Genomic DNA, 56,468 nt, shown 5'->3' with positions numbered 1-56,468 from the left:
GCGGACCGCACCACCGCGCTGCACGACCAGAACCTCGCCGATCTCGATGCCAAGTACGCCGACGTCGTCGACCTGGCCGAAGCCCTGACCAACCTCGGAGGTCGGTGATCGGGCCCGCGAGGCGCCGGCGCCCGCCTGAGGTCACGGTCCGGTCACGATCGTCCGCGCTCGCTGCCCGTCCCTCCCGCGACGACCGGTTGGACCGCTTTCGGCTGCTCGACTCCGGTGAACAGCAGGTGTATGCCGGGCACTGACGACCCGGACGTCCCGTACCCCTCGGGCGACCGGGCCGCCTCCGCCGCCGAGCTGCGCGAGGAGCGTGATCGCCGTGAGCGAGCGTCCGCTGTCCGATCGTCGTCGCCATGAGCACGCCGAGCTCGAGTGGGAGGTGCGGGGCTGGTCGGACCCGCCGGGACACCGCCCCGACGTCGAGGGCTGGCACAGCCTCGGGTGGAGCGCGAACCACGACGACGCCGTCGTGCTCGCCACGGCCCTGACCGAGGCGGGCCAGGTCGAGTACGCCGAGGTCTGGGGCCCGTGCGAGGAGGCGACGCCGGGCCGCGCGCGGGTCTGCGAGCGCTTCCCGACGCCCGACGCCGAGGAGCGCCAGGCGATCTGGCTGCGCGCCGCCGCCGAGCACTACACCGACGGCATCGACCTGCCGCACCGCACGACGGTGTAGCGGCCAGTCGAACGTCCCCAGCCGCGCGAGGTCGAACCCCTCGGGGTAGGAGCGGACCTCGCGCAGATCCGCCACCGTGACGATCGCGCGGCGCGGAGGCATCCGGCGCTCGACGAGCGCCCGCGCGCGCATCCCGGCGTGCGCGGCCGCCCGTTCCGCGCGCGTCGGTATGGGGTAGCGCAGCGCCCGCAGCAGGTGCGGGTCCATGAGGCACGTGGTCAGCCGGCGCGTGACCGCGGCGGGCAGCGCCGAGAACGGCGGGAACGTCGTGAGCAGGCCCAGCGTCGCGTCGGCGACCTCGCGCCCGCCGTCGGTGTAGGCGAAGTGCGCGGCCTCGTGGTCGTCGAGCAGTGCCGCGAAGCCGGCCTCGTCGGCGGGCATGTCGCGGATGCCCATGTGCCGGCCGAGCGCGCGGTAGTGGGCCACGGCCGCGGCGCGCTCGTGCGGGTGCAGCGGTCGCCAACCGAACGCGTCGAGCCAGCGCAGCGGGGTGACGACGAAGGTCGCGAGGACGTAGAGCATGTCGTCGTTGCCGATGCCGTAGCGGCGGTGCATCTGGTTCATCCGCCGGATCGCGGTGCGCGCGTCGGGGTCGTCGACGCCGCGGTCGACGGTGGCGCCGAGCAGCAGGACGGTGTCGTCGTAGCGCTTCTGCGTGTGCGCGGTGAACTGCCCGGTCCGGGCGAGCAGCTCGCCCACCGACGGCACCGCGTAGGTCCGGAACAGCGCGAGCCCGAGCGCCTGGCGCACGTCCCAGGGGAACTCGATGCCGGCCGTGATCCGGTGGATCTCCTCGGCGTCGTCGGCCGACGCCGGGTCGAGCGCCGCGATGCGGCGCAGCCAGGCCCAGCGGTCCACGGTCGCCCTCCAGCGGGAACGTAAGTAGTTCTATGTTCGTCGTCGAGAACATAGAAGCTGCTACGTTCGATCGGCAAGGGGGTGGGGACGTGACGGTGACCAACCGCGAGGGGTTCTTCGACGCCGCGATGACGCTGCTGGCGTGCCAGGGCCGGTCGGGGCTGCGCCTGGCCACCCTGTGCCGGGCGGTCGGCGTGACCAGCGGGTCGTTCTACCACCACTTCGGCGGCTGGGACGGGTTCGTCGACGCGCTGCTCGAGCACTGGGAAACCGTCGACACCCGCCGCCTCGCCGAGATCGCCGGCCGCGAGCCCGACCCCGAGGGCCGCCTCGACGTGCTCAAGCACCTCGCGCTGACGTTCCCGCACGAGGCCGAGACCGCGATCCGCTCCTGGGCGCACGGCGACCCGCGCGTGGCGGTCGTGCAGGAGCGCGTCGACGAGCAGCGCCGTCGCGTGGTCCTCGACGCCCTGGTGGCCACCGGCGTCGAGGAGGTCCGCGCCGGCCGCCTCGCCGACCTCGCCCTCGCCGTGCTGATCGGACGCCAGCAGCGGCTCGGTCCCACCGACACCGGCGAGCTGCTGGCGCTGTTCGACGAGCTGAGGGCCTTCGGCCACGTGAGTGAAATGGGTGGCCTGGGCAACCCGTAGCACTCACGAGGAGCCGGAGGCGCCCTTGCTGCGTCGAACCAGGACATGGACGTTCCTGAGTCGTGGCGAGCGCTGCTCGCCGAGCAGCACGGCATCGGCACCCGCCGACAGGCCCTGGAGCACGGGCTGACCCTCGCCCAGATCCGCGCGCAGGTGGACGCCGAGCGATGGCAGCGCCTGCGCGACGGCACGCTGGCCACCTTCACCGGCCCGCTGACGCCGGAGGCCGAGGACTGGGCGGCGGTGCTCGCCTGCTGGCCCGCGGCGCTGAGCCACGGGTCGGCCGGTGTTCGCTGGCGCATGGTGCGTCGTCGCCCGGATTCGCCGCACGTGAGCGTGGCCTACGGCAGGTCGACGAGTCGAACCGGCGACCTGACGGTGCACCGGAGCCGCGCGTTCGAGCACATCACCGTCGTCGAGGAGGGCTTGCCGATCGTCGCGCCGGTGCACACCGCTGTCGATCTGGCGGTGGCCTCGCCCACGGCGCGTTCCGCGATGTCGGTGCTGCAGCGGTCGGCGTTGGCCGGCGGCGTCTCGGGGATGCAGCTCCTCGCGGCGATGGAGCTACGGCGTCCGACGCGCTACCGGAACGCGCTCCGCGACGCCGCGATGCTGATGATCGAGGGCGTGATGTCCGCCCTCGAGTCGTCCTACGCCCTGAGTGTCGAGGGTCCGCACGGCCTGCCGCACGGCGTCCGACAGGTACCCGTGGTCGTGGACGGCACGGTGCTCTTCGAGGACGTCCTCTACTCCGGTCCTCACGGCGAGCTCATCGTCCGTCTCGACGGGTGGAGGTTCCACTCCGACCGTCGCGTGGCCCACCGTGATCGACGCCGGGGCAACGCGGCACAGCTCGCAGGCCGCGCGAGACTCGCCTTCGGCCCGGAGGAGGTGGACGGCGACCCGTGCGGAACCGCACGGGAGGTCGGGGCCGTCCTCGCTCAGATCGGTGTGGATGGCCTTCGGCCTTGTGAGCGATGTGGGTCGTCATGACGACCCATGTCACGCACGTGGGGACCATCGCGGGTCGTGGAGCATCTCGACGAAGTTCGGGTTGTTCAGCGCGCCGGTGCGCGCCCGGCGGACCAGCGCGATCGCCTCGTCCGGGTCGTGCCCGCCGCGGATCAGCGCCGCCGCCGAGAGCAGGCCCGAGCGGTTGATGCCGGCCGCGCAGTGGATGAGGACCCGCTTGCCGTCGTTGCGCATGTCGTCGACCAGGTCGGCGAGTCCGCGCAGGGTCGTGAAGTCGGGCGCCGGGCCGTCCTCGATGATCCAGTGCAGGTAGAACTCGACGTCCTCGAGGGGCGGGGCGGCACCGTGCAGGTCGAACACGGCGTCCCAGTGCTCGCCGGTCTCCGGGCTCCCGGACTGCCAGATCCCCGGCACGATCTCGTGCGGCGGCCAGGGTGGCGGCTCCTCGTCGAGGTCGTCGCGCAGGTGCGCGGCCACGTACCCGTCGTCCCGCAGATCGTCCACCGAAGGCCCTCCCCGCCGTGCGTGCGTCCCGTCCCATCCTGGCGATCAGACGGTGGGCCCGCAGGACGTCACCGCCGCGGCGAACGCCCGGGCCGTCGCCGTCGGTGCGACCTGCCCCGACCACGCCAGCACGATCGGCAGCGGGGCGGGCTCCTCGGCGATCGGCACCGCGACCACCTCCTCGCGCCGCCCGGCCTCCGGGTCGGCCTGCGCGAGCACGGTGAAACCCAGGCCCTGCCCGACGAGGGCGCGCGCCGTCTCGGCGTTCGCCGTGCGGTAGCGCACGCGGGGGGACAGTCCCGCCGCGAGACAGACGCCGAGCGCGTGCTCGGAGCTCGGCGGGAGGTCGAGCAGCACCATGGGCTCGTCGACGAGGTCGGCGAGCGCGACCGGTTCGGCGCCGCGCAGCTGCCGGTGCCCGCGGGGGAGCACGAGGTGCGGCATGTTCGCCGAGACCGCGGTGAGCTCCAGGGCCGGGTCGAGACGGTGGTCGTAGAGCACGGCGACGTCCAGCTCGCCCTCGAGCAGGCCGCGGACCAGCAGATCCTGCGAGCCCTCGACGAACTCGACGCGCGCCCGCGGGTGGTCGGCGGTGAAGCGCCCGATCGCCGCGGGCAGCAGGCCGGGCGCGAGCGTCGTGTAGCAGCCGACGCGGACGGTGCCGGCGACGTCGCCGGGGTCGCCGCCCGCGGCGTCGGCGAGCTCGTCGGCCTCGCGCAGCAGCCGGCGGGCCCGGCGCAGCGTCTCCTGGCCGGCGGGGGTGAGGCGGATGCCGTGGGCGCGGCGGCGCACGGTGAGCTGCGCGTCGAGGGCGCGCTCGAGCTCGTCGAGCGCCAGCGAGAGGGCCGACGCCGACACGTGCAGCGTCGCCGACGCCCCGGCGAGCGTCCCCGCCTCGGCCACCGCGACGAAGTACGAGAGCTGACGGAGCGAATACGCAGGATTGCTCATGTATCAGCCCACATACCTGAACTTTACAAGGGTTGTGGCCTGGCGCACGGTGGTCGGCATGACCACCACGCTCGACGGATCGGCGCCGCCGACCCGCACCTACGACGTCGGCGCCGGCGAGGAGATCGCCGAGCGGGGACGCCTCGTCGTGACCGTCGGCGAGGGCGCCGACGCCGTCACCGTCGGCGTCTTCCGCTTCCGCGGGCGGCTGCACGCCTACGAGAACCGCTGCGCGCACCAGGGCGGGCCGGCCTGCCAGGGCCGCATCGTCTCCCGGGTCCGCGAACGCCTCGACGACGCGCAGCGCAGCCTCGGGCTCGCCTTCGAGGACGACTCGATGCACATCGTCTGCCCGTGGCACGGCTTCGAGTACGACGTCACCACCGGCCGCCACCCGGGCCGCCCGGACTTCGCGCTGCGCCCGGTGACGGTCGCCGAGGAGGGCGGGCGGGTCCGTGTCACGGTCTGAGCGCGCCACCCGCATCACCGAGCTGGTCGACCAGCTGACCACCGAGGTCGACGCCGGCCTCGGCGACGGCGCCATCGCGGCGCTCGACCCCGACGTCGCCCGCCGGCTCGTCGCGGTCGCGGCGCGCCTCTACGCGGTCGGCGTGGAGGAGGACGCGCACCCCGTGCTCGGGACGGACGTGACCCCCACCGAGTCCGTCGTCCTCGCCACCGCCGCGCTCAAGGCGCACGACCTCAACCCGTTCGACCTCGCCCTGTGGTTCTCAAGGAGCAGTTCATGACCATCGACGACGGAGTGCGTCGCCTGCCCACGCAGGAGATCACGACCCACACCGACAGCCGCGAGATCCTCGCGAACGCCGCCCGCGACACCGAGCGCTACGGCCTCGACGACTACTTCATCGTCGACGTCGACTCCCACCACGTGGAGCTCGACTCCTGGCCGGAAATCCTCGAGTTCCTCGACTCGCCGGTGCTCAAGGACACCGCGCACCAGATGATGCGCAACTGGCCGCAGGCCTCCCACCTGGCGCTGCACAACCACCCGCCGGGCCTGACCATGCAGGACGTCTCGGGGCGCATCCCGCACCAGGCGTCGCTGGCCGAGGAGACCCCCGGCGCGGCCTCGGGCGCCGAGCGCGACGTGACCCTGGTGCGCCGGGCGATGGACGCGATGAGCATCGACGTGCAGGTCGTGTTCCCGCAGCCGATGCTCGAGACCGGCCTGCACCCGCAGCCGCAGGTCGCGAGCGCGCTGCTGCAGGCCTACAACCGCTGGTTCACCAGCCAGATCCTGCCGCGCGAGCCGCGCGTCAAGACGATGCTCGGCCTCCCGTTCGAGGACCCGGACGCGTGCCTCGCGACCGTCGAGGAGTTCGCCGACCACCCCGGCGTCATCGGCTTCCTCGTCACGAGCCAGCGCCACGCGGGCGTGCACCGCAACGCGTACATGCCGCTCTACCGGATGCTCGAGGAGCGCGGGCTGCCGATCGGCTTCCACGCCGGGCCGAACCAGGCCGACTCGATGACGTCGACGATGAACCGGTTCCTGTCGGCGCACGCGATGAGCTTCGTGACCTGCAACATGACCCACATGACCAACTGGGTCATCAACGGGATCCCCGAGCGCTTCCCGAACCTGCGCACGATCTGGATCGAGAGCGGCCTGGCCTGGGTGCCGTTCATGATGCAGCGGCTCGACCACGAGTACTACATGCGCCAGTCCGACGCCCCGCTGCTGACGAAGCCGCCGTCGCACTACATGCGCGAGATGTACTACACGTCGCAGCCGATGGAGTGGACCGACGACGCGCTGCTCGAGGCGACGCTGCGCGCGATCGACGCCCCGAACACGCTGATGTACTCGTCGGACTGGCCGCACTGGGACTTCGACGTGCCCGGCCGCATCGCCTCGCTGCCGTTCCTCGACGACCACGCCAAGCGCAACATCCTCGGCGAGACCGCGCGCAAGGTCTTCGGGCTCTGACGTCCCGCGCCCGGGTGGTGTTCCCGGGCGCCGTCGGCGTGTCGACGTGTCTCGGAACCCGCTCGGCGCCCCGGACGGTTCCGGGGTGGCTCGATCCAGCTTGGTGAGGCTAGCCTTCCTCGCATTCGGGCGATCGGGAGGTGGGGCGCGTGGCGAGGATGGCGGTGCTGCCCGGCCTGCGCGTGACCGGTTCGTCCCAGCTCACGCCGCGTATGCGGCGGATCACGGTCGGCGGCGACGCGCTGCATTCGGTGGAGTCGGTGGCGCCGGGCGCCCACGTCCGCCTGCTCTTCGGCGACCCGGGGGGTGAGGTCACCCTCCCGGTCTCCGGGCCGTCGGGGCTCGTCTGGCCCGCGCACGCGCCGCGGCCCTACGCGCGCAGCATGACGGTGCGCCGGCTCGACACCGTCCGCGGCGAGATGACCATCGACATCGCGCTGCACGGAGACTCCGCGGCGGGCCGGTGGGCGTGCGCCGCCCGCCCCGGCGACCCGGTGGGCGTCGTCGGCCCTGGCGGCGGCTGGACGCCGCCCGCGGACGCCCGCGCGGTCCTGCTCGCCGGCGACGAGGCCGCGCTGCCGGCGATCGCGGCGCTGCACGAGGCGCTGCCGCCGGAGCTCGAGGTCCGGACGGTCGTCGAGGTCGCGGAGCCCGACGACGAGCTGGACCTCGCCCGTCCCGTCACCTGGGTCCACCGGACGCTCGCCGGGTCGCTCGAGGACGCGGTGCGCGACCTGGCGGTCACCGCCGGGGTCGCCGCGTGGGTCGCGGGGGAGGGGCACGCGGTGAAGGCGATCCGCGAGCACCTGCGCCTCGACCGTGGGCTCGCGCGCAGCCACTGCCACGCCATCCGCTACTGGACGCGCGGGCGCTCGCACGAGGACTCCGACGCGACGTTCGGCGCCGCGCGCGCCGAGGCCGCGCGCCGGGGGATCGACCTCGTCACCACGCAGGACGTGCACGAGATGAGCTACGAGCTCATGACCGGCGGGTTCACGCTCCCGACGCGCTGAGCAAGTCACCCACATGATCGTCGCCCGTCTCGGGCAGACTCCCGGCACCGACCGGACCGAGACGAGGAGTGCGGGTGGCCGACGAGGGCGAGCTGATCGCCGAGCGCTACCGCGTCCGGACGCGGGTCGGCCAGGGCGCGATGGGTGTCGTGTGGCGCGCCGAGGACGAGCGGCTGCGTCGCGAGGTCGCGCTCAAGCAGGTCTCCCTGCCGGCCGGCGCCGACGACGAGGCGCGGGAGCAGGCGCACCGCCGCGTGTTCCGCGAGGGCCGGATGATCGCGCGGCTGCACCACCCCCACGCCATCGCGGTCTACGACGTCGTCGAGCACGAGGACCGGCCGTGGCTCGTCATGGAGTACCTCGCGTCGCGCAGCCTCGCCGAGGTCCTCGTCGCCCACGGGCCGCTCGTCGGCGACCGGGTGGCGAAGGTCGGGCGCCAGGTCGCCGACGCGCTCGCGGCGGCTCACGAGGCCGGGATCGTGCACCGCGACGTCAAGCCCGGCAACGTGCTGCTCGCCGACGACGGGCTCGCGAAGGTCACCGACTTCGGCATCGCCCGCGCCGTCGACGACGTCACGCTCACCTCGACCGGGATGATGGCCGGCACCCCGGCCTACCTCGCGCCCGAGGTCGCCCGCGGCGGCACCGCCGACTTCCGCTCCGACGTGTACTCGCTCGGCTCGACGCTCTACGCGGCGCTCGAGGGCACCCCGCCCTTCGGCACCGGCGACAACCCGCTCGCCGTGCTGCACCGCGTGGCGTCCGGGGAGTACGCGCCGCCGGAGCACCGCGGGCCGATCACCGCGCTCATCGAGGCGCTGCTGCGGCCCGAGCCCGAGCGCCGCCCGACCATGGACCAGGTCCGCGACGAGCTCGCCCGGCTCCTGGCCGCGGACGCCGGCACCGAGGAGGGGCCGGTGACGCCGATCCTGACGCGCCCGGAGCCCGGTCCTCCCGTCGCGCCGCCGCCGTCCTCGCCACCACCGCCGTCGCCGTCACCGTCGCCGTCACCGCCCCCGCCGTCGGCCCCCTCGTCCGCGCCGCCGTCGTCCGCCCCGCCGGCGGCCGCGCCCGTCGCGGCGCCCCCGCGTCCGGCCGCCGCCGAGGGGACCGGCCCCGACACCCGTCCCGACACCCGGCCGGCGACGACCGCGCCGGTGGCCGAGGCGGACCCGGAGCCGGAGCAGGGCACCCGCCGGCGTCGGTGGCCGTGGGTCGTCGCGGGTCTGGCGCTCGTCGCCGTGATCGCGGTGGTGGTGGCCGCGCTGCTCGGGTCGGTCACCGGACGGCCGGGCGCCTCCGTGCCGGGCAGCACGGCCGCGCCGGACGCCCCGGGCGCCGAGAGCTCGAGCGGGTCGGCGTCGCTCCCCGGCAGCGCGGAGGACCAGGCCCGCCAGCAGGCCGTGATCGACTACTACGCGCTCATCCCGGACCGGCTCGACGAGGGCTGGCAGCGGCTCACCCCGTCCTTCCAGGAGGGCACGGCGGGCGGGTTCGAGGGCTACCGCGGCTTCTGGAGCACGATCGCGCAGGTCACCGTGCGCGGGGTGTCGCCCGCGGGCGGCGACGAGGTCGACGCGACCGTGACCTACCGCTACGCCGACGGCCGCGAGGTCGACGAGCGCACGGTGTTCCGGCTGGTGGAGTCCGACGGCATCTGGAAGATCGACGGGCAGCGTCAGGCCGGCTGAGGGGTGAAGAACACGCGCTCGGGGTGCGGGTGGCGCAGGAAGTCGTGGTGGGAGATGTCCCAGCCGTAGGCGCCCGCCGCCTCGAAGACGACGACGTCGCCGGCCCGCAGCCGCTCGACGGGCGCGCGGGCGAGCGTGTCCTTGGGGGTGCAGAGCTCCCCGCAGATCGTCACCTCCTCGCCGGCGACCTCCGGGCGCGGTCGGTCCTCCGGCCAGGCGTCGACGGGCACGACGTGGAACGGGTGGCTGTGCGCCCACGAGGACGGCAGGCGGAAGTGGTGGTTGCCGCCGCGCAGCAGGGCGTAGGCGCGGCCGTGGGTGTGCTTCACGTCGAGCACCTCGGCGGCGTAGACGCCGCAGTGCGCGACGAGGAAGCGCCCGCACTCGAAGTCGATCTCGCGCCAGTGGGCGGGGAAGGTCGTCAGCAGGTCGGCGAGGCCGCGGCAGAACGCCGCCCAGTCGAAGGGGCGGTCGAGCGCGGCGTAGTCGACGCCGATGCCGCCGCCGACGTTGACGACCTCCGCGCGCACCCCGAAGCGCTCCTCCCACCCCAGGACGGCGTCGCGGTAGTGGGCGAGCATCGCGAGGTGGGTGGCGGGGTCGAGGTTGTTCGACAGCGAGTGCAGGTGGAAGCCCGCCAGCCGCAGGCCCGGGAGCGCCGTGGCGGCGGCGACCGCGGCGGGCAGGTCGGTCTCGTCGATCCCGAACTGGGTCGGGCGCCCGGCCATCGCGATCGTCGCGTCGGGGAACGGGCCGGCGAGGTTGACGCGCAGGAGGACGTCGGCGGTCGTGCCCGCGGCCGTCGCGGCGTCGGCGAGCCGGTGCAGGCCCAGGACGCTCTCGATGTGGAATCTCGTGCACCCCGCCGCGACCCCGTCGGCGAACTCGGCGTCGGTCGGCACCGGGCCGCCCATGAGCACCGGCGCGTCCGGAGCGGCGTCGCCGACGACCCGCAGCTCGCCCCCGGACGCGACCTCGAAGCCGGCGACGATCCCGTCGAGCGCGGCCACGACCCGCTCGTCGGAGTTCGCCTTCACCGCGTAGAACATGCGGCACCGGTCGGGCAGCGCGGCGACGACCGCCCGCGCGTGCTCCCGCAGCGCCCCGACGTCGTAGGAGAACACGCACACGGGCCGGTCCTGGGCAGCGATCACGTCGCTGTGTGAGCGGAATTCCCGGGTATAGCCGGGAATTCCGCTCACATGGGACCGGAAGGCGCGGACGGCCAGCGAGCGCTCCTCGCCGAGGACGACGTCGGTGACGCCGCGGGCCTGCCAGCGGGCGTGGTCGGCGGGGACGCGGGGGAGGGCGCAGAACCTGGTGCCGGCTCGCACGCACGCCGCGTGGACCCGGTCGACCGCGCGCCGGACGACCGGGTGCCGCGTCCGCCACGGGACGCCGAGCGACTGGGACAGGTCCGCGGCGCCCTCGAGCACCATGTCCAGCCCGGGCGTGGTCACGATCTCGTCGATGACGTCGAGCGCCTCGGCGTCCTCGATCATGGCGACGATCGTGGGCCGGGCCGTCGTCACGTGCGTGACGAGGTCCGTACGGCCGTAGCCGACCATGCGCCCCGAGTTCAGCGACCGCATCCCGTCGGGGGCGTAGCGGGCGGCGCGGACGACGGCCTCGACGTCGGCGCGGCACCGCACGTGCGGGATCACCACGCCCGTCGCGCCCGCGTCGAGCACGCGCAGCACGAACCCCGGGTCGTGCTCGGGCACCCGCACCCACGGCGCCACCCCGGACACCTCGGCGGCGCGGATCATCTCCTGGAGCGTGTCCGGCGACACCAGCGCGTGCTCGGCGTCGAGGATCGCCACGTCGTACCCGGCGGCGCCGACCATCTCGACCAGCGCGGGCGACGGCGTCGCCACGAAGAGCCCCTTCACGCGGCGCCAGTGTGCCCTGCGGGCAGGTGAGCACTATGGACGGCTATAGCCGTCCGAACTGCTCACCTGCCGGAGGCACCGGCGAACCAGCCCGACGGGGCCAGGGCGCCGCCCTCGACGAGGTGCGGGACGTAGTGGTCGTTGTAGATCCGCGCGATGAGCTCGCGGCGGCTGCGCACGCCGACCTTCGCGAAGATCTTCTTGAGGTGGTCCTGCACGGTGTACGCCGACAGGTGCAGGCGCGCGGCGACGTCGGCGGTGTCGACGCCGGCGAGGACGAGGCCGACGACGTCGCGCTCGCGGTCGGTGAGCCCGTACGAGGCCACGACCAGCGGGATCACCTCGGGCGGGCGGGCGTCCTCGAGGGTGACGACGACGTCGGCGACCGTGCCGCCGCGCCCGACCATCGGCGAGGCGTGCGCGACGACCCAGCGCCCGGAGCGTGACCGCAGGCGCGCCCGGGGCATCGGCGCGCCCGGGTCGGCGGCGCGGCGCCGGGCCGCGCCGACGATCGCGCAGACGACCTGGGGCAGCGGCGCGTCGCCCAGCGGGCCGCCGCCGAGGTCGGTGACGCGCTCCTGCGCCCCGACGTTCGCCGACACGACCTCGTCGTCGGCGCCGACCACGATCACCGCCGGGCCGCTGCCGTCCCCGAGCACGGCGAGGTCGGCGGCGCCGACCACCAGCCCCGTCCGCAGACCGCGCGCGAACCCGGCGGACACCGAGGTCACGAACTCCTGCTCGGCGAGCGTGAAGGTGCGCCCACCCTGGTGGAACAGGGCGAGCCCGCCCCAGGTCGCGCCGTCGGCGGACAGGCCCGCGCGCAGCTCGTCGGAGTAGTCCCAGACCGGGGCGAACATCTCGGCGTAGCGACGCGAGCGGGTCGGGTCGCCGCCGGTCTCGGCGCCCAGCGCGGCGACCGCGCCCGGCCGGCGGGACACCTCGCGGAAGTCGTAGACGTCCTCGACCTCGTACTCGTAGTACGACCACTCGAGGTCGTGCTCGTCGTCGACGTCGCCCCACTTGACGGTCGCGGTGACGAGCTCGGTGGCCGGGTCGACGGTCGCGAGGCACGCCGCGGAGAACGGCAGCGCCTTGCGCAGCGTCTCGATGGCGGCGGCCCCGAACGTCGGCCAGTCGAGACCCGCCGCGGCGAGCCCGTCGATCTGCGTGCGCACGCGTTCGGCACTCACCGCGGTCATGTCACGCACTGTAGCGTGCGCTCCGACGAACGGGGCATCCCAGATTTCTGGGGTGAGGAATCACCAGAGCGCTGGGATGGGCGGCGGCCGATCTCCGGCGCAGGCTTCTCGGCATGACACAGCAGCTCACCGCCCCCTACCGGATCAACCCGACGACCTGGAACGCCGGGCTGCGTTACGACCAGGCGCAGCTCCGCCCGGCACCCGCGCAGCTACTCACCGTGGCTGGTCAGGGGTCGATCGACGCGGACGGGCAGCTCCTGCACGAGGGCGACATGAGCGCCCAGATGTCGCTGACCATGGCGAACGTCGAGGACCTCCTCGCCCGCGGCGGCATGGACCTGCGCGACGTCACCCGCCTCGTCGTCTACGTGACCGACATGGACGCCGCCCTCGCGTCGTACGGAGCGATCACCGAGCGGCTCGACGCCGCCGGCGCCACCCCGCCCGCGACCCTCGTGGCGGTCGCCCGCCTCGCCCTCCCCGGCATGGCCGTCGAGATCGACGCCACCGCCGGCCGCTGAACCACCCCTGCATCCCCGAAGGAGACCACCGATCATGAGCGTGCCGACCGTCCCCACCCTGACCCCCGCCGACCCCACCTACGCCGCCGCCGTCGCCCCGTTCACCACGACGACGACGCCACGCCCCGACCTGGTCGTGGAGGCCCGCAGTCCCGCCGACGTGGTCGCCGCGGTCAGATGGGCGGGCGAGGAGGGCCGGGCCGTGACCGTGCAGGCCACCGGCCACCAGCTGCTCACCGACCTCGCCGGCTCCGTGCTGATCTCCACCCGCCACCTCGACGACGTCCGCGTCGACCCGGTCGCCCGCACCGCGGTGGTGGGCGGCGGTGCCCCGTGGAAGCAGGTGATCGCCGAGGCCGCCCCGCACGGGCTCGCGCCGATCTGCGGGTCGTCGTCGCACGTCGGCGTCGTCGGGTTCTGCCTCGGCGGCGGGCACGGCCCGCTGTCCCGGGCGTTCGGCACCGGCGCCGACCAGGTGCGCCGCATCCGGATCGTCACCGCCGACGGCGTCGAGCGCGACGTCGACGCCGACCGCGAGCCCGACCTCTTCGACGCCCTGCGCGGCGGCAAGGCCGGGTTCGGCGTCGTCACCGAGATGGAGATCGCGCTGCACCCGGTGTCCCGGCTCTACGGCGGCGGGATCTTCTTCCCCGGCGAGGCGTCGCCGCAGCTGCTGCACGCCTGGCGGGAGTGGGTCGCGACGCTGCCCGACGAGGCGTCGACCTCGATCGCCCTGCTGCGCCTGCCCCCGGACCCGTCGCTGCCGCCGCCGCTGCAGGGCGCGTTCGTGGCCCACCTGCGCTTCGCGTACCTGGGCACCGCGGAGGAGGGCGCCGCGCTGCTCGCTCCGATGCGGGCGGTGGCGGGGGCGATCGCGGACATGGTCGACGAGATGCCGTTCGCGGCGATCGACGCGATCCACTCGGACCCGACCGACCCGATGCCGATCTGGGACGACTCGGCGACGCTGTCCGCCCTGCCCGCCGCGGCCGTCGACGCGCTGCTCGCCGTGGCCGGCCCGGGCGTCGAGACCCCGCTGATCATGGCGGAGCTGCGGCACTTCGGCGGGGCGATCGCGAAGGCCGGCGCGGGCCGGCACGACGCGGTGGCGGGCCGGGACGCGGCGTTCGGGCTCTACGCCCTGGCGCCGATGTTCCCGCCGGTCGCGGCGATCGCGCCCGCCGCGGCGCGCGGGGTCGTCGACGCGGTCCGTCCGTGGACGATGGGCGGGCTGCCGAACTTCCAGGGCCCGGCCGCGGGCGGGCGCATGGGCTCGCTCTGGGACGACGCGACGACGGCGTTCCTCACCGGCGTCCGCGAGGCCTACGACCCGGCCGGGATGTTCCGGACGGTGGGGTTGAGGGGCTGACGCCCACGTGAGTGGAATGGGTCGCCATGGCGACCCATTCCACTCACGTGCGCAGCCTCGACCACCTCGTGCTGACCGTGGCCGACGTCCGGGCCACGGTCGGTTTCTACGTCGACCTGCTCGGCATGGAAGAGCGGACGTTCTCGGGGCGCACGGCGCTCCACCTCGGCGACCAGAAGATCAACCTGCACGAGGCGGGTCGCGAGTTCGAGCCCAAGGCCCTCCGTCCGACGCCGGGCAGCGGCGACCTGTGCTTCGTCGTCGACGGGCCGATCGAGGACGTCGCGCGGGCCATCACCGAAGCCGGCGTGACGATCGAGGAGGGCCCGGTCGACCGCACCGGCGCGCGGGGTCCGATGCGCAGCGTCTACCTCCGCGACCCCGACCAGAACCTCGTCGAGCTGGCCGCCTACCCACGTGCGTGATCTTCTGAGCTATAGCTCAGAAGATCACGCACGTAGGGGGTTCGGGAGGGCGTGGACGCGGAGCTCCGTGTCGGGCCAGAGGCGGCGGGTCGTGAGCTTCTCGACGGTCAGGGTCGGCGCGAAGACGTCGAACACCCCGAGGCGCGCCGCGAACCCCGGCACGCGGTCGGCGTGACCACGGATCACCCGCGCCACGACCGCCCAGAACTCCTCCTCGGCGAACCCGTAGTCCGTGCTCAGCAGACGCGCGATCTCCGCGAGGTTCACGAAGCACAGGCAGTCGAGCAGGAACCCGGTCACCTGCTCCACGTCGGTGGTCTCGAGGAACGAGTTGGCGTTCGGGTGGTCGGCGGGCGGGGCCTCGAGCGCCGGCCCCGGCGCCGCCAGCAGGTCGCGCGAGAAGCGCACCCCGTCGTGGAAGTCCTTGAGCGCCACGCGCTGGGGCAGCCCGCCCGCGTGCACGAGCACCATGTTCTGCGCGTGCGCCTCGAGCGCCACCCCGTGCACGACGAGCAGGTGCACCAGCGGTAGCACGGCCGCCGTCGCCAGCCGCTCGGTCCACGCCCGCGCCCCCTGCGCCCGGATCCACGGGTCGATCAGGGGCACGCCGTCGGCCGACCGCGACACGAGCCCCGGGAACGGCACCGCGCGCTCGGCCGGGTGCAGGGACCCGTGCAGGCTCTCCCGCCAGATCGCGCCCAGCCCCGGTTCGACGGTCACGCCGAGGATCTCGCGCAGGACGATGACGCGCGCCTTCTCGGCGAGCACCGGGTCCGAGGCCACGATCCCCGCCAGCCAGTCGGAGATGGGGGCGGCGTTGCGGACGGTGTGCGGCGCGAGCCCGCGTGACGTCGACGTGTTGGTGATCGCCAGCGGGAGCTTCACCGACGGTGCGGTGGGCACGTCCAGACGCGCCAACGTCCGGATCGACGCCTGCGGCCGGTAGGCATCGCCCGTGCCCACCACGCGCAGCGCGCCCGAGGCGAGGGCGTCGACGTGGTGGACGGCCACGTGGTGGTCCCACTGCCACGGGTGCACGGGGATCCCGACGCGTCCCGCCGGCGCGGTCCACACCGTCGCCGGGTCGAGCCCCGCCGACGCCACGACCGAGGTCAGCGACGGGTCGGCGTCGAGCAGCACCGGGTGCACGGTCGGCGCGAACTCCGGGGTGTAGGCGAGCAGGTCGCCGACCCCGAACCCGGTCCGCGACTTGTACGCCGGGTGGTAGCGGTGCCCGTCGGCGGTCAGGGCCTCGAGGACGTCGTGCCCGGCGTCCGGGTCCAGCGGCCCGTCCGGGCGCGCCTGCCGCGCCAGCGCGTCGCCGAGCACGGTCGACGCCAGCTCGTGGGCGAGCCGCGCCCGGCACGCCGGGTCGGCGCGGACGGGGGCCTCGGTGAGGAACTCGTGCGGGGTGACCGGGGCGCCGGAGCGCGTCACCGGACCCGTCAGCCGCACCCGCCCGAACGACGGCGTCCGCTCGAACGTCAGCGCGAACGGCCCCGCGCGCGTCCCGGGGGAGCCGTCGCCGACGACGTCCACCGCGTCCTCGAGCACCAGCGACTCGACGAGCTGGGCGAGCACCCGCTCGCGCACAGGACCGACCTCGGAGACCGGGAACGTCATCGCACCGCCCGCAACGGGTTCGGCACGCGCACCACGCCCGCCGGCATGCTCGTGCCCCGCGACGGCCCGCGCTCGAGCAGCGGGCGCAGCACGGAGCGGTACGGCCAGGTGTCGGCGTCGAGGAGCACGGCGTGCAGTGTGCTGCGCACGACCGGGCTGCGCGTCGCGCCGACCGCGTCCTCGACCGCCCGCCGGATCTCCGGCCACCAGCACGGCTCCGGTCGCCCCGTCGCCCGCGCCAGCGCGTCGACCAGGCCGCCCAGCCCCACCTCGACGGCCAGCGTCGCGAAGAACCCGATCAGCGCGCCGGGCGTGTCGAGGCGCAGCGACTGGGTCCCGCCGGGCGCGAGCCGGTACGCGGGGTCGGGCACCGAGAGCCACCGGGGATGCACGCGCACGGCGTCGTGGTCGCGCAGCACCACCCGCACGACGCGCTCGCCGGACAGGTCCAGCAGCACGTTCTGCCCGTGCATCTCGGGCAGGACGCCGTGGCGCAGGAACCCGATCCCGACCTCGACGACGGCCCGGACGGCGGAGGCGAACAGCTCCTCGGACGCGCCGTCGAAGGCCAGCGCCGCCAGCGGCAGCCGCCGCGTCCCGATCCCGGGCGGCGGCAGCCGGCGCACCAGCGCCGCCAGGTGCCCGGGACGGTCGTGGAACTCGTCGGTGCCGTCGGGCGCCGCGAACCCCGACCACGCCGTCTCGTCGGCGACGGCGACGCGCGTGGCGAGCTCCGGGTCGGCGGCGAGCACGCGGCGCAGGACCTGCTCGCCGCGCTGCCCGTGGTCGAGCGAGCGCGCGCCGAGCAGCCGCGCCGACCCGAGCGTCGTCACCCCGAGGGGCATCTTGAGGTGCCGGCCGTTGCCGAGGTCGAGGGTCCGCAGCGACGCCGTCGCCACTCCCGAGGCGACCCCGCGGGCCAGCGGTACGACGACGCCGTCGGCGATCTCGCGGGCGAACACGTTCGGCAGGACGTGCTCGCGGTCGAACGGGTGCACGGGCAGGGCGCGGTGGCCGTCGGGAGCCTCGGGGGCATCGTCGAGGGCAAGAGGAGTACGACCGTGCCGCAGGTGGTCCTCCCGCACCGCCACCCAGTCCGGGGCGACCGTCCGCCCCGGTCCCCAGCGGTCCAGGTCGGCGCGCGTCCACCCGCCGACGGCCCGCGCGGTCGGGTGGAACGGGCGCCCGCGCGCGGCGGCGGCGACCTCGCCGTCCGCGTCGGAGGGCCGCAGCACGTGGGAGACGGCCGTGGCGAGGTCCCGCGCCACGACGTCGCGGCACGGCGCGTCGGGGGCGAGCAGGGCCAGGACCTCGGCGGGGTCGGTGGTCTCGCGCAGCGTCGGGCCCACGAGCACCGGCCCGTCGACGTACCGGGTCCGCTGCAGCACCCCGTCCGCGCGGGCGCGCCAGGCGAGGCAGCCCCCGTCGGCGAGCCGCACGCGCACCCACGTGCCGGGGCGCCCCTCGGGGCCCGGGGCGAGCGACGCCGACGCGAGGCCGGCGAGGTCCTCGGCGACCGCGGCGTCGAGCAGGTCGCGCAGGACGAGGGTCTCGGCCGTCGTCACGGGAGGCGCCGGGCCCGCGCCCGGTCGAGCCAGGCGTCGTCCCACACGCGATCGAGGTAGCGGTCGCCGCGGTCGGGGAAGATCGCGACGATCCGCGCGGGCGGCGTGACGTCGCGGACGACGCGGCGCACCGCGGTGACGACGGCGCCGGTCGACCCGCCCGCGAAGATCGCCTCGGTGGCGAGCAGCTCGCGGCACGCCTCGGCGGCGGTGGCGTCGTCGACCTGCTCGACGCGGTCGATCTCGGCGGGGGAGTGCAGCTCGGGGACGCGGCTGGACCCGAGACCCGGCAGCTCGCGCCGCCCGCCCGGTCCGCCGAAGATCACCGAGCCGACGGCGTCGGCGGCGACGACCTCGAGCGGGTCGCAGACCTCGCGCAGCCGCCGCGCGCAGCCCAGCAGGCTGCCGGTGGTCGACACGGCGCCGACCAGGTGTGTCGGCGGGACGATCAGCGCGTCGGCGATCTCGGCGCCGGTGCCGTGGTAGTGCGCGAGCCAGTTCCGGTCGTTGGCGTACTGGTTGATCCACACGGTGTCGGGGGTCGTCGCGAGGATCTCGTGCACGCGGGCGAGCCGGGTGTGCAGGTAGCCGCCGGCCTCGTCGGGCTCGTCGACCGTCTCCACGTCCGCCCCGAGCCCGCGCATGATCGCGACGTTGGCGGGGCTGGCGTGCGGGTCGAAGACGCAGGTGAAGGCCAGCCCGTGCAGGCGGGCGGCCATCGCGACGGCGACCCCGAAGTTGCCGGAGCTCGACTCCACCAGCCGGCTGCCCGGCGGGATCGAGCCGTCCGCGAGCCCGCTGTCGACGATGTAGCGCGCCGAGCGGTCCTTCATGCTCCCGCCGGGGTTCATCAGCTCGAGCTTGGCGAGCACCTGGACCCCGGGCCGGCGGAACAGCCGGCCGAGCGCCACCAGCGGCGTGGTGCCGACCGTGCCGAGCACGGAATCGTGGACGGGTTCGAGATCTGTCCGGGACCCACCGGCGAGGGTCACTCACACCTCCGTCGCGACGCGGCTGAGCCGGGGTGGGGACCCATTGCGGAGGGTCCCGCCCCGACCCAGGCAACCCTAACCACGCGGAGGGCCGTGCCGATCGGGTGACCGGAGGGGGCCCGGATCAGCCCGCGTTGTCGGGAACGTCCGAGGCCTTGACCTGGCCCCAGCCGTGCCAGCGGTCGACCTCGATCCACGCGGCGACCCGTGCGCGATCACGGATGGGGTAGGGCTTGCCGGTGTAGTGCTTCGACGCGCGGTCGATGATCGCGAGGTCGGTGTCGTCGGCCCACTCGACGACGCGGCCCTGGATGCTGACGTGGGTGTACCAGTCGTCCTCGGCCAGGACGGTGATCGAGGCGCGGGGGTCGTTGCGCAGGTACTCGACCCGCTTGCGCTGGGCGTCCATGTTGACGAGCACCCGGCCGTCCTCCCAGAGGTACCAGGTGGCCACCGAGACGGGCTGGCCGTCGCCCCGGATCGACGTGATGACGCTCGGGTTGGGGCGGGTCAGCAGCTGCTGGACCTCGTCGGGCAGCGGGGGCTTCGGCATGCGGGGTCCTCTCGAGAGGTGATCGTCCTCGGTCGCGGGCCGTGTACCCGGCTCAGGCCTCGGCGCACTCCGGGGCGGCGGTGCGGCGGGAGCGGGCCCGGACGACGAGGGCGCGCGCGACCACCGCGGTCAGGCCGAGGGCCACGACGACCAGGCCGTAGCCCTCGGCGACCGGCTGCAGGCCGACCTGCACGGTCGCGAACCCCGCGACGACCGCCGGCACGCTGAACGCGAGGTAGGCGATCGTGTAGGCGACGGCCATGAGCTCGCCGCGGTTCTCCGGCGCCGCGATGCGGGCCAGCGTGCCGAAGCAGGCCAGCGACGCCGACCCGAACCCGACGCCGGCGACGACCGTGCCCGCCGCGGTCCCGAGCGGCGAGCCGAGCGCCAGGGCGCCGAGGGTGATCAGGGTGCCGACGGCGAGCAGCCCGCCCGCGGGGGCGAGCAGCGACTCGGGGGAGCGGCGGAACGCGACGACCGCGCTCAGCGCGCCGACCCCGCAGAGCAGGGTGACGACGATGCCGCCGACGAGGTGGCTCTGCAGGCCCAGGATCTGCGCGGCCACCGACGGGCCGAGCGAGAGGTAGAGCCCGCCGAGCGCCCAGCTCGCCGCGAGCACGGGGACGATCGCGAGGACGTCGGCGCGCAGTCCCGTGGGGATGCTCAGGCGAGGACGCAGCGAGGCGAGGGCGCCGGCCCGTCGGGGCGCGGTCTCGGGCAGGACGGCGAGCACCACGGCCACGACGGCGAACCCGGCGAGCAGCACGATCCACACCAGCCGCGTCGGGGCCGGCGCGAACTCCACGAGCAGCCCGCAGCCCAGCGCGCCGAGCGCGAGGCCGATCAGCGGCGTCGCGGCGTTGGCGAGGCCGGCGCGCCGCGGGTGCAGGTCGACGAGCGTCGCGGCCATCGCCGTGATCGCCGCGCCGGTCGCCGCGCCCTGCACAGCCCGCGCCACGAGCAGCATCGTCACGTTCGACGCGACGAGGAACAGGACCACGGCCGCCGTCTGCACGACCAGGGCGGCGGCGAGGACGGGGCGGCGCCCGACGTGGTCGGAGAGGCCGCCGACCACCAGCAGCGACGCCAGCAGGAACAGCACGTAGACCGCGAACACCAGCGTCAGCGTCGCGGCCGAGAAGCCCCAGGCGGCCTGGTAGACGACGTAGAGCGGCGACGGGACGCTCGAGGCGGCCAGGAAGAGCACGACGACCCCGGCCACCGCGGCGAACAGCCGGCCGCGGCGGACGGGGTCGAGGGCGTCGGCGGGTGCGGTGCTCACTTAGAGGGCGAACACCCGCGTCGTCGGTTCTATGTCCGCGCGTAGCGGGTGAGGTACCGCTCACGCTTGCGCGGGTGGATGTTCGCGAGCGTGACGTCGCCGTCGTAGTGGGCGAGCACCTTGCGGTCCATCATCGCCCGCCAGATCGGCGGGAAGAGCGCCACGACGATCATCGAGCCGTAGCCGCTGGGCAGCTGCGGCGACTCCTCGAAGTGCCGCAGCGTCTGGTAGCGGCGCAGCGGGTTGGCGTGGTGGTCGGAGTGGCGCTGCAGCTGGTAGAGCAGCAGGTTTGACACGGTGTGGTCGGCGTTCCAGCTGTGCCGCGGGTCGGTGCGCTCATAGCGCCCGTCCTCGCGCTTCGCGCGCTTGAGCCCGTAGTGCTCCAGGTAGTTGACGACCTCGAGCAGCGAGAACCCGACGACGGCCTGCAGGACGAGCCAGGGCAGCACGACGGGGCCGAAGGCGACGGTCAGGGCGACGAACAGCACGACCGTCATGGCCCAGGCGATCAGGATCTCGTGGTCGAACGGCGTGTGGCTGCCCTTCGAGCGGCGCTTGGTCTCCAGGTGCCACGACGAGCGCAGGCTGCCCCAGACCGTGCGCGGCAGGAACGTCCAGAAGCCCTCGCCGAGCCGCGAGCTGGCCGGGTCCTCCGGGGTCGCGACGCGGACGTGGTGGCCGCGGTTGTGCTCGACGTAGAAGTGCCCGTAGGCGGAGCTGGCCAGCGCGATCTTCGAGAGCCAGCGCTCGACGTCCTCGCGCTTGTGGCCCAGCTCGTGGGCGGTGTTGATGGCGACGCCGGAGACGACCCCCATCGTCAGCGCGAGGCCGAGCTGCGAGTACCAGGGCAGGTCCCAGGTCGCCCAGACCCAGCAGCAGAACACGAGGCTCGCGTACTGGATCGGCAGGAACAGGTACGTGACCCAGCGGTAGTAGCGGTCGGCCTCGAGCCGCTCGCGCTCCGACTCCGGCGGGTTGTCGTCGGTGGCGCCGAACACCAGGTCCAGGCCCGGCAGGATCACGAACAGGATCATCGGGCCGACCCACCACCAGCCGGCCCACCCAGTGGCGGACACCAGGCCGGCACCCAGGAACGGCATCGCCGGCATCACGGTGGCCAGCGGCCAGAGGTAACGCTTGCGGTCACGCCACGGGCGCTGGGGTGCACCTTTGGCGTTCTCTTCGGTGGTGACTTCGGTGGTGCTCATGGGCCTGTCTCCCTCGACGCGACGGCTCGCGACCGAGTGTGGAGTGTGACCCGTTCAGAAACAAGACCGAATTTTTGTCTCAATTTGGCGTTCGGAGTAACGCGGAGACGAGGTGGTTGACGCGCACGCCGACGTCGACGGGGTCGAGCGACGGGGCCACGACATGGGAGATGACCAGGCGGACCACCGCGTCGACGGTCTCCTCGACCAGGGTCGGCAGGAGCTCCGGGCGCCGCTGCACGAGCCAGGTGGCGAGGAGCGAGCGGGCGGACTCCCGGATCGATTCCGAGCGCGAGGTGAGGAACGGCAGCAGGCCGGCGTCACCCGTGCGGCTGCCCGTGAGGACCGCGCGGAGCAGCGGGTTGGCGTTCGCCTCCTCGAGGGTCAGGCGCGTCGCCGCCGCCACCGCGTCCCCGACGTCGTCGTGCTCGGCGAGCGCGCCGCCGATGGCCGTGAAGAACCGCTCGGCCTCGCGCGTCATCAGCGCCTCGCCGAGGCCGTCCTTGTTGCCGAACTCCCGGTAGAGCGTCGGGCGCGAGACCCCGGAGTCGACCGCGATCTCACCGACGCGCACCCGTTCCCAGCCGCGCTCGACGGTGTGCTCGTGGGCGGTCGCCAGGACCCGCTCACGCACCTGGCGCCGGAACTCCAGACGCAAGGACTCGCCGGTCATGCGATCAGTGTCACGCACCGCAACCACGGAGGAGCGTGGAGCAGGGCGCAGACACCCGGTCGGGCCTGAGGGCTCGCGCGGACGCCCCAACGCTGTGGTGCTGGGCAAACCTCGCGACCGGATCAACTCTGACAGCCGTCCGGCAGCGCCGCGCTGAGCTGTACGGAGTCACTTCCTCAGGAAAGGCAACTGGCGAGTAACGACGGTGGCCGATCGCCGATGAGCGCGCAAACCACCCGGGTGCGCCCGGGGGTCCACCATCCGGCCGAAGGGATCTGTGCATGATCGTTCATCGAGGTCGCCTGCTCCCCAGCGTGATCGTCGGTGCTCTCGTCACCGCTTCCCTGACTCTCGGTGCCGGAGTGGCGTCGGCGGCGCCGACCACCTGCAAGGCCGGCGATCGCACGTTCGAGGTCAAAGGCCTTCTGGGTGTCGACAGCGCCGGCCATTGCCTCGTGGCCGGGCTGATCGCCCCGGTCGCTGAGGTGCTCCGGGTCGTCGGCGACACGGCGTCGGAGGTCGCGACCGAGCTCCCCCAAGCGCCCTCGGCCGATGACTCGGCGCCAGACGACTCGCCTGCTGGACAGCCGGACGAGCCCCAGGGGCAACCGTCCGGTGAGAACCAGGCGCCGAGTGATGGGGGAGCGGACCAGGCGCGCGCCGACCAGCAGCTCGCCGCCGACCAGCGAGCTCAGCAGGAAGCCGCTCAGCGCGCCGCCACCGAGGCGGCTCAGCGTGCCGCGCAGGAGCAGGCGGCACGTGGCGCCGTTCTCGCGGGACCCGCTGCGGCGCCCGGCGGGTTGGCCGCCACCGTCCCCGCGCTCCGCTTCGGCACTCCGAATCCGGCCCTGCTCCTCGTGCCGCCGGGGAGCCCGCTGCGGACGCTCGCCGGGCAGAACGAGGGTTCGCGGGTCACGACCACGAGCGACGTCCAGGCGATCGCGTTCGACAACCTCCCGGGCGGGATGGGGACGCCTGCCGTCGTCGGCGTGCTGATCCTGTCGACCCTCGGCGCCTTCGCGCTCCGCCACCGGATCCTGCGCCGCGCCCGTACCTCGGCGTCAACAGGCTCATGATCGCCGTCTCGGTGACGAAACCACGCAGATCTGCGGGGAATCGTCACCGAGACAGTGATCATGCTCGGAAGATCTCGTTCCCCGGAGCGAACGCTCCGCTCAGCGGAACCAACGCTCCACAACTGGGGATCTTGCCGCCGGCTCGGCGTGTCGCGTCGGCGAGGATGTGGCGATCCTGGCCTTGAGTGCCAGCGAAGCCGCATCGCTGGTACAGCCGGCGCGCTCAGGCCCCGCGCGCCGCGTCCGTCCCCGCGAGCGCGACGGGCAGGTGCTTGATCCCGTTGACGAAGACGGTGCGCAGGCGGTCGGGCTCGCCGACGACGCGCAGGTCGGGCATGCCCGCAAAGAGCTCGCGGAACATCACGGCGATCTCGCGGCGGGCGAGGTGCGCGCCGAGGCAGAAGTGCGGGCCGTGCGCGCCGAAGCCCTGGTGCGGGTTGGGGGAGCGGCGCAGGTCCAGGTGCTCGGGGTCGGTGAAGACTGCCGTGTCCCGGTTCGACGACCCGTAGACCAGCAGCAGCTTGTCGCCCTCGGACACGGGAACGCCGCCGACGACGGTGTCCGACACCACCGTCCGCCGCATCCAGTTGATCGGCGAGGCCCAGCGCACGACCTCGTCGACGGCGGTCGGGGTGACCCCCTCGACGTCGCCGGACCACAGCTCCCACTGCTCGGGCTGGAGGTGCATGCCCCAGACGCCGTGGGTGATCGCGTTGCGCGTCGTCTCGTTGCCCGCGACGCAGAGCAGGATGAAGAAGGACGCGATCTCCTGGTGCGTGAGCCGCTCGCCGTCGACGGTGCCGTGCACGAGCGCGGAGGTCACGTCATCACCAGGGGAAGCCTCACGCTGCGCCGCCAGCTCCGTCATCAGCGCCGAGAGCCCGGCGCCGGCGGTGAGGTAGTCGCCGAGCGGGTTGTCCGAGGTCACGTATTCGGGGTCGTCCCCGGCGAGGATGACGTTGGAGTGCGCGAACACCTCGTCGCGGCGTGACTCCGGGATGCCCATCATCTCGCAGATGATCAACAGTGGCATGCGCGCGGAGACGTCGGCGACGAAGTCGAACGAGCCGTCGCCCGCGAGGGCCTTCTCGCGGGCCGCCGCGATCACCGACCGGGACACCCGGGTGACGTCGTCGAGCAGCGCCTCGGTCCGCCGCGGCGTGAACGCCTGCGCGGCGATGCGCCGGATCTTCGTGTGCCTCGGGGCGTCCATGCTGATCAGCGAGCCGAAGAACTCGCCGGCCTCGGGCGGCAGGTCGAGGATCGCGACCGCGCCCTGGCCGGAGCAGAAGAGCTCCGGGTGGCGGCTGACGTGCTCGACGTCGGCGTGCCGCGTCAGCGCGCGGAACCCCGGCCCGGGCGGGAAGCCCGGGAACGACGGCTCGGCGAAGATCGGCAGCTCGTCGTGGGCGCGCAGGGTCGCGAACGCCTCGTAGCGCTGCGCCCAGGGCGCCGCCCAGAACTCGCGATCCCCCAGGTCCACCGTCGGGTGCGCCATGTTGGCAGGTTGCCAGCAACGCGGGTGACGTGCCACGCGGCAGGGTCGTGTTGTGCGCCGCGCCGGGCAGACGGGAGGATCATCGGCGTGGTGCAGGTCGATCTCGAGGGTTTCTGGCCGAGTCGTCGCGGTGACGCGTACGACGAGTGGTGTTGCTGAGGGGCGGCACCCCGTCGAGACGAGCACGATCCCCGCAAGCACCGGATGACGACGATGGAGTTGATCACCACATGACCGACGCGAGCACCGGCTGGTCGTTCGAGACCCAGCAGGTCCACGCGGGCGCGGCCCCGGACACCGCCACGGGCGCCCGGGCCACGCCGATCTACCAGACGACGTCCTACGTCTTCCGCGACACGCAGCACGGCGCGGACCTGTTCAGCCTCGCGGAGCCGGGCAACATCTACACGCGGATCATGAACCCGACGCAGGACGTGCTCGAGCAGCGCGTCGCGGCGCTCGAGGGCGGCGTGGCCGCGCTGGCCTTCGCGTCCGGGTCCGCCGCCACCACTGCGGCGATCCTCAACATCGCCGAGGCCGGCGACCACTTCGTGTCCAGCCCGAGCCTCTACGGCGGCACGTACAACCTGTTCCACTACACGCTGCCCAAGATGGGCATCGAGGTCACGTTCGTCGAGGACCAGGACGACCTCGAGCAGTGGCGCAACGCCGTCCGGCCGAACACCAAGCTGTTCTTCGCCGAGACGATCGCGAACCCGGGCTCGAACGTCCTCGACGTCGCCGGTGTCGCCGCGACGGCCCACGAGGCCGGCGTGCCGCTGCTCGTCGACAACACCGTCCCGACGCCCTACCTGCTGCGCCCGATCGAGCACGGCGCCGACATCGTGATCCACTCGGCCACCAAGTACCTCGGCGGCCACGGCACCACGATCGCGGGCGTCGTCGTCGACGGCGGCACCTTCGACTTCGGGGCGCACGGCGACCGCTTCCCCGGCTTCACCGAGCCCGACCCGAGCTACAACGGGCTCAAGTACTGGGAGGCCCTCGGCCCGGGCGCCTACGCCGCCAAGCTGCGCGTGCAGCTGCTGCGCGACACCGGCGCGGCGATCAGCCCGTTCAACGCGTTCCTCATCATCCAGGGCATCGAGACGCTGTCGCTGCGCCTCGAGCGCCACGTGGCGAACGCCCAGGCCCTGGCCGAGTGGCTCGAGGGCCGCGACGAGGTCGAGCGCGTCTACTACGCGGGCCTGCCGTCGAGCCCGTGGCACGAGGCGGCGAAGAAGTACCTGCCCCGCGGCGCCGGCGCGGTGGTGTCGTTCGACCTGCGCGGCGGCGTCGAGGCCGGGCGCGCGTTCGTCGACGGCACCAGCCTGCACTCGCAGCTGGTGAACATCGGCGACGTCCGCAGCCTCATCGCCCACCCGGCGTCCACGACGCACAGCCAGCTCTCGGAGAACGAGCAGGAGTCGGCGGGTGTCACGCCGGGCCTCGTGCGCCTGGCCGTGGGCATCGAGAACGTCGAGGACCTGAAGGCCGACCTCGAGGCGGGGTTCACCGCAGCGAAGTCCCACGTGTGAGCACGACCGTGACCGTCCTCCCTCCCGCCACCGGTGCGTGGCAGGAGGGGGACCCGGTCGGCGACCGGCTCTTCCTCGACCTCGGCGCGATCACCCTGGAGAGCGGCGAGACGATCCCGGACGTCCGCGTCGCGTACGAGACGTGGGGCCGCTTCGACGGCACCAACGCCGTGCTCGTGCTGCACGCGCTCACCGGCGACAGCCACGTCACCGGGGACGCCGGGCTCGGGCACCCGACGCCCGGCTGGTGGTCCGGGCTGATCGGTCCGGGGCAGAGCGTCGACACCGACCGCTGGTTCGTCGTCGCGCCCAACGTGCTCGGGGGCTGCCAGGGCACCACCGGGCCGTCGACGCCGGCGCCGGACGGGCGCCCGTGGGGCTCGCGGTTCCCGCGCACGACGGTGCGTGACCAGGTGGCCGTCGAGGAGAAGGTCGCCGACGCGCTGGGCATCGACCGCTGGGCCGCGGTGCTCGGCGGGTCGATGGGCGGCATGCGGGCGCTCGAGTGGGCCGTCATGTACCCGTCGCGGGTGGAGCGGCTGCTGCTGCTGTGCTCGCCGGCGGCGGCGTCGGCCGACCAGATCGCCTGGGCGTCGCCGCAGATCGCGGCCATCGTCGAGGACGCCGGCTGGCACGGCGGCGACTACCACGACCTCGCCCGCGGCGAGGGCCCGCACCGCGGCCTCGGCGTCGCGCGGCGGATCGCGCACAACACCTACCGGACCGCCGAGGAGTACGACACGCGGTTCGCGCGGCGCCCGCAGCCGGGCGAGGACCCGGAAACGGGCGGACGCTTCGCCATGGAGAGCTACCTCGACCACCACGCCGGGAAGCTCGTGCACCGCTTCGACGCCGGCAGCTACGTCGAGCTCACCCGGGCCATGAACACCCACGACGTCGCCCGCGGGCGGGGATCGCTGGCCGAGGTGCTGGCGGGCGTCACGGCGCGGACCGTCGTGGCCGGGTCGGTGTCGGACCGCCTCTACCCGCTGCACCAGCAGGAGGAGCTCGCGGCCCTCATCCCGGGTGCGGGCGAGGTGTGGCGCATCGAGTCGCCGTACGGCCACGACGCGTTCCTCATCGAGGCGCGCCGCCTCGAGCAGATCCTCGGGGAGCTGCTCAGAGACTGACCTGGTGCCCGACGACCTCGTGCAGCAGCGCGTGCACGGTCTCGTCGGCGAGCCGGTAGCGCACGACGCGCCCGGCGCGCTGGGTGGCGACGAGTCCCTGGGCGCGCAGCAGCCGCAGCGCCTGGGACGTCGTCGTGTCCTTGAGGCCCGCGGCGACGGCGAGGTCGGACACGCAGATCTCGCCGGCGGCGTGGATGCAGAGCAGCAGCGTCAGGCGGGTCGGGTCGGCGAGCAGCGCGAACCGCGTGACCCACGCGTGCATCGTCTCGCCGCTCGGCAGGGCGGCGATCGCGTCGCACACACCGTGGTTCTCGTTCAGCGCACGATGGCGCTGCTCGAGACGGGCGGCGTCCTCCGTCGTGCCGTCCGGGGGTTCGGTGAGGTGCACCGAACCATCGTGTCATCCTCACGCCGCCGTCGGTCGGCGGCACGGATCACGGCAGGAGGTTCCCGGGTGACCGGACCGACCGGGCTGGCCACGCGGAAGATCACCCCCGACCTCGCGCGGGGCCTCCTGCTCGCCCTCATCGCGGTGGCGAACGCGCACCTCTACCTGGTCGACCGCCCCATCGGCTACCGCGGCTACCCGTCGGGGCTCACCGGGGCCGACGCGGTGATCGCCGTCGTGCAGATGGTGCTCGTCGACGGGCGTGTCTTCCCGCTGTTCGCCGCGCTGCTCGGCTACGGCGTGGCGCGGCTGGCCGACCGGGCGCCCGAGGCGGTGGTGCGCCGGCGCGGGCTCGTGCTGATCGGGATCGGTGCGCTGCACGGGGTGCTGCTCTTCCCCGGCGACATCATCGGCGCCTACGGGCTGGTGATCCTGCTGACGGCGCCGGCGGTGGCGTCGTCGACGTCGCGGGGCCTGCTCGCGGCCGCCGGGGCGGTCGGGGCGTTCGCGGTCTTCCTGGCCTCCGGCGCGAGCGGGCCACAGGGCGTGCCGACGGTGCCGTCGATCGCGGCGCCGACCCTCGGCGCGTTCCTCGCCGGGCACCCGGGGGAGTGGCTCGCGACGACGCTCTTCTCCGCGCTGCTCACCGCGCCCGCGGTGCTGGTCGGGATCGTCGTCGCCCGCTCGGGCACCCTCGACGAGCCGGCCGCGCACCGGGGCCGGCTGGCGCTCTGGGCGACGGGCGGGCTGGTCGCCGGGGTCGCGCTGGGCCTGCCGCTCGCCCTCGCCGTCGTCGGGGTGTGGTCGCCGACGGGCGTGGTCGGCGGCCTGGTCGCCGCCGCGCACGCCGCCGGCGGCTACGCGGGCGCGCTCGGTCTGCTCGGTCTCATGGGGCTGCTGGGCAGCGTGTCCTGGCCGGGGCGGGGTCTCGTCGCGGCGGCCGGGACGTGGTCGATGACCCTCTACCTGTCGCAGTCGGTGGTGTTCGTGGCCGTGTTCGCGACGATCGCGGGCGGACTGGGCCGCACGGCGACGCTGACGACGGCGACGCTGGTCGGCCTCGCGACGTGGTTCGTCGGCGTGGTCGTCGCGGGACTGCTCGCCCGCGCCGGGCACCGGGGCCCGTTCGAGCTGCTCGTGCGCCGGCTGACCTACCTCGGCGGGAAGTCGACCGCGCTGTAGATCAACGGCAGCTCGCCGGACCGGGGACCCGGGGGCGGGTCCGCGACCACGGTCTCCGGGGTCACGGTGCCGACGTAGGTCAGCGTGTCGATCACCCACGGGAGGTTGGTCGCGGTCAGCGGCTGCGGTGAGTCCATGAGCTGGAAGTGCAGGTGGGACTCGCTGGTGTTGCCGGAGTTGCCGGTGCGCGCGATCTCCTGCCCGCGCCGGACCCGGTCACCCACCCGGACCTGCGGCGAACCCGTCTTCAGGTGGGCGTAGAAGGCGAAGACGCCGTTGCCGAGGTCGAGCACGACCCGGTTCCCGCCCAGGTCGGTGACGGGCAGGGTCAGGAACTGGCGCGGCGGGGCCTCGGGGAGCTCGCCGACGACGGACACGACGGTGGCGTCCGCGACGGCGAGCACGGGCTGGTCGAAGGTGAAGTAGCTCTCGTTGCGCGCCGGGTCGCCGGCGTAGGTGGCCTGCGTGCCCGCGGCGAGGTCGACGATCGGGCGGCGGGCGAGGTCGAACCGCGACCAGTCGACGGCGTAGCGCTCGGCGCCGTTGATGCGCCCGTCCAGCGGGAGCATGGCGCCCCGGTGCGGCGAGAGCTCGCAGCACGCGTTGACGGCCACCCAGCTCGGCCCGGTCAGCGGCGGGCCGATGACGACCGGGGCGCGCCCGTCGACCCGGACGGGCGCGCGGGTGACCTGCTCGCTCGACGCCGGGAAGTTCTGCGCGAACTCCGCCTGCCCGGGCGGCAGGGGGCCGAAGGTGGCCCGGACCCGGTGCGCCGTCGTGGCGGGCACCGCCTCGGGCGTGTCGTAGACGTCCTCCAGGATCAGCAGGGCGGTGCCGCCGCCGGGGATCTCCGTGACCGGGACCGGCGGGAGCGGGTAGTCCCCGACGAGCAGGGAGCGGGCCGTCACCTGCGGGCCGGTGACGCTGCCGACGACCCGCCCGGCCGGACCGTCGGCGAGCGACTCGACCGAGGTCACCGTGGCCGCGCGCGGGCCGGCGTTGAGCACCTGCAGCTCGTAGACGACGTGGAGGCGGCCGTCGGTGCCGCGGACCGGCGACGGCGCCTGGTCGTTCGGTGTGATCACCAGCGGGAGGAACGTCGCCGGGTCCTGCGGGGCGGGACCGGCCGGCGGGGGAGCCGCCCCCGCCGTCGTGCACGCGGCGAGCGCCAGGGCCGTCGCGAGGAGGGCGGCGGCGAGACGGGCGCGGGGCATGCCTGCTCCTGGAGTCGCTGAGGCGGGTGATCGGCTTTGACGCTAGGCAGCCGAGCGGCTCGGGGACATGGACCCAGGTCCAGCACCGCCACCCCGGCCCCGGTCCTCCCCGTCGTGGCGCTCGACCCCGGCGCGGCGGCGTGCCACCGTTTCCTCGTGATCACCGGGGGGACGCGTCCGAGCGCCGCGACCCGCACCCTGCGGCTCGCGCTGCGCGTCCTGCTGGGGTCGGTCCTGCTCACCGCGGCGATGGAGTGCGTCCTGCTCCTCGGGAGTCCGGAGGCGCCCTACGGGCTGCTCGTCCTGCTGCCGCTCACCGCCGTCGTCTACGCCGGGGTGGGCACGGTGGCCTGGGCGCGCCGGCCCAGCAACGGCACGGGCCCCCTGCTCGTCGCCGGCGGTCTCGTCTGGCTGGTCGCCGGCCTGGTGAACACCCACGTGCCAGCTCTGATCGCCGCCGGCCAGATCGTCGCCTGGGTGCCGGTCGCGGTCATCCTGCACGTGCTGCTCGCGTTCCCGTCGGGGCGCCTCGAGGGTCCGGGTGCCCGCCTGCTGGCCGCCGCGGGCTACGTCACCGCCGTGGTGCCCCAGCCCGTCCGGTACGCGACCACGCCGCTGGCGCCGCCCTACGACCCGCTGTTCCTCGCCGACCGGCCCGATGTCGCGCACGCCGCCTCGGTCGCGCAGTCGGTCGTCGCGGCCCTGCTCGTCGGCACGGTCGCCGCCACCCTCGTCCGCCGGCTCGTCGTCGCCGACCGCGCCCGGCGGCGGGCGCTCTCGCCGGTCTACGCCTACGGGGCGGTGGCGGTGCTCGCGGTGGCGGTGCTCAGCGCCCTGACCCGCTACGTCGGCGTCGACCCGATCGTCGTGCCCCTCGTCCAGCTGGGCGCGCAGGCCGGCGTCCCGATCGCGGTCACGGTGGCCATGCTGCGGGGCGGGTTCGCGCGGACCGGGGAGCTCGAGGAGCTCGCCGCCTGGCTCGCGCGGGCCGGTCGTAAGGGGGACCTGCGCGGCGCCCTGGCCCGCGCGCTCGGCGACCCGTCGCTGACCCTGGCGTTCCGGGTGGACCGTCCCGAGGGGCCGATCGGTGGCTGGGTCGACGAGTCGGGGGCGCCGGTCGCGCTCCCGGCCGACGGCGCGGACCGGGTGGGAGTGCCGGTGGTGCTCGGGGAGCGCGAGGTCGCCGTCGTCGTCCACGACCGCGCGCTGCTGCCCGACGCCGAGCCGGTCCGGGCGGCCGGGCGCATCGTCGCGCTCGCCGCCGACCGGGAGCGCCTCACCGCCGAGCTGCTCGCGAGCCGCGAGGAGCTGCGCGCCTCCCGGGCGCGCCTCCTGAGCTCCGGCGACAGCGAGCGCCGCCGGCTGGCCCGCGACCTGCACGACCGGCTGCAGAGCCGCCTGGTGATGCTCGGCATCGCCGCGTCCGCCGCCTCGGTCGCCGAGGAGGGCTCGCTGGCGGCGGTGCGGCGGGGGATCGAGGACGCCGTCACCGAGCTCCGGGACCTGGTGCAGGGCGTGATGCCGGCCCTCCTGCTGGAGCGCGGGCTGGTCGCCGCCGTCGAGGACCTGGCCGAGCGCAGCCCTCTGCCGGTGCTGCTCACGACCGAGCCGGGCGCGGACGACGCGCTGCCCCCGGCGGTGGAGAGCACCGTCTACCACGTGGTCGTCGAGGCGGTCACGAACGCGGTGAAGCACGCGCGGGCCACGAAGATCCTCGTGGAGGTGGTCCGCGACGGCGACCGGCTGCGGGTCGAGGTCGCCGACGACGGGGTCGGCGGGGCCGCGGTCGGCGCGGGTGCCGGCTTGCGCGGCGTCGCCGACCGGGCCGGGGCGCTCGGCGGCACCGCGGTCCTCGACAGCCCCGACGACCAGGGCACCCGGCTGGTCCTGGAGGTGCCGTGCGGGTCGTGATCGGCGAGGACGAGGCCCTGCTGCGCGAGGGCCTGGTGCTGGTGCTCGAGCGCGCCGGCATCGAGGTCGCGGGCAGCGCGTCGGACGCCGACGAGGTCGTCGAGCTGGTCCGCCGCCACGGGCCCGACGTGCTCGTCACCGACATCCGGATGCCGCCCACGAACACCGACGACGGGCTGCGCGCCGCGGTGCGCGTGCGGGCCGAGATGCCGGGGACCGGGGTCGTCGTCCTGTCCCAGCACGTCCAGCGCCGCTACGCGCGCGAGCTGCTCGGGGATCGCGCGGCGGGCGTCGGGTACCTGCTCAAGTACCGGATCGCCGACGGCGTCGGGTTCTGCGAGGACCTTCGCCGGGTCGCGGGCGGGGGCACGGCGCTCGACCCCGAGGTCGTCGGCGCGATGATGGCCCGCCGCGACGACGCGATCGACGGTCTCGGCCCGCGCCGGCGCCAGGTGCTGGCCCTCATCGCCGAGGGCCGCACGAACAGCGGGATCGCCCGCCGGCTCTCGATCACCGAGAAGGCCGTGGTGGCGCACTCGTCGGGCATCTACGACGCCCTCGGGCTCGCCGCGACGGACGACGACCACCGTCGGGTGCTCGCCGTCGTTCACTATCTGACGCGCTGACGCGAGCTTTCGCTGGGCCGAACGAGTGGTGCCCGCCGCCGACCCTCCCCGATGCGCTCACACTGGGCGACCCCGTGGCGCATCCAGGAGCCGCGGAGAAGAGGAGACCCCCAGAGGAGAACCGCCATGCCCGCGATCGAGCACCGGAACATGGGCGCCCCCGACGAGACGCGCAGCCCGGAGAAGACCACTCTCGAGGTCGTGCAGCTGGGCGACGCGACCGTCGCCCGCCTCACGCTGCAGCCGGGGTGGCGGTGGTCGGAGTGCATCCGCCCGGTGGTCGGCGGGGAGAGCTGCCAGGCGGCCCACCTGGGCTACGTCGTGTCGGGATGCATCCACGTGGCCGCGGACGACGGCACCGAGGCGGACATCGTCGCCGGGGAGACCTACCGGCTGACGCCCGGCCACGACGCCTGGGTGGTCGGCGACCAGCCCGTCATCGGGCTCGAGTTCGAGACCAAGACCGCGGAGACGTACGCGCGCGGCTGATCGGCGTATGTGAGCGAACTTTGGTGCTATAGCACCAAAGTTCGCTCACATAAGGTCGGGGCGTGAAGGAGCTGCCACCGCCGGTGCGTTGGTGGGGGCACCCGTTCCGCGAGGCGCGGCTGCACCTCGAGCTGACCCGCCTGCTGCTGTCCGCCACCTGGCGCGGCGAGGACGTGCCGCACGGCGCGGGCGCGCCGGTCCTGCTCGTGCCGGGGTTCCTCGCCGGCGACGTCTCGCTCACCGTCCTGCACGACTGGCTGCGCCGGATCGGCCACCGCTCCTACCGCTCGGGCATCGTGTGGAACGTCGACTGCTCCGAGGCCGCCGTGCGCCGCCTCGACCGGCGCCTCGCCGAGGTCGCCGACCGCGCGGGCGAGCCCGTCACCCTCGTCGGGCACAGCCGCGGCGGCCTGTTCGCCAGGGCGCTCGCCGTCCGCAGCCCCGGGCTGGTCCGGCGGGTCGTCGCGCTCGGCAGCCCGCTGGCCTCGCAGCTCGACGCGTCGGTGCTCACCCTCGCCGCGGTCAGCGGGGCGCGCGTCGCCCAGAACCTCGTGCGCCCGCACCGGCCCCACTGCCTGACCGTGCGCTGCCCCTGCGCGTTCTCCGACGACCTGGTCGCCCCGACGCCGCCGCCCGTGGTCGCGATCTGGAGCGCCGAGGACGGGATCGTGCGCCCGTCGTCGTGCCGCCCCGACGACGCCGAGTGCCGCGAGGTCCGCGGCAGCCACGTCGGGCTGGGCGTGAACGTGGAGGTGTACCGCCACCTGGCCGAGATCCTCGTGCGACGGTGACCACCGTTTGACGCAGCGGACGGCGGGGCACCGATCCCGCATGACTGCGTGGACTCCCGCCGACATCGGCGACCAGTCAGGCCGCACCTTCGTCGTGACCGGCGCCAACTCCGGGATCGGCCTCGAGGCCTCCCGTGACCTCGTGCGCGCCGGCGCCCGGGTCGTGCTCGCCGTGCGCGACACCGAGAAGGGCGCCCGGGCGGCCGCGGAGATCGGCGACGGCGCCCGTGGCACCACCGACGTCCGGAAGCTCGACCTCGCCGACCTCGCCTCGGTGCGCGCGTTCGTCGCCGACCTCGACGGCCCCGTCGACGTGCTGGTGAACAACGCCGGGCTGATGGCGATCCCGGAGCGGCGCACGGTCGACGGCTTCGAGATGCAGGTCGGCACCAACTTCCTCGGCCACTTCGCGCTCACCGGGCTGCTGCTCGACGTCCTCACCGACCGCGTGGTGACGCTCTCGAGCGCCGCGCACCGCATCGGCAGCATCGACCTGTCCGACCTCAACTGGCGCCGCCGCCGCTACCAGCGCTGGCTCGCCTACGGGCAGTCCAAGCTCGCCGACCTCATGTTCGCCTACGAGCTCGAGCACCGGTTCGTCGCCGCTGGCTCGCCGCTGCGCTCGATGGCCGCGCACCCCGGCTACAGCGCCACCAACCTGCAGAGCCGCACCGAGTCGGTGCAGGACGCGGTGATGGGGGTGTTCAACAAGGTCGTGGCCCAGGGCCCGGCGATGGGCGCCCAGCCCACGCTGTACGCGGCGACGGTGCCCGACCTGCCCGGCGGCACCTACGTCGGTCCGAGCGGGTTCCAGGAGATCTCGGGGCCGCCGGTGCCGGTGGGCTCCACGGTCGCGTCGCACGACCGCGAGACCCAGGCCGCCCTGTGGGACCTCGCGGTCGAGCTCACCGGGGTCACGCCGCGCATCCGCTCCGGCGCGCGGTCCTGAGCACGGCCCTGGAGGCGCCGCTCGCGCAGTTGCGGCGCTGCGTCGACGACGACCTCGCGCTCGCCCCGGTGCACGCCGTCGTCGGGGCGCGCCTGCGCTCGATCGAGCCGGGGCGCGCCGTCGCGACCCTGCCGGGCGCCGACGCGCGGGGTCTCGACGCGGCGCTCTGGCTGCTCGCCGACTTCGTCTCCGGGCTCGCCGTCACGGGCACGCTGGCGCCGGGGGAGCGGATCACGACGCTGCGGCTGACGGTGCACGTCGTCGACCGCGACGTCGTGGGCGGCCTCCACGGCGTCGGCACCCTCGACGAGAAGGCCGACGACGTCGCCCTGAGCACCGCGGTGATCACCGACGACGCCGGGCGCACGGTCGCGCGCGCCACCGGGCGGAACGCGGTGCTGGCCGACGCGGTGGCAACGACCACGCGCCCGGGCGACGCCCCGGCCTGGTCGGAGCCGCCGCGGCGGGCCGCCGACCTGGTCGTCGACGGGGCCTCGCCCGACCCGCTCGCGGTCAACTACGCCGGCGTCGTGCAGGGCGGGGTGCTCGCGTCGCTGCCGGCGGTCATGCTGGCGGACGTGCTCGGCGGCCCGCCGGACGAGGCGACCGCGACGTTCCTGCGCGCCGTGCCCGTCGACGGCCGCACCGTGCACGTCACCACCGAGGTCGAGCACGGCGGGCGGCGCCTGCGCAGCGGCCGCGCGGTGCTGCGGGACGACCGCGACCGCACGGTGCTGACCGTGACGGGGCTGCGCTACAGCGCGGGGTGACGAGTCTCCCGGCGACGGACGGCGGCCCGCGTGATGAGGTGTCGCGGTGAGCGTGACCGTGGTCGGCATCGGTGCCGAGGGATGGCCCGGGCTGGGTGAGCCCGCCCGCCGGGCCCTCGAGAAGGCCGACGTCGTCCTCGGCGCGCCCCGCCAGCTCGCGCTGCTGCCCTCGTTGTCGGCCGAGCAGGTCACCTGGCCCACGCCGCTGATGGCGTCGCTGCCGGGCCTGCTCGACGAGCACGCCGACCGCGAGCTCGCCGTCCTGGCCAGCGGTGACCCGACGTTCTACGGGATCGGGTCGGCGGTGCTGGCGCGCGACCCCGCGGCGGCCGTGCTGCCCGCGCCCTCGTCGGCGGCGCTCGCCTGCGCCCGGCTGGGCTGGGCCGCGCAGGACGTCGAGGTGCTCTCGACCGTCGGGCGCCCGCTCGCCGCCGTGCGCGCCGCCCTGGCGCCGCGGCGGCGCCTGCTCGTGCTCGTCCCCGACGGCGAGACGCCGGCCGCGCTCGCCGCCGCCCTGACCACGTGGGGCTACGGCGCCGCGACGCTGACCGTGCTCGGATCGCTCGGCGCGCCGGAGGAGAGCCGGGTCGACGGTCGCGCCGAGGAGTGGACGCACCCGGCGGGCGACCCGCTCGCCGTCGTCGCCGTCGCCTGCCCCGAGGTGCCGGCCGACGAGCTGCTGGGCCGCGCCCCCGGCCTGCCCGACGACGCCTACGCCCACGACGGCCAGCTGACGAAGTCCGAGGTGCGCACGCTCTCGGTCGCCGCGCTGCGCCCGGTGCCCGGCGCCCTGCTCTGGGACGTCGGCGGCGGCGCGGGCAGCATCGGGATCGAGTGGATGCGCCACCACGCCGCCTGCCGCGCGGTGACCGTCGAGGTCCGCGAGGACCGCGCGGCCCGGATCCGGGAGAACGCCTCGGCGCTCGGCGTGCCCGCCCTGCGCGTGGTCGTCGGGCGGGCGCCGGAGGCGCTCGCGGACCTGGACCCGCCCGACGCCGTCTTCGTCGGCGGCGGGGCCTCGGCGCCCGGCATGCTCGACACCGTGTGGGAGGCGCTGCGCCCGGGCGGGCGGCTCGTCGTCAACACGGTCACCGTCGAGGGTGAGGCCGCGCTCGTCGCGTTCCGGGCCGCGCACGGCGGGGCGCTGCGCCGGATCGCCGTCGAGCGCGTCGCCCCGGTCGGGCGCTTCGGCGGCTGGCGGGCGCTGGCCGGCGTGACCCAGCTGATCCACCGGAAGGACTCTGCGTGACCGTCCGCTTCGTCGGTGCCGGGCCCGGCGCCCCCGACCTCATCACCGTGCGCGGGCTGCGGGCGCTCGCGACCAGCCCCGTCTGCCTCTACGCGGGCTCGCTGGTGCCCGAGGAGCTGCTCGCGCAGTGCCCGCCGCACGCCCGCAAGGTCGACACGGCGCGGATGACGCTCGACGAGATCACCACCGAGCTGGTGGAGGCCCACGAGGCCGGCCACGACGTCGCGCGCCTGTGCTCCGGCGACCCGGCGGTGTTCTCCGCCGTCGCCGAGCAGACCCGCCGCCTCGACGCCGCCGGCGTGCCGTGGGAGATCGTGCCCGGCGTCCCGGCCTTCGCGGCCGCCGCGGCGGCGCTGCGCACCGAGCTGACCGTGCCCGGCGTGGGGCAGTCGGTGGTGCTCACGCGCGACGCCGCCAACGCGACGCCGATGCCGCCGGGGGAGTCGCTCGACGTCTGGGCCGCGGCCGGCGGGACGCTCGTGCTGCACCTCGCCGTGCAGCGTTGCGCGTCGGTCGTGGAGGCGTTGCTGCAGCACCGGCCGGCGTCCGAGCCCGTGGCGGTCGTGGCGCGGGCGTCGCGCGACGACGAGGTGGTCCTGCGCGGCACGCTCGCCGACATCGCGGAGAAGGTCGCCGACGCCGGCGTGCTCCGGACCGCGGTGATCGTCGTCGGCGCGGTGGTCGGCGTCGCCGAGGGCTGCGACTCGCACCTCTACTCCGCGGCGCGCGCCCGGCCGTGAGGCGCACCCCGGTTCCGAGCGAAGGGCACCTTCGCTCGACTAGATCGGCGAGGGGCGCCCCTCGCCGGAACGGGGTCGGCGCGCCGCTTCTGAGCGAAGGGCACCTTCGCTCGGCTAGATCGGCGAGGGGCGCCCGCCGCGGGAACGGCTCGTGAGCCGGGTGCTCGTGCTCGGCGGCACGGCCGAGGCGCGCGAGCTCGCGACGCGGCTCGCCGACCGCGGCGACGACGTCACGACGTCGCTCGCGGGTCGCACGCGCCACCCGCGGCTGCCCGCGGGCGAGGTCCGCACCGGCGGCTTCGGCGGCGTCGACGGGCTGGCCGCGGCGCTGGGCGACGTCGACGTGCTCGTCGACGCGACGCACCCGTTCGCGGCGACGATGACCGAGCACGCCGCGGCGGCCGCGGCGCGCACCGAGACGCCGCTGCTGGTGCTGCGCCGGCCCGGGTGGACGGCGGGGCCGGGGGACCGGTGGACGCGGGTGGGCTCGCTCGCCGACGCCGCCCGGGCGATCCCGGCCGACGCGCGCGTCCTCCTCGCTACCGGCCGCCAGGGCGTCGAGGCGTTCGTCGACGTCGACGCGTGGTTCCTCGTGCGGGCCATCGAGGCGCCCGACGTGCTGCCCGCCCGCGCCGAGCTCGTCCTCGCCCGCGGCCCGTTCGCCCTCGACGACGAGCGCGCCCTGCTCGACCGCCACGGCATCACCGTCGTCGTCGCCAAGGACTCGGGCGGCGCGACGGAGGCGAAGCTGGTCGCGGCGCGCGAGCGGTCGCTGCCCGTGCTGCTCGTGGACCGCCCACCGCTCCCGGACGGCGTCGCGACGGTCGCGTCGGTGGACGAGGCTCTCGCGACGTTCTGACCCGTGTCCCGAGGACACGGGTCGAGCCCTCAGAACGCCAGCCCGACCGCCAGGATCGCGACGACGACGAGCAAGAGCACCAGGTCGCGGCGCCCCGGGCGCTGGTCGGGGCCGGCGATGGCGCCGAGGCCGCCGCGCGCCGTGATCGCCTCGCCCGTCTCGGCGGCGCGGCGGGCGGCCATGGCGCAGGCGAGCATCGCGGTCCGCACGCCCAGGCGCAGCTGCTCGCGCGCGGTGACGTGCACGCGCCCCGCGGGACGGCGCTGACCGAGCAGGAGCCAGGCGGTGCGCCCCTCGGCGAGGAGCAGCGGCACCAGGCGCAGGCCGAGCGCGATCCCCGTCGCCGGGGTGCCCAGCGGGATGCGCAGCCGCCGCCCGACGCGGACCACGCGCTCGAGCAGCGGCGGGAGCGCGCCGAGCGGCGTGGTCGCGACCAGCAGCGCCGCCCCGAGCAGCGACACCAGCGTGGTCGCGAGGAACAGCACGACCCGTTCCAGCCCGCCCAGGCTCACCTCGGTGCCGAGCACCGTGACCACCGGGGGCAGCGTGCCGATCGTCGAGAGCACGATCGCCGGCAGCCAGAGCAGCAGCCAGCGCGGCGGGCGGGGGACGGCGCCGCGGGGCAGGCGGGCCGCGACCGCGCCGACCAGCAGGACCGCGGTCGCGGCGGCGAGCGTCGGCCAGGTCGGGTCGACGAACAGGGCGGCGGCCACGGCCACCAGCGCCGCGATCTTCGTGCCGGCCCAGGCGCGGTGCAGCGGCGACGGGGTCGGCAGCGTGCGCACCGCCCCGAGGGCACCGCGGCCCCGCTTCTCGACGCCCTCGGCGGGCGAGGTCCCCACCCATTCCGGCCGCCCGTGCACGGCGCCGTCCTCGACGTGCAGCACGGTGTCGGCGAGGTCGGCCACCGGCGCGGTGTCGTGGGTGACGATCACGAGCGTGGTCCCCGCGGCGCGGGCCGCCCGCAGCGCCTCGCGCACCGCCGACGCGGCGTCCGCGTCGAGGCCCGCGAGCGGCTCGTCGAGCACCAGCACGCGCGGCCCCGCCCCGAGCAGGCCCGCGAGCAGGACCCGGCGCTGCTCGCCGCCGGAGAGCTCGTCGACCGGCCGGTCGCGGTAGACGGCGGGGTCGAGGCCGAGCGCGGCGAGCGTGGTGTCGGCGGTGCGCGGGCCGACGCCGGCGGCGTCCTCGACCTCCTCGCCGACGGTGGGCCGCAGCAGCGCGGGACGGGCGTGCTGGATCGCGAGCAGCGCGCCGTCGCGCCCGTTGCGCAGCGGCGCGCCGTCGAGGGTGACGGTGCCGCGCGCCGGGGTGGCGAGTCCGGCGAGCAGCCACGCGAGGCTCGTCTTGCCGGCGCCGTTCGGGCCGGTGACCAGGACCGTGCTCCCGGCGGGGATGCGCAGGTCGACGTCGTGCAGCACCGGGCGGCGCCACGGCGTGCCGGCGTCGTGGACGACGTCGACCCCGCGCAGGCGCAGCGTCCCGCCCGCCGGCGGCCGGGGCGGCCCCCACGCGCCCGGCGGGGTCGCCCGCGCGAGGTCGGGGCCGGGCAGCGCGACGGCGACGTCCGCCGAGCCCGGGTCGTGGTGGGTGATGTGCAGGACGCCGACGCCCTCGGTCCGCGTGAGGCTGCGCAGCAGGTCGGTGACCTCGGTGCGGCCCTCGGGGTCGAGCATCGCGGTGCTCTCGTCGCTGACGACGACCGCGGGCCGCCGGGCGAGCAGCGCGGCGACCGCGAGGCGCTGCAGCTCGCCGCCCGAGAGCGTCGCGGTCTCCCGGTCTACCGCGCCCTCGAGCCCGACGCGCGCGAGCAGCTCGTCGACCGGCACGGGCTCGCCGGACGGCAGCCCCCAGCGCAGGTCGTCGGCGGCGCGCACGCCGAGCACCTGGCTGTCGGGGCGCTGGAACACCATCCCGGTGCCGCCGACGACGCCGAGTCCCGCGTCGCCGGGCCGCTCGGCGGTGCCCTCGGCGGGCGGGCGGCCGGCGACCACGCGCCCGAGCGTCGACTTGCCGGCCCCGTTCGGTCCGGTGACGACGGCGAAGACGCCGGCGTCGAGGTCCAGGTCGACGGGCGGTCCCGACGGCAGCGTCACCCCGCGCAGGCGCAGTGGCAGCGGGGCGACCGCGTCCGCGCCGCGCCCGCCCGGCAGGCGCCCGGCCAGGTCGGCGGGCATCAGCCGCTGCACCGCGCGCAGCGGGCGGGCGAGGACGAGGGCCGCGATCGCCACCCCGAGCAGCGTGCTGACCACGGCCAGCGCGGGCAGCGTCACCCACCAGTAGTCGGTGATCGCCTGCACGGCGCGGTCCCCGGCGGCCACGACGTCCGGGAGGCCGCCGCGCAGCAGCCGGGCGAGCCCGCTCCACGAGGCGCGCAGCTGGTCGAGGACGAGCTCGCGGTAGTCGGCGAGCAGGGCGAGCAGCAGCACCCCGAGCGCCGAGGTGGGCAGGGCGAGGACGGCGACGCCGGTCAGCGCGGTCCGGACCGTCGACCAGGCCCGCCGGGTCCCCACCCCCAAGAGCCAGCCGAGCGACGCCGCCGACGCCGCGGCCCCGGCCGGCCCCACCCCGCCGACCAGGAACGCGACCACCACCGCGACGAGCACCCCGATCGGGCCGGCCCGCCCGGGCCGGCGCGCGGAGAGCACCGCGGCCGGGAAGGCGGCGATCACCGTCCCCAGCGGCCCGATCGGGAAGAGGCGCGTCAGGACGCAGACCACGGCGACGAGGTCACCGAGGGCCGCCGCCTCGGCGAGCTCGACCGCGTCGAGGGGCCGGCGCGGAAGCGACCGGCGGAAGCGCCGCACGCGTCGAGTATGCCCGTCGCCCAAACCTCTCCGTCCGTTGACACTTACGAAAGCAGACACTAACGTTAGTGATACACCACCCCGACCGAGGAGATCACCATGGGTCAGCCCGTCGCCTACTTCGAGATCACCAGCACGGCCCCCGAGAAGATCCGCGACTTCTACACCGCCCTGTTCGGCTGGACCGCCGAGCCGGACCCGTCGATGGACGACTACGCGATGGTCGACACCGGAGCCGGGCCGGACGCGATCGGCGGCGGGATCGGCCCGTCGCAGGCTCCCGGCGACACCGGCGTGAAGATCTACGTGCGGGTCGAGGACCTCGAGGCCGGCCTGGCGCGGGCGACCGAGCTCGGCGCCGACACCCTCCTGCCCGCGATGGAGCTGCCCGGTGGCTACGGGCGCATCGCCGTCGTCGCCGACCCCGACGGCAACCCCGTCGGCCTCTGGGCGTGACCGCCGAGCGCCGCGTCCTCGCCGCCCCGTGGGTTGCGCTCTGGGGCGCGGCGCTCGAGTCCGCCCGACGCCTCGTCCACACCACCCCACCCCGAGGAGAACCCGTGGCCCGCGTGCTGTTCCAGGTCGTCCACTTCCCGAAGCCCGAGTACCGCGCCGACATGCTCGCCGCGATGGCCGTCATCCGCGAGACCTCCGCGCGCATCGACGGGCTCGACGAGATCGGCGCGTTCGAGGAGCCCGACGGCTCGCGCATCGTCGCGATCTCGGTCTGGGCGTCGCTCGAGGCGCTCGAGGCGGGCTCGGCCGAGCTCTTCGCCTCGATCGCCGGTCTCCCGTTCGACGTCTGGGAGACGCGCCCCGCCGAATCCGCGACGCTCACCCAGGTCGCCTGACACGATCGGGCGATGAGCGAGGAGGACCAGCAGTGGCTGTGCCTGGGCGGGCTCCAGCACGCGTGGGTGGCGACGAACTACGACGCGGGCAACGAGTACCTCGCGGCCTACGAGCTGTTCTGCCCGACGTGCGGGCGCATCGTCGGCCGGGAGCGCCAGGACGGGAACTGGATCTGGGAGCCGCTCCCGGGCGAGGGTCAGCCGTAGCGGCGCGGCGTGTAGACGGTGCCGGGCGCGGGCCAGCGGGACGTCGACGCGCCGATGATCAGCAGCGTGCGCATGTCGACCTCGGCGGGCACGAGATCGGCGAGGCGCACCACGCGCACCGACTCCTCGGGGCCGTCGACGTCGCGGCCGACCACCACCGGCGTCGACGGGTCGCGGTACTTGAGCAGCAGGTCGCGGGCCGCCTCGACCTGCCAGGTCCGCGACCGTGACGCCGGGTTGTACAGCGCGATCGCCATGTCGGCGTCGGCGACCGCGGCGAGCCGGCGCTCGACGACGTCCCACGGCTTGAGGCGGTCGGACAGCGAGATCATCGCGTAGTCGTGGCCCAGCGGGGCGCCGACGCGGGCCGCGACGGCCTGGGCCGCGGACACCCCGGGCACGACACGCACGGGGACGTCCGGGTAGTCGGCGGCGGCGACCTCGACGACCGCGGACGCCATCGCGAACACCCCGGGGTCGCCGGACGACACGACGGCCACGCGGCGCCCGCCCTGGGCAAGGTCGAGGGCGAACGCGGCGCGCTCGGACTCGACCTTGTTGTCCGAGCCGTGCACCCGCTGGCGGGGGTTCACCGGGACCCGCGCGGTGTAGGTCGTGTAGCCGACGACGTCCTCGGCGGCGGCGAGAGCGGCCGACGCCTCGGGGGTCAGCCGGTCGCGGGCGCCGGGCCCGAGGCCGACGACCACGACCTCGCCGACGGCGCGCCCCGCGATCACGGCCTCGGTCTCCGCGCGCGCCGTCGGGGTCGTGTCGGCGTGCACCCGCGAGGGCACGAGTCCGACGCTGAAGTAGGGCACCGAGCCGGGGTCGACGTCGGCGAGGGGGGCCGTGCGCTGGGACGCGGTCGAGGCGCGCTCGACGTAGTGCGCCTCGTCGAGCCGGCCCGACGTCGCGAGCGCGGCGCGGACGTTCGTGAACGTGCGCCCGAGCTTCATCACCGCGGCGGCGTCGGTCGCGGCCAGGCGGGCGGCGAGCTCGTCGGGGGGCAGCGTGCCGGGCAGCACGGTGAGCACCTCGTCGCGCTCCACCAGCGGGCGCCCGAGCGCGGCGGCCGCCGCGGCCACCGACGTCACGCCGGGCACGACCTCGGTGGGGTAGCGGTCGGCGAGACGCTTGTGGAGGTGCATGTACGAGCCGTAGAAGAACGGGTCGCCCTCGGCGACGACGACGACGTCGCGGCCCGCGTCGAGGTGCGCGGCGAGGCGGGCGGCGGCCTCGGCGTAGAACGCGTCGAGCGCGCCCTGGTAGTCGTCGGTGGACTCGGTGGTCACCGGGTAGGTCAGCTGCTCCTCGACCTGCGTGCCGAGGTACTGCGCGACGATCGCGCGGGCGTTCGACCGGCCGTGGCGCGCGCAGTGGTAGGCGACCACGTCGGCGCCGCGGACGAGGTCGACGGCGCGCACGGTCATCAGCGACGGGTCGCCGGGGCCGACCCCGACGCCGTAGAGGGTGCCGGTCACGCGCTGCCCCTACCGGTCGAGCTCCGCTCCGCTGCGTCTCCCGCCCCCAGCGCCAGCGCGTTCACGGCGCCCACCGTCATCGCCGAGCCGCCGCGGCGCCCGTGCACGACGACGTGCTCGAGGCCGGCCGGGTGCCCCACCAGCGCCGCCTTCGACTCCATCGCCCCGACGAACCCGACGGGCAGCCCGAGCACGACCGCGGGGCGCGGTGCGCCCTCCTCGATCATCTCCAGCAACCGGAACAGCGCGGTCGGGGCGTTGCCGATCGCGACGACGGCGCCGTCGAGGTGCTCGCGCCAGAGCTCCAGGGCGGCGGCGCTGCGGGTGGTGCCCGCTGCGGCGGCGAGGTCGGGCACGCGGGGGTCGTTCAGCGTGCACACCACGGCGTTGCCGGCGGGCAGGAACCGCCGGGTGATCCCGCTGGCGACCATCTCGGCGTCGCAGAGCACCGGGGCGCCCGCCCGCAGCGCCCGCTGCGCTGCGGTGATCGCGCCGGGGGAGACCTCGGTGTCGGCGGCGAGGTCGACCATGCCGCACGAGTGGATCATGCGGATGACCACGTCGTGGGCGTCCGCGGGCAGGTGCGCGAGGTCCGCCTCGGCGCGGATGATCGCGAACGAGCGGCGGTAGATCTCCGGCCCGTCGGCGATGTAGGAGGGGACGGCGGACGATCTCGTCCCCGTCTCCGTCGGACCGGCGCTCACGGGCACACCTTCCCTGCTCGGACGATCGTGCGATAGGTCCCGCCGGGCGTGCCCTCCACCACGGCCACCGGCCCGGCCGGCGTGCCGCAGGCCCGCGCGCAGCCCACCCAGTGGGCGTGCAGCGACCCGCCCGCGCGGCCCGCGGCGACGGCGCGGGCGAGGTCGCCGCGGACGTCGGTGTGCGACTTGGCGCAGCGCGGCGCGCCGACACACGCCGAGAGCGTCGACCACGGCGACGGCCCGGTCTCGACCAGACCCTCGAGGCGCGCAGCGGCGTCGGCGGGGGCGTCGCGCAGGACCACCGTGCGCCACGGGGTGACGCGCAGCGTCGCTCCCCCGTCGCCGAGGTCGGCGAGCACCTCGGCGGCCTGCGTGCTGACCTCGCCGAGCCGGGGCAGCACCTCGATGGCCTGCGGCCACGTGAGTGATCTGGGTTGCCAGGGCGACCCATTTCGCTCACGTGGCCGCAGGCCATCGAGCACCGCGTCAGCGCCGACCTCGCGCACGCGCCAGGCGTCGCCGCGCACGGCGAGGAAGGCCTCGACGGCGGCGAGGGCGAGGGCGGCGGGGTCGTCGCTCGTGATCGCGGTGGGCGTGCCGGCGAGGTGGAGATCGCCGCCGAGGACGACGGTGACGTCGGCGTCGAGCCCCAGCACGTCGCCGGAGCCGTCGTCGAGGGCGATCAGCAGGCGCCCGGGGACGTCGGTGCGCCCGCGCAGGGCGTCGGCGACGGCCCGGGCCGGCGCGTCGAGCGCGGGCGAGCGCGGGGAGGCGACGACGCTGCAGGGGACGTCGCGACCGAGGTCGTCGAGCAGCGGCGCGGCGCCCCCGACACGCGACAGCGCGGCGGCGAGATCATCGGCACCCTGGCCCGAGAGGCCCCGCACCTGCCACGATCCCCGCGAGGTCAGCTCCAGGGGAGCGGCGCCCGAGGCTGTGGCAGAGGCCCCGGCCAGCAGGCGCAGCTCCGCAGGGGCGGTCGCGCCGCCCACCGGGCGGAACCGCGCGAGCGCGCCGTCGGCGGCCTCGTGGCGCTGCCACGCACCCGGGCACGCGTCCGGGCGCTCGCGCGGGGCGGCGTCACGTCGTCGGGCTGCGGGCATCCGTGACAGAGTAAGGGTGCCCCACCCTCAACATCTATCTAGGTGTTCAGACATTCACGCCTGGAGGCGCGGTGCTCCTGCTGCTCTCGACCTCGGACACCGATCTGCGCTCGGCGCGGGCCAGCGCACCGGGTGAGGAGGGCGGCTGGCGCTGGGCCAACCCGGCGCGCGTGTCCGTCGGGGACGAGCTGGACGCCCTGCTCGACGGCGTCGACCTCGTCGTCGTCCGGCTGCTCGGCGGCCGCCAGGCGTGGGAGGACGGGCTGGACGCCCTGCTCGCGTCGTCCCAGCCGCGGCCGGTGGTCGTGCTCGGCGGCGAGCAGAGCCCCGACGCCCAGCTGATGGAGTCGTCGACGGTGCCGGTCGGCGTCGCGACCCAGGCGCACCTCTACCTCGCGCAGGGCGGGCCGGAGAACCTCGCCCAGCTCCACCACTTCCTCTCCGACACCGTCCTGCTCACCGGCCACGGCTTCGACCCGCCGGCCGAGATGCCGAGCTGGGGGCGCCTGGACGGCTGGGACGCCACGGGCACCGGCCCCCGCGTCGCGATCGTCTACTACCGCGCGCACCACATGGCCGGGAACACCGCGTTCGTCGACGGGCTGTGCCGCGCGGTCGTCGACGCCGGCGGGGTGCCCGAGCCGGTGTTCTGCTCGTCGCTGCGCAGCCCCGACGACGACCTCGTCGCCGTCCTGCAGCACGCCGACGTCCTCGTCACCACCGTGCTGGCCGCCGGCGGGTCCAAGCCCGCGACGGCGAGTGCCGGCGGCGACGACGAGAGCTGGGACACCGGCGCGCTCGCGGCGCTCGACGTGCCGATCCTGCAGGCGCTGTGCCTGACGCGGACCCGCGACGAGTGGCTCGACGACGACGACGGCGTGAGCCCGCTGGACGCCGCGAACCAGGTCGCCGTCCCCGAGTTCGACGGCCGGATCATCACGGTGCCATTCAGCTTCAAGGAGACCGACGCCGACGGGCTCCCGGTCTACGTCGCCGACCCCGAGCGCGCCGCGCGCGTGGCGGGGCTGGCGGTGTCGCACGCGCGCCTGCGCCACGTGCCGAACGCGGACAAGAAGATCGCGCTCGTCCTCTCCGCCTACCCCACGAAGCACGCCCGCATCGGCAACGCCGTCGGCCTGGACACGCCCGCGTCGGTCGTCGGGCTGCTGGCGGCCATGAAGGAGGCCGGGTACGGCGTCGGCGACGTGCCGGGGCTCGCCGAGGGCGATGGTGACCTCCTCATCCGCGCGCTCATCGACGCCGGCGGCTACGACCAGGACTGGCTCACCGAGGAGCAGCTCGCCGCCAACCCGGCGCGCGTGCCCGTCGACGACTACACGCGCTGGTTCGCCACGCTGCCCGAGGACTTCCGCGCCGGGGTCGAGGAGCACTGGGGCGCGGCGCCCGGGTCGATGTTCGTGCACGACGGCGCGATCACCGTCGCCGCCCTGCAGCGCGACAACGTCGTCGTGATGATGCAGCCGCCGCGCGGGTTCGGCGAGAACCCGATCGCGATCTACCACGACCCCGACCTGCCGCCGAGCCACCACTACCTCGCGGCCTACCGCTGGCTGCAGACGCAGTTCGGGGCGCACGCCCTGGTGCACGTCGGCAAGCACGGCAACCTCGAGTGGCTGCCGGGCAAGACCGCCGCGCTCTCGGCGTCCTGCGCGCCCGACCCGATCCTCGGGGACCTGCCGCTGGTCTACCCGTTCCTCGTCAACGACCCGGGCGAGGGCACGCAGGCCAAGCGCCGCGCGCACGCCACGCTCGTCGACCACCTCGTCCCGCCGATGGCGCGCGCCGAGTCGTACGGCGACCTCGCCCGTCTCGAGCAGCTGCTCGACGAGTACGCGTCGATCCAGGCGATGGACCCCGGCAAGATCACCGCGATCCGCGGCCAGATCTGGCAGCTCATCCAGGCCGCGAAGCTCGACAGCGACCTCGGCGTCTCCGACCAGCCCGACGACGAGCGCTTCGACGACTTCGTCATGCACCTCGACGGCTGGCTCTGCGAGATCAAGGACGCCCAGATCCGCGACGGCCTGCACATCCTCGGCCGCGCGCCGGCCGGGCAGGAGCGCGTCGACATGGTGCTCGCGGTGCTGCGCGCGCGGCAGCTGTGGTCGGGCACGCAGTCGCTGCCGGGGCTGCGCGAGGCGCTGGGCATGGTCGAGGACGGGTCCGCGTCGCGCTCCGACACCGACCGCTTCGAGGAGACCGCCCACTCCCTGGTGCTCGGGATGGAGAAGCGGGGGTGGACCGATCCGGCTGAGGTGACCCTCGAGGTCCTCGGCCGCGCGGACCCGACCGTCACCGACATCCTGAGCTTCGCCGCCACCGAGGTCGTCCCGCGCCTGGACGCGACGACCGACGAGATCACGGGTGTCCTGCACGCCCTCGACGGCGGGCACGTCAAGGCCGGGCCGAGCGGGTCGCCGCTGCGCGGGCTGGTCAACGTCCTGCCGACCGGGCGGAACTTCTACTCGATCGACCCGCGCGCCGTGCCGTCCCGGCTGGCGTGGGAGACCGGGCAGATGCTCGCGGACTCGCTGCTCGAGCGCTATCGCGAGGACCACGAGGGCGAGTGGCCCACGTCGGTCGGGCTGTCGCTGTGGGGGACCGCCGCGATGCGGACGTCGGGTGACGACGTCGCCGAGGCGCTGGCGCTGATGGGCGTGCGGCCGGTGTGGGATGAGGCGTCGCGGCGGGTGACGGGGCTGGAGGTCACGCCGGCGTCTGAGCTCGGGCGCCCGCGGGTGGACGTGGTGCTGCGGATCTCCGGCTTCTTCCGCGACGCGTTCCCGCACGTCGTCGCGACGATGGACGACGCGGTGCAGCTGGTGGCGGGCCTGTCGGACGAGGCGGACGAGGACAACTTCGTCGCGGCGCACGCGCGGGCGGACGCGGCGTCGGGGTCGTCGTGGGAGGCCGCGACGACGCGCATCTTCGGCTCGCCCCCCGGCGCGTACGGGGCCGGCCTGCTGCAGGCGATGGACTCCCGCGAGTGGCGCGGCGACGCCGACCTCGCCGAGATCTACACGACCTGGGGCGGGCACGCGTACGGGCGCGGGCGCCAGGGCGAGTCGGCGGTCGACGAGATGCGGGCGGCGTACCGGCGGATCGCGGTGGCGGCCAAGAACATCGACACCCGCGAGCACGACATCGCCGACTCCGACGACTACTACCAGTACCACGGCGGCATGATCGCCACGGTCCGCGCGCTGACCGGGGCGGCGCCGGCCGCGTACGTCGGCGACTCGACGCGTCCGGAGAACGTGAAGACGCGCTCGCTGATCGAGGAGACGGCGCGGGTGTTCCGCTCGCGCGTCGTCAACCCGCGCTGGATGGCCGCGATGCGCCGGCACGGCTACAAGGGCGCGTTCGAGATGGCCGCGACCGTCGACTACCTGTTCGGCTGGGACGCGACGGCGGGCACGGTCAGCGACTGGATGTACGGCTCGCTGACCGAGAACTACGTCCTCGACCCCGAGAACCGCGCGTTCCTCCGCGAGGCCAACCCCTGGGCGCTGCACGGCATGGCGGAACGCCTGCTCGAGGCCGTCGACCGCGGGCTGTGGGAGTCGCCGGACCCGGCGATGGTGGAGTCGCTCCGCGAGGCGTTCCTCGAGGCCGAGGGCGACGCGGAGGGCTGACGCCACGTGCGTGATCTTCTGAGCTATGGCTCAGAAGATCACGCACGTAGGGGTCAGGGCTCGATGACCAGGCGGCCGAGGGCGGCGCGGGCGTCGAGGGCGGCGACGGCGTCGGCGGCGCGGTCGAGGGGGTAGACCTCACCGACGGGCGGGTCGATCGCGCCGGACTCCATGAGCGGCAGGAGCCGGTCCCACTCGCGGCGCTGGCTGCCGGGCCGCGGGATGGCGTAGGCGCCCCAACCGACGCCGCGGACGTCGATGTTGTTCAGCAGCAGGCGGTTGACCTTCACGGTCGGGATGTCGCCGGCGGTGAACCCGACGACGAGCAGGCGGCCCAGCGGCGCGAGCGAGCGCAGCGAGTCGGTGAAGCGGTCGCCGCCGACCGGGTCGACCACCATGTCCACCCCGCGGCCCCCGGTCAGCTCGGCGACCGCGGCCTTGAAACCCTCGGCCAGGACCGCCTCGTGCGAGCCGACCGACCGGACGAAGTCCGCCTTCTCGGGCGTCGACACCACCGAGATCACGCGGGCGCCCCACGCCCGGGCGAGCTGGATGGTCGCGGTCCCGATGCCGCCCGCGGCCCCGTGGACGAGGACGGTCTCGCCCTCCTGCAGCGCCCCGCGGATCACGAGCGCGAACGACATCGTCAGGTAGTTCATCGGCACGCAGGCCCCCGCGCGGAACGACATCGCGTCCGGCAGCGGGTAGACGGCCTCGACGGGCGCGACGACCTGCTCGGCGAAGGCGCCGATGGTGCTGGTGGCGGCCACGCGGTCGCCGACCGCGAACCCGCTGTCCGGCGAGGCCTCCCGCACGGTCCCGGCCAGCTCGCCACCGAGGACGAAGGGGCGCTCGGGCTTGTACTGGTAGCGGTCCTGGGTGAGCAGCAGGTCGGGGAACGTCACCCCGGCCGCCGCGACGTCGACGAGGACCGAGCCCTCGGCCGGCTCGGGCGCGGGGACGTCGCCGATCTCGAGGGCGGCGGGGCCGTCGGTGCTGACGACGCGGACTGCGCGCATCTCTACCTCCTAGGCATAGCGGGGATTGGCCACGGCGAGGCGGGTGAGGACGGCCGAGCGGACCGCGGCGGCGACGGGTCCGTCGGCGGGGTCGAGGGCGCCGGAGCGCAGCCCGCCGCCCAGCTCGGCGTCGTCGGCGCACCCCGCGGCGGCCAGCGCCGCCCGGTGCTCCGAGGGATCGGACGCGAGCTCGCGCGCCACGATGCCCAGCGCGTTGCGGGCGACGCGGGCGAGATAGCGCGAGCGGTCGTCGCCGACGACGAGCTCGTCGGCGAGGAAGCCGCGCACCGCCTCGAGCAGCTCGTCCACGGTGGGGCACTCGGCAGGGGGGCGCTCGGCAGTGGGGCGCGCGACGGTCGGCACGGCCGGGACCCCGGAGACGAGACCCAGCGCCAGCAGCGCGTCGTACTCCGCCTCCACGGCGCGCCGGCCGAGCACGGCGAGCTCCATCGACCGCTCGGTGCCGCCGAGGTGGCGCTCGGCCTGGATGCGGCAGATCACCGCCCAGTGCACGCAGCCGTAGACCTCCCACCAGCGCACGGCGTCGGTGTCCGGCGCGGCACCCGCCACCTCGGCGTAGCCCGCGAGCAGCTCCTCGCGGCTCCCGAAGCCGCCGACCTCGGCCTGCGCCCCGAACCGCCAGGCCCGCGTGCAGACCCAGCCGAGGTCCTCGCGCGGGTCGCCGAGGTGGGCGAGCTCCCAGTCGAGCACCGCGGCGAGCCCGTCGGGCGCGACGAGGAGGTTGCCGTTGCGGAAGTCCCCGTGCACGACGGTCGGGGGGACGGCGGGCGGGCGGTGCGCGGCGAGCCACCGGAACGCGACCTCGAGTCCGGGCCGGGTCTCGCCGAAGCCGTCGTACGTCGCCCGCAGGTCGGCGAGCGGGTCGGTCACGGTCGGGAGGGACGGGACCTCGCGGGGATCGATCGCGTGGATGCGGGCGAGCACGCGACCGAGCTCGCGGGCCATGCCCTCGCGGGCCGCCGCCCAGCGCTCGTCGCGGAGCAGGCGCCCCGGGAGCGACTCGCCGGCCACGTGCTCCATGACGAGGTACGGCGTGCCGATCGCGTCCGTGCCGTCGCCGGCCCGCAGCAGCGGCGGCACGGGGAGCCCCGCGCGGGCGGCGGCGCGCAGGCACTCGGCCTCGCGGGCCATCTCCGCCGGGCGCGGCGCGCCGGGCGGGTCGCGGCGCAGCACGAGCCGGCGCCCGTCGGCCTCGAACGTCCAGGTCTCGCGGCTGGCGCCTGCGGAGAGCCTGCGCAGGTCGGTGACCGTGCCCCCGAGCACCTCGGCCAGCGCCGGGACCAGCTCGTCGGGGGTCCGCGGCACCGTCACGGGCGGTGCGCCACGGCGTCGAGGGCGATCCGCTGGTGGCGCGCGACGATCTCGTCGGCCTCGGTCGCGCCGCCCGGCCGGTACCAGGCGGCGACGCCGGTGCACGCCGTCGTGATGAACCGCGAGGCGTCGTCGGGCTGCGGGGTGGCGAAGGCGCCGCTGCGCACGCCGTCGCGCACGACACGGTCGAAGAACCGCTGCTGCGCGTCGCGCTTGGCGACGATGAGGTCGCGGCCCGGCGCCTCGAGGGCGCGGATCTCGCTGTTGCCGATGAGGCTCTCGCGCTGCGACTCCATGTGGACCCGCACGTGCGCGCCGACGATCGCCCGCAGCTTGTCGGCGTCGTCGGGCCCCGCTTCGTCGAGGGCCGCCTCCGTGGCCTCGATCAGCACGTCGAGCCCCCGGTCGCAGAGCATGACGAGCAGGCCCTGCTTCGAGCGGTAGTGGTGGTAGAGCACCGCGGGGCTGGTGCCGGCGGCCGTGGCGATGTCGCGCACGGACGTCCCGTGGTAGCCGCTCGCGGCCATCACCTCGACCGCGGCGGCGAGCAGCGTCGCCGCCGTGGGCTCGTCGCCGGGGCGGACGAGCACGGTCGGCGGCGGCCCGGGCCGGGCGGCGTCACGGGCGCGCCGGGTCGGCGCCGACGTGGCGGTCTCCGTGCGAGGCATGGGTAGCAGCCTAGCGCGTTGAACGAGCGTTCAACATGGTGTTGACGTTGTGAGCTGCGTACCCATACGTTGCTTGAACGGGCGTTCGACGACGACGTGATCGGGTGGGAGGTGTCCGGATGGCGGGTCCCTACGCGGGGCTGCGGGTCTTCGACCTCAGTCACGTGATCGCCGGTCCGTTCTGCACGCGCATGCTCGCCGACATGGGTGCGGACGTGGTGCGCGTCGAGCAGCCGGCCGGCGACCTCATGCGCGCCCTCCCGGTCCGCGTCGGCGACCCCGCCGACCGCGTCTCGAGCGCGTACGCGCAGTACAACACCGGCAAGCGCTCGCTCGGGCTGGACCTGAAGGACCCGCACGGGCTCGAGCTCGCCCTGCGCCTGGCGGACTGGGCCGACGTGGTCGTCGAGAACTTCGCGCCGGGGGTGCTCGGGAAGCTGGGCCTCGGCTGGGACGTCCTGCACGCCCGCGATCCCCGCACCATCCTGTGCTCGCTGTCGACGTTCGGCGCCGAGGGCCCGTACGCGCACCTGTCGGGCTTCGGGCTCGTCGCCGAGGCGTACTCCGGCCTGATGTCGCTGACCGGCGAGGACGGCGGGCCGCCGATGCACTTCGGCACCGCGCTCGCCGACGTCAACTCCGCGGTGCACGCGCTCGCGGCCCTCGGTGCCGCGCTGTACCGGCGCCAGGCCACCGGCGAGGGCACGCACGTCGACGTGTCGGCGTTCGACTCGCTGTTCGCGATGATCGACCAGCAGCCCGCCGCCGGCGCCGTCACCGGGGGAGCGGCGGTGGGCGGCAAGTACGGCAACCGCCACACGACGAGCGTCCCGTCCGGCGTCGCCACCTGCGCCGACGGCACCCACCTCGCGTACGGGATGGCCGGCGACGTCTTCTTCGCGCGCCTCGTGACGGCGATGGACGCGCCGGACCTGGGCGAGCGCTACGGCGCGGTCGCGGCGAGGGTGGCCGACCCCGGCCCGCTCTACGACCGCATCGAGGCCTGGGCCGCCACCTGGCCCACCGCCGACGACCTGGTGGCGCACCTGGTCGCCCACGGCCTGTCCGCCGCCCGCATCCGCGGGGTCCGCGAGAATCTCGACGACCCCCACCTCATCGCCCGCGGCACCCTGCAGCCCGTCGACTTCGCCGGGCACGGCGAGGCGCTCATGCCGACCGCGCCGTTCCGGTTCTCCGGGGCGGAGGTGCGCCCCGGCCGCGCCCCGGGACCGGTCGCCGCCGACACCGACGGGGTCCTCGCCGACGTCCTCGGCCTCAGCCCGGACGAGGTGACCGCTCTGCGTCGGAACGGCGTCGTGCACGGACCACCCACCCGAGACAACGATGGAGGCACCCGGTGACCGTCAGCCTGGAACGGTCCGAGGACGGGCACGTCGCGACCCTGCGGTTCGCGAGCGACCACCCCATGAACGTGTTCACCACCGCGACCCTCGAGACGATGCTCGAGCGCGTCCGCGAGGTCGGCGCGGACCGGGACGTCCGGGTCCTGCTGGTGGCCGGCAAGGACACCGTGTTCTCCGGCGGCGCCGACCTGAACGACCTCGGCGGGCTCGACGACGACGCCTACCGCCACTACATCGCCACCGAGTACCGGCTCTTCGCCGAGATCGAGGCCCTCCCGCTGGTCACCGTGGCGCTCGTCGCCGGGCCCTGCGTCGGGAACGCCGCCGAGCTCGCGCTGGCGTGCGACTTCCGCATCGTCACGTCCGACGCGCGGATCGGCCTGCCGGAGATGCGGGTCGGGTTCGTCGCCCCCTCGCAGCGCCTGACGGCCTACGTCGGGATCGGCAAGGCCAAGGAGCTGCTCTACGGCGGGCGCCTGCTCGCCGCCGACGAGGCGCTCGGGCTCGGCCTGGTCACCACCGTCACCGACGACCTCCCCGCCGAGGCCGCCAAGGCGGCGGCCCGGTACGCCGGCTACGCGGCCACCGCGCTCGCGGCCACGAAGCGCGGCATCCACCGCTGCTACGGCATCGACGCCGACCCGCCCGGTCGCACGTTCGACGCGCAGGAGCAGGCCGCCGCGTTCGCCACGTTCCGCGGCCCCGACTACGCCGAGGGCGCCGCCGCCACGCTCGAGGGCCGCCGCCCCGTCTTCACCGCCCCGCGTGCCACCGGAGGGCCCACCGCATGATCGTCGACTTCCTGGCCGGCGCCGTCCCCGACGCCGAGGCCTTCGCCCTCTCGGAGGCCGTCACCCAGGGCCGCCTGCGCGGCTACGCCGAGCACTTCGGCGGCGACCTCGCCCCGGCCCGCACCCACGACGAGGTCACCGCGCGCTGGGCCGCCGCCCGCGAGACCGCGCGGGACAAGGCGCCGTCGGAGGAGGACTTCCTCCGCATGCTCGACGAGGGCGGGATCGGCCTCGCCGGCGTCTACACCGAGGCGTTCGGGTCGCGGCTGGGCGTGCCGACCGCCGGCAACCAGGTCGTCGCGGACTTCGTCGCCCGCCACCCGGACCGCGTCGTCGGCTTCGCCGGCATCGACCCGTGGGAGCTCGACGCGGCCCGCCGGGTGGACGAGGCGGTGGCGAGCGGCCTGTCCGGTGTCGTGCTCTCGCCGTTCAAGCAGCAGCTGCTGCCCGAGGACCCGCGGATGGCCCGGGTGTACGGGCGCTGCGAGGCGCTCGGCGTCCCCGTGCTCCTGCACACCGGGATCAACTGGTCGCTCGACGCCGCGTACGACGTCGGGCACCCGCGCCACATCGACGCCGTGGCCCGCGCGTTCCCCGACCTGACGCTCGTCTGCCTGCACGCCGGCTGGCCCTGGGTCGAGGACATGATGATGGTGACCTGGCGGCACGCGAACGTGTACGTCGACCTGTCGGCGCACCGGCCGCGGACCTTCGCCCGGCCGAGCTCGGGCTGGGAGGCGCTGCTGCGCTTCGGCAACCGCCAGCTCGCCGACCGCGTGCTCTTCGCGTCCACCTGGACGCTGCTCGGCATCCCGCCGGCGACGCTCGCCGACGAGGTCCGCGAGCTGCCCCTCGACGACGCGGTCGTCGAGCAGTGGCTCGGCGGCAACGCCCTGCGCCTGCTGGGGAGGTCGTAGTGCTCGTCGGGGACATCGTCCGCCACCACGCCCGCTCCCGGCCGGGCTCGGTCGCCCTCGTCGTCGAGGGCCGGGAGTACACCTACGGCGCGCTGCAGGACCTCGTCGAGCGGACCGCGGGCGCGCTCGCCGCCCGCGGCATCGGGCACGGCGACCGGGTCGCGGTGCTCGCCAAGAACGGCCTCGAGTACGTCGCGCTCTACTTCGCCAACGCCGCCCTCGGGGCGATCCTCGTGCCGCTGAACTTCTGGCACCGCGGCCCCGAGCACGCCTACACGATCGGCGACGCCGACCCGGCCCTCTGGTTCGTCGAGGCCGGGTACGACGAGGTCGCCCGCGAGGCCCGCGAGGCGCACCCGGACCTGCCCGTGCTGCGGATCCCGGGGCCCGAGGGCGACCGCACCGACTGGGACGCGTTCCTGGCCGCCGCCGTCGAGCCGCCGCCCGCGGTGGTCGCCGACGACGACATCCACATGATCCTCTACACCTCCGGGACCACCGGGCGCCCGAAGGGCGCGATGCTCTCGCACCGGCGCACCGTCGACGACGCCTTCGCCATGGCCACGGTGCTGCGC

55 protein-coding genes (2 of these 55 only partly in view) are annotated in these 56,468 nt (G+C 75.0%); 34 read left to right on the top strand and 21 right to left on the bottom strand.

The features are described from left to right. The 5 genes from EV188_RS25150 to EV188_RS25130 all read left to right on the top strand — a co-directional run. Positions 1 to 108 carry the 3' end of an isochorismatase family protein gene (locus EV188_RS25150; RefSeq protein ID WP_133829059.1) on the top strand. It extends 510 nt beyond the left edge of the window, so 108 of the gene's 618 nt are visible here — the last part of the coding sequence; the start codon falls outside the window, past its left edge; the stop codon is at positions 106 to 108. Between the two features lie 220 nt (positions 109 to 328). Continuing rightward, a complete protein-coding gene (locus EV188_RS25145; RefSeq protein WP_133829058.1) occupies positions 329 to 682 on the top strand; it encodes a hypothetical protein in 354 nt (117 codons plus the stop codon). A 336-nt stretch (positions 683 to 1,018) separates the two neighbouring features. Beyond that, the gene (locus tag EV188_RS31930; protein WP_166660062.1) at positions 1,019 to 1,564 is read left to right on the top strand and encodes a hypothetical protein; all 546 of its coding nucleotides are present in this window, start codon (positions 1,019 to 1,021) and stop codon (positions 1,562 to 1,564) included. Between the two features lie 65 nt (positions 1,565 to 1,629). Further along, entirely contained in the window at positions 1,630 to 2,190 is a 561-nt protein-coding gene (locus EV188_RS32790; protein ID WP_133829057.1) for a TetR/AcrR family transcriptional regulator, read from the top strand. Positions 2,191 to 2,235: 45 nt separating this feature from the next. Next, a complete protein-coding gene (locus EV188_RS25130) occupies positions 2,236 to 3,183 on the top strand; it encodes a hypothetical protein (protein ID WP_133829056.1) in 948 nt (315 codons plus the stop codon). A gap of 9 nt (positions 3,184 to 3,192) precedes the next feature. On the opposite strand, the gene EV188_RS25125 is transcribed toward EV188_RS25130, so the two are convergent. Both EV188_RS25125 and EV188_RS25120 read right to left on the bottom strand, forming a co-directional pair. Continuing rightward, positions 3,193 to 3,666: a protein-tyrosine phosphatase family protein gene (locus EV188_RS25125; RefSeq protein ID WP_133829055.1), complete on the bottom strand. Its 474-nt coding sequence runs from the start codon at positions 3,664 to 3,666 to the stop codon at positions 3,193 to 3,195. 45 nt (positions 3,667 to 3,711) lie between these two features. After that, positions 3,712 to 4,617, bottom strand: a complete 906-nt coding sequence (locus EV188_RS25120; protein WP_133829054.1) for a LysR substrate-binding domain-containing protein — start codon at positions 4,615 to 4,617, stop codon at positions 3,712 to 3,714. Here EV188_RS25120 and EV188_RS25115 point away from each other — a divergent pair. The 5 genes from EV188_RS25115 (at position 4,616) to EV188_RS25095 (ending at position 9,275) form a co-directional block, all read left to right on the top strand. Further along, a complete protein-coding gene (locus tag EV188_RS25115; RefSeq protein WP_243741980.1) occupies positions 4,616 to 5,086 on the top strand; it encodes a Rieske (2Fe-2S) protein in 471 nt (156 codons plus the stop codon). The genes EV188_RS25120 and EV188_RS25115 overlap by 2 nt on opposite strands. Further along, complete coding sequence (locus EV188_RS25110; protein ID WP_133829053.1) at positions 5,073 to 5,366, top strand: hypothetical protein; 294 nt, start codon at positions 5,073 to 5,075, stop codon at positions 5,364 to 5,366. Before EV188_RS25115 ends, EV188_RS25110 begins: the two co-directional genes overlap by 14 nt. Further along, entirely contained in the window at positions 5,363 to 6,571 is a 1,209-nt protein-coding gene (locus EV188_RS25105; protein ID WP_243741979.1) for an amidohydrolase family protein, read from the top strand. The genes EV188_RS25110 and EV188_RS25105 overlap by 4 nt, the downstream gene beginning before the upstream one ends. Positions 6,572 to 6,729: 158 nt before the next feature. Continuing rightward, positions 6,730 to 7,584: a siderophore-interacting protein gene (locus EV188_RS25100; RefSeq protein WP_243741988.1), complete on the top strand. Its 855-nt coding sequence runs from the start codon at positions 6,730 to 6,732 to the stop codon at positions 7,582 to 7,584. A 74-nt stretch (positions 7,585 to 7,658) separates the two neighbouring features. After that, a complete protein-coding gene (locus EV188_RS25095; RefSeq protein WP_133829050.1) occupies positions 7,659 to 9,275 on the top strand; it encodes a serine/threonine-protein kinase in 1,617 nt (538 codons plus the stop codon). Here EV188_RS25095 and EV188_RS32785 read toward each other — a convergent pair. Then, positions 9,263 to 11,167 carry an aldolase/citrate lyase family protein gene (locus EV188_RS32785; RefSeq protein WP_133829049.1) on the bottom strand — a complete coding sequence of 635 codons (1,905 nt, stop codon included), beginning with the start codon at positions 11,165 to 11,167 and terminating at the stop codon, positions 9,263 to 9,265. The genes EV188_RS25095 and EV188_RS32785 overlap by 13 nt on opposite strands. Before the next feature lie 62 nt (positions 11,168 to 11,229). Then, complete coding sequence (locus EV188_RS25085; protein ID WP_133829048.1) at positions 11,230 to 12,369, bottom strand: response regulator transcription factor; 1,140 nt, start codon at positions 12,367 to 12,369, stop codon at positions 11,230 to 11,232. Positions 12,370 to 12,482: 113 nt separating this feature from the next. Here EV188_RS25085 and EV188_RS25080 point away from each other — a divergent pair, with 113 nt between their 5' ends. The 3 genes from EV188_RS25080 to EV188_RS25070 are packed head-to-tail and all read left to right on the top strand — an operon-like array spanning position 12,483 to position 14,687. Next, positions 12,483 to 12,893: a RidA family protein gene (locus tag EV188_RS25080; protein WP_133829047.1), complete on the top strand. Its 411-nt coding sequence runs from the start codon at positions 12,483 to 12,485 to the stop codon at positions 12,891 to 12,893. A gap of 34 nt (positions 12,894 to 12,927) precedes the next feature. Beyond that, positions 12,928 to 14,262 (top strand): FAD-binding oxidoreductase, encoded by a 1,335-nt coding sequence (locus EV188_RS25075; RefSeq protein ID WP_133829046.1) that lies wholly within the window; start codon positions 12,928 to 12,930, stop codon positions 14,260 to 14,262. 47 nt (positions 14,263 to 14,309) lie between these two features. Continuing rightward, positions 14,310 to 14,687 carry a VOC family protein gene (locus EV188_RS25070; protein ID WP_243741978.1) on the top strand — a complete coding sequence of 126 codons (378 nt, stop codon included), beginning with the start codon at positions 14,310 to 14,312 and terminating at the stop codon, positions 14,685 to 14,687. A gap of 24 nt (positions 14,688 to 14,711) precedes the next feature. Here the strand turns inward: EV188_RS25070 and EV188_RS25065 are convergent, their stop codons facing one another. The 7 genes from EV188_RS25065 to EV188_RS25035 form a co-directional block, all read right to left on the bottom strand. Continuing rightward, on the bottom strand, positions 14,712 to 16,310 hold the full coding sequence (locus EV188_RS25065; RefSeq protein WP_133829044.1) for an IucA/IucC family protein: 1,599 nt from the start codon (positions 16,308 to 16,310) through the stop codon (positions 14,712 to 14,714). Next, positions 16,307 to 17,875 (bottom strand): IucA/IucC family protein, encoded by a 1,569-nt coding sequence (locus EV188_RS25060; protein WP_166660061.1) that lies wholly within the window; start codon positions 17,873 to 17,875, stop codon positions 16,307 to 16,309. The genes EV188_RS25065 and EV188_RS25060 overlap by 4 nt, the downstream gene beginning before the upstream one ends. Next, positions 17,872 to 18,816 carry a 2,3-diaminopropionate biosynthesis protein SbnA gene (sbnA, locus tag EV188_RS25055; protein ID WP_243741977.1) on the bottom strand — a complete coding sequence of 315 codons (945 nt, stop codon included), beginning with the start codon at positions 18,814 to 18,816 and terminating at the stop codon, positions 17,872 to 17,874. Before sbnA ends, EV188_RS25060 begins: the two co-directional genes overlap by 4 nt. Before the next feature lie 175 nt (positions 18,817 to 18,991). Next, a complete protein-coding gene (locus EV188_RS25050; RefSeq protein ID WP_133829041.1) occupies positions 18,992 to 19,420 on the bottom strand; it encodes a PPOX class F420-dependent oxidoreductase in 429 nt (142 codons plus the stop codon). 52 nt (positions 19,421 to 19,472) lie between these two features. Next, positions 19,473 to 20,702 carry an MFS transporter gene (locus EV188_RS25045; protein WP_133829040.1) on the bottom strand — a complete coding sequence of 410 codons (1,230 nt, stop codon included), beginning with the start codon at positions 20,700 to 20,702 and terminating at the stop codon, positions 19,473 to 19,475. Positions 20,703 to 20,731: 29 nt separating this feature from the next. Continuing rightward, positions 20,732 to 21,910: an alkane 1-monooxygenase gene (locus EV188_RS25040; protein ID WP_133829039.1), complete on the bottom strand. Its 1,179-nt coding sequence runs from the start codon at positions 21,908 to 21,910 to the stop codon at positions 20,732 to 20,734. A 79-nt stretch (positions 21,911 to 21,989) separates the two neighbouring features. Continuing rightward, complete coding sequence (locus EV188_RS25035; RefSeq protein ID WP_133829038.1) at positions 21,990 to 22,583, bottom strand: TetR/AcrR family transcriptional regulator; 594 nt, start codon at positions 22,581 to 22,583, stop codon at positions 21,990 to 21,992. 281 nt (positions 22,584 to 22,864) lie between these two features. Here EV188_RS25035 and EV188_RS25030 point away from each other — a divergent pair, with 281 nt between their 5' ends. Beyond that, positions 22,865 to 23,659, top strand: coding sequence for a hypothetical protein (locus EV188_RS25030; protein ID WP_133829037.1), 795 nt, complete (start codon positions 22,865 to 22,867; stop codon positions 23,657 to 23,659). Positions 23,660 to 23,882: 223 nt separating this feature from the next. Here the strand turns inward: EV188_RS25030 and EV188_RS25025 are convergent, their stop codons facing one another. Then, positions 23,883 to 25,157: a cytochrome P450 gene (locus EV188_RS25025; RefSeq protein WP_133829036.1), complete on the bottom strand. Its 1,275-nt coding sequence runs from the start codon at positions 25,155 to 25,157 to the stop codon at positions 23,883 to 23,885. Between the two features lie 230 nt (positions 25,158 to 25,387). Between EV188_RS25025 and EV188_RS25020 the strand changes: the two genes are divergently transcribed. Together EV188_RS25020 and metX are read left to right on the top strand one after the other, a co-directional pair. Further along, the gene (locus EV188_RS25020) at positions 25,388 to 26,695 is read left to right on the top strand and encodes a bifunctional o-acetylhomoserine/o-acetylserine sulfhydrylase (protein WP_133829035.1); all 1,308 of its coding nucleotides are present in this window, start codon (positions 25,388 to 25,390) and stop codon (positions 26,693 to 26,695) included. An 8-nt stretch (positions 26,696 to 26,703) separates the two neighbouring features. After that, positions 26,704 to 27,825 (top strand): homoserine O-acetyltransferase MetX, encoded by a 1,122-nt coding sequence (gene metX / locus EV188_RS25015; protein WP_133829034.1) that lies wholly within the window; start codon positions 26,704 to 26,706, stop codon positions 27,823 to 27,825. On the opposite strand, the gene EV188_RS25010 is transcribed toward metX, so the two are convergent. After that, positions 27,815 to 28,087: an ArsR/SmtB family transcription factor gene (locus tag EV188_RS25010; protein WP_133829099.1), complete on the bottom strand. Its 273-nt coding sequence runs from the start codon at positions 28,085 to 28,087 to the stop codon at positions 27,815 to 27,817. The two genes, metX and EV188_RS25010, sit on opposite strands and share 11 nt — an antisense overlap. Before the next feature lie 192 nt (positions 28,088 to 28,279). On the opposite strand from EV188_RS25010, the gene EV188_RS25005 reads away from it, so the two are divergent. Continuing rightward, positions 28,280 to 29,395: a DUF418 domain-containing protein gene (locus EV188_RS25005; RefSeq protein WP_133829033.1), complete on the top strand. Its 1,116-nt coding sequence runs from the start codon at positions 28,280 to 28,282 to the stop codon at positions 29,393 to 29,395. Here the strand turns inward: EV188_RS25005 and EV188_RS25000 are convergent. After that, entirely contained in the window at positions 29,365 to 30,609 is a 1,245-nt protein-coding gene (locus EV188_RS25000; protein ID WP_133829032.1) for a M23 family metallopeptidase, read from the bottom strand. The genes EV188_RS25005 and EV188_RS25000 overlap by 31 nt on opposite strands. Positions 30,610 to 30,765: 156 nt before the next feature. Here EV188_RS25000 and EV188_RS24995 point away from each other — a divergent pair, with 156 nt between their 5' ends. From EV188_RS24995 to EV188_RS24955, 9 genes are all read left to right on the top strand, one after another. Further along, positions 30,766 to 32,520 carry a sensor histidine kinase gene (locus tag EV188_RS24995; RefSeq protein WP_166660060.1) on the top strand — a complete coding sequence of 585 codons (1,755 nt, stop codon included), beginning with the start codon at positions 30,766 to 30,768 and terminating at the stop codon, positions 32,518 to 32,520. Continuing rightward, positions 32,508 to 33,146: a response regulator transcription factor gene (locus tag EV188_RS24990; protein WP_133829030.1), complete on the top strand. Its 639-nt coding sequence runs from the start codon at positions 32,508 to 32,510 to the stop codon at positions 33,144 to 33,146. Before EV188_RS24995 ends, EV188_RS24990 begins: the two co-directional genes overlap by 13 nt. A gap of 126 nt (positions 33,147 to 33,272) precedes the next feature. After that, complete coding sequence (locus EV188_RS24985) at positions 33,273 to 33,635, top strand: cupin domain-containing protein (RefSeq protein ID WP_133829029.1); 363 nt, start codon at positions 33,273 to 33,275, stop codon at positions 33,633 to 33,635. A gap of 62 nt (positions 33,636 to 33,697) precedes the next feature. Continuing rightward, the gene (locus EV188_RS24980) at positions 33,698 to 34,426 is read left to right on the top strand and encodes an alpha/beta hydrolase (protein ID WP_133829028.1); all 729 of its coding nucleotides are present in this window, start codon (positions 33,698 to 33,700) and stop codon (positions 34,424 to 34,426) included. 40 nt (positions 34,427 to 34,466) lie between these two features. Next, on the top strand, positions 34,467 to 35,375 hold the full coding sequence (locus EV188_RS24975; RefSeq protein ID WP_133829027.1) for an oxidoreductase: 909 nt from the start codon (positions 34,467 to 34,469) through the stop codon (positions 35,373 to 35,375). Positions 35,376 to 35,404: 29 nt separating this feature from the next. After that, positions 35,405 to 36,145 carry a PaaI family thioesterase gene (locus tag EV188_RS24970; RefSeq protein WP_133829026.1) on the top strand — a complete coding sequence of 247 codons (741 nt, stop codon included), beginning with the start codon at positions 35,405 to 35,407 and terminating at the stop codon, positions 36,143 to 36,145. A gap of 46 nt (positions 36,146 to 36,191) precedes the next feature. After that, positions 36,192 to 37,394, top strand: a complete 1,203-nt coding sequence (gene cbiE / locus EV188_RS24965; protein ID WP_133829025.1) for a precorrin-6y C5,15-methyltransferase (decarboxylating) subunit CbiE — start codon at positions 36,192 to 36,194, stop codon at positions 37,392 to 37,394. Next, complete coding sequence (gene cobM, locus EV188_RS24960; protein WP_133829024.1) at positions 37,391 to 38,134, top strand: precorrin-4 C(11)-methyltransferase; 744 nt, start codon at positions 37,391 to 37,393, stop codon at positions 38,132 to 38,134. Before cbiE ends, cobM begins: the two co-directional genes overlap by 4 nt. 151 nt (positions 38,135 to 38,285) lie before the next feature. Continuing rightward, on the top strand, positions 38,286 to 38,993 hold the full coding sequence (locus tag EV188_RS24955) for a cobalt-precorrin-6A reductase (RefSeq protein WP_133829023.1): 708 nt from the start codon (positions 38,286 to 38,288) through the stop codon (positions 38,991 to 38,993). A gap of 29 nt (positions 38,994 to 39,022) precedes the next feature. Here the strand turns inward: EV188_RS24955 and EV188_RS24950 are convergent, their stop codons facing one another. Beyond that, complete coding sequence (locus EV188_RS24950) at positions 39,023 to 41,800, bottom strand: DUF2232 domain-containing protein (protein WP_166660059.1); 2,778 nt, start codon at positions 41,798 to 41,800, stop codon at positions 39,023 to 39,025. Between the two features lie 99 nt (positions 41,801 to 41,899). On the opposite strand from EV188_RS24950, the gene EV188_RS31915 reads away from it, so the two are divergent. The 3 genes from EV188_RS31915 to EV188_RS24940 are packed head-to-tail and all read left to right on the top strand — an operon-like array spanning position 41,900 to position 42,858. Continuing rightward, a complete protein-coding gene (locus tag EV188_RS31915; RefSeq protein WP_166660058.1) occupies positions 41,900 to 42,256 on the top strand; it encodes a VOC family protein in 357 nt (118 codons plus the stop codon). Continuing rightward, on the top strand, positions 42,253 to 42,651 hold the full coding sequence (locus EV188_RS24945; RefSeq protein ID WP_166660057.1) for a hypothetical protein: 399 nt from the start codon (positions 42,253 to 42,255) through the stop codon (positions 42,649 to 42,651). The genes EV188_RS31915 and EV188_RS24945 overlap by 4 nt, the downstream gene beginning before the upstream one ends. 12 nt (positions 42,652 to 42,663) lie before the next feature. Next, a complete protein-coding gene (locus EV188_RS24940; protein ID WP_133829020.1) occupies positions 42,664 to 42,858 on the top strand; it encodes a hypothetical protein in 195 nt (64 codons plus the stop codon). Here the strand turns inward: EV188_RS24940 and EV188_RS24935 are convergent. The 3 genes from EV188_RS24935 to EV188_RS24925 are packed head-to-tail and all read right to left on the bottom strand — an operon-like array spanning position 42,849 to position 46,146. After that, positions 42,849 to 44,339: a precorrin-2 C(20)-methyltransferase gene (locus tag EV188_RS24935; RefSeq protein WP_133829019.1), complete on the bottom strand. Its 1,491-nt coding sequence runs from the start codon at positions 44,337 to 44,339 to the stop codon at positions 42,849 to 42,851. The two genes, EV188_RS24940 and EV188_RS24935, sit on opposite strands and share 10 nt — an antisense overlap. Then, the gene (locus EV188_RS24930; RefSeq protein ID WP_243741976.1) at positions 44,336 to 45,043 is read right to left on the bottom strand and encodes a precorrin-8X methylmutase; all 708 of its coding nucleotides are present in this window, start codon (positions 45,041 to 45,043) and stop codon (positions 44,336 to 44,338) included. The genes EV188_RS24935 and EV188_RS24930 overlap by 4 nt, the downstream gene beginning before the upstream one ends. Then, positions 45,040 to 46,146, bottom strand: a complete 1,107-nt coding sequence (locus EV188_RS24925; protein ID WP_133829018.1) for a precorrin-3B synthase — start codon at positions 46,144 to 46,146, stop codon at positions 45,040 to 45,042. The genes EV188_RS24930 and EV188_RS24925 overlap by 4 nt, the downstream gene beginning before the upstream one ends. A 71-nt stretch (positions 46,147 to 46,217) precedes the next feature. Between EV188_RS24925 and cobN the strand changes: the two genes are divergently transcribed. Next, positions 46,218 to 49,802 carry a cobaltochelatase subunit CobN gene (cobN, locus tag EV188_RS24920; protein WP_133829017.1) on the top strand — a complete coding sequence of 1,195 codons (3,585 nt, stop codon included), beginning with the start codon at positions 46,218 to 46,220 and terminating at the stop codon, positions 49,800 to 49,802. A gap of 53 nt (positions 49,803 to 49,855) precedes the next feature. Here cobN and EV188_RS24915 read toward each other — a convergent pair whose 3' ends face one another. Genes EV188_RS24915 through EV188_RS24905 form a run of 3 tightly spaced genes read right to left on the bottom strand, consistent with a single transcriptional unit; the run spans position 49,856 to position 52,821 of the window. Further along, positions 49,856 to 50,821 carry an NADPH:quinone oxidoreductase family protein gene (locus EV188_RS24915; protein WP_133829016.1) on the bottom strand — a complete coding sequence of 322 codons (966 nt, stop codon included), beginning with the start codon at positions 50,819 to 50,821 and terminating at the stop codon, positions 49,856 to 49,858. A gap of 9 nt (positions 50,822 to 50,830) precedes the next feature. Further along, on the bottom strand, positions 50,831 to 52,153 hold the full coding sequence (locus EV188_RS24910) for a phosphotransferase family protein (RefSeq protein ID WP_208114367.1): 1,323 nt from the start codon (positions 52,151 to 52,153) through the stop codon (positions 50,831 to 50,833). Next, positions 52,150 to 52,821: a TetR/AcrR family transcriptional regulator gene (locus EV188_RS24905; RefSeq protein WP_133829015.1), complete on the bottom strand. Its 672-nt coding sequence runs from the start codon at positions 52,819 to 52,821 to the stop codon at positions 52,150 to 52,152. Before EV188_RS24905 ends, EV188_RS24910 begins: the two co-directional genes overlap by 4 nt. Before the next feature lie 119 nt (positions 52,822 to 52,940). On the opposite strand from EV188_RS24905, the gene EV188_RS24900 reads away from it, so the two are divergent. The 4 genes in view from EV188_RS24900 to EV188_RS24885 are tightly spaced (each overlapping or abutting the next) and all read left to right on the top strand, a layout consistent with a single transcriptional unit that may run on beyond the window. Further along, on the top strand, positions 52,941 to 54,182 hold the full coding sequence (locus EV188_RS24900; RefSeq protein ID WP_133829014.1) for a CaiB/BaiF CoA transferase family protein: 1,242 nt from the start codon (positions 52,941 to 52,943) through the stop codon (positions 54,180 to 54,182). Next, on the top strand, positions 54,179 to 54,976 hold the full coding sequence (locus EV188_RS24895; RefSeq protein ID WP_133829013.1) for an enoyl-CoA hydratase/isomerase family protein: 798 nt from the start codon (positions 54,179 to 54,181) through the stop codon (positions 54,974 to 54,976). Before EV188_RS24900 ends, EV188_RS24895 begins: the two co-directional genes overlap by 4 nt. After that, complete coding sequence (locus EV188_RS24890) at positions 54,973 to 55,893, top strand: amidohydrolase family protein (RefSeq protein WP_133829012.1); 921 nt, start codon at positions 54,973 to 54,975, stop codon at positions 55,891 to 55,893. The genes EV188_RS24895 and EV188_RS24890 overlap by 4 nt, the downstream gene beginning before the upstream one ends. Then, positions 55,893 to 56,468, top strand: partial view of a class I adenylate-forming enzyme family protein gene (locus EV188_RS24885; protein WP_166660056.1) — the start only. Its footprint extends 942 nt past the window's final position; 576 of the gene's 1,518 nt are visible here — the first part of the coding sequence; it begins with the start codon at positions 55,893 to 55,895; its stop codon lies beyond the right edge, outside the window. The genes EV188_RS24890 and EV188_RS24885 overlap by 1 nt, the downstream gene beginning before the upstream one ends.

The organism is Actinomycetospora succinea, from assembly GCF_004363095.1.
In the GTDB taxonomy this organism is placed as follows: Bacteria; Actinomycetota; Actinomycetes; order Mycobacteriales; family Pseudonocardiaceae; genus Actinomycetospora; species Actinomycetospora succinea.
This window is presented reverse-complemented; position numbering and strand designations above follow the sequence as displayed.

Coding starts and splice junctions, on each gene's coding strand:
- EV188_RS25075 (WP_133829046.1), top strand. CDS start 12,928: ATGAGCGTGCCGACCGTCCCCACCCTGACCCCCGCCGACCCCACCTAC.
- EV188_RS25020 (WP_133829035.1), top strand. CDS start 25,388: ATGACCGACGCGAGCACCGGCTGGTCGTTCGAGACCCAGCAGGTCCAC.
- EV188_RS24925 (WP_133829018.1), bottom strand. CDS start 46,146: ATGCCCGCAGCCCGACGACGTGACGCCGCCCCGCGCGAGCGCCCGGAC.
- EV188_RS25065 (WP_133829044.1), bottom strand. CDS start 16,310: ATGACGTTCCCGGTCTCCGAGGTCGGTCCTGTGCGCGAGCGGGTGCTC.
- EV188_RS24905 (WP_133829015.1), bottom strand. CDS start 52,821: ATGCCTCGCACGGAGACCGCCACGTCGGCGCCGACCCGGCGCGCCCGT.
- EV188_RS25105 (WP_243741979.1), top strand. CDS start 5,363: ATGACCATCGACGACGGAGTGCGTCGCCTGCCCACGCAGGAGATCACG.
- EV188_RS25115 (WP_243741980.1), top strand. CDS start 4,616: ATGTATCAGCCCACATACCTGAACTTTACAAGGGTTGTGGCCTGGCGC.
- EV188_RS24890 (WP_133829012.1), top strand. CDS start 54,973: ATGATCGTCGACTTCCTGGCCGGCGCCGTCCCCGACGCCGAGGCCTTC.
- EV188_RS25085 (WP_133829048.1), bottom strand. CDS start 12,369: ATGACCGCGGTGAGTGCCGAACGCGTGCGCACGCAGATCGACGGGCTC.
- EV188_RS25035 (WP_133829038.1), bottom strand. CDS start 22,583: ATGACCGGCGAGTCCTTGCGTCTGGAGTTCCGGCGCCAGGTGCGTGAG.
- EV188_RS25030 (WP_133829037.1), top strand. CDS start 22,865: ATGATCGTTCATCGAGGTCGCCTGCTCCCCAGCGTGATCGTCGGTGCT.
- EV188_RS24940 (WP_133829020.1), top strand. CDS start 42,664: ATGAGCGAGGAGGACCAGCAGTGGCTGTGCCTGGGCGGGCTCCAGCAC.
- EV188_RS24900 (WP_133829014.1), top strand. CDS start 52,941: ATGGCGGGTCCCTACGCGGGGCTGCGGGTCTTCGACCTCAGTCACGTG.
- EV188_RS24915 (WP_133829016.1), bottom strand. CDS start 50,821: ATGCGCGCAGTCCGCGTCGTCAGCACCGACGGCCCCGCCGCCCTCGAG.
- EV188_RS25000 (WP_133829032.1), bottom strand. CDS start 30,609: ATGCCCCGCGCCCGTCTCGCCGCCGCCCTCCTCGCGACGGCCCTGGCG.
- EV188_RS25080 (WP_133829047.1), top strand. CDS start 12,483: ATGACACAGCAGCTCACCGCCCCCTACCGGATCAACCCGACGACCTGG.
- EV188_RS25130 (WP_133829056.1), top strand. CDS start 2,236: ATGGACGTTCCTGAGTCGTGGCGAGCGCTGCTCGCCGAGCAGCACGGC.
- EV188_RS24985 (WP_133829029.1), top strand. CDS start 33,273: ATGCCCGCGATCGAGCACCGGAACATGGGCGCCCCCGACGAGACGCGC.
- EV188_RS25040 (WP_133829039.1), bottom strand. CDS start 21,910: ATGAGCACCACCGAAGTCACCACCGAAGAGAACGCCAAAGGTGCACCC.
- EV188_RS25025 (WP_133829036.1), bottom strand. CDS start 25,157: ATGGCGCACCCGACGGTGGACCTGGGGGATCGCGAGTTCTGGGCGGCG.
- EV188_RS25120 (WP_133829054.1), bottom strand. CDS start 4,617: ATGAGCAATCCTGCGTATTCGCTCCGTCAGCTCTCGTACTTCGTCGCG.
- EV188_RS25050 (WP_133829041.1), bottom strand. CDS start 19,420: ATGCCGAAGCCCCCGCTGCCCGACGAGGTCCAGCAGCTGCTGACCCGC.
- EV188_RS25010 (WP_133829099.1), bottom strand. CDS start 28,087: ATGCACGCGTGGGTCACGCGGTTCGCGCTGCTCGCCGACCCGACCCGC.
- EV188_RS31915 (WP_166660058.1), top strand. CDS start 41,900: ATGGGTCAGCCCGTCGCCTACTTCGAGATCACCAGCACGGCCCCCGAG.
- EV188_RS24975 (WP_133829027.1), top strand. CDS start 34,467: ATGACTGCGTGGACTCCCGCCGACATCGGCGACCAGTCAGGCCGCACC.
- EV188_RS25100 (WP_243741988.1), top strand. CDS start 6,730: ATGGCGGTGCTGCCCGGCCTGCGCGTGACCGGTTCGTCCCAGCTCACG.